Raw genomic sequence first — 57308 nt, forward strand, 5'->3', positions numbered from 1 at the left:
ACCAAGCAACTGATCGCGAAGTTCGGGCTCGACAAGAATGCCGAGCCGCCGAAGTTCGGTATCGGACTCAAGGAAGTCTGGCAGATCGATCCGGCGAAGCACAAGAAGGGGCTGATCCAGCATTCGTTCGGCTGGCCGCTCGGCAATTCCACCGGCGGCGGATCGTTCCTCTATCACTACAACGAGAACCTCGTCGCAGTCGGCTTCGTGGTGCACCTGAACTACAACGATCCGTATTTGTCGCCGTTCGAGGAATTCCAGCGCTTCAAGACTCATCCGTCGGTGCGTGACGTGTTTGAGGGCGGCAAGCGTATTGCCTACGGCGCACGCGCCATCACCGAGGGCGGCTATCAGTCGGTGCCGCGCCTGACGTTCGCGGGCGGTGCGTTGGTCGGTTGCGCGGCGGGCTTCGTCAACGTTCCGCGCATCAAGGGCGTCCACAATGCCATGGGCACCGGCATGCAGGCGGCTGAGCACGTCGCTGCTGCGCTCGCGGCGGGCCGTGCCAACGACGAATTGGTCGAGTATGAAAACGCCTGGCGTGGATCGGCAGTCGGTCAGGACCTTTTCAGGGTCCGCAACGTCAAGCCACTGTGGTCGAAATTCGGCACCGTGCTCGGCGTGGCGCTGGGCGGCCTCGACATGTGGACCAACACGCTGTTCGGCTTTTCGCTGTTTGGAACACAGTCCCATGCGAAACCCGATCGCAAGACGCTGGATCCTGCCAAGGCCCATGCGCCAATTCCGGCGCCCAAGCCGGACGGCAAGCTGACCTTCGACAAACTATCGTCGGTATTTTTGTCCAATACGAACCACGAGGAGGATCAGCCGATTCACCTCAAGGTTGCCGACATGAACCTGCAGAAGACGTCCGAACACGATGTCTTTGCTGGTCCATCGAACCGGTATTGCCCGGCGGGCGTTTATGAGTGGGTCGACGAGGCGTCGGGTCCGCGCTTCCAGATCAACGCGCAGAACTGCGTCCACTGCAAGACCTGCGATGTTAAGGACCCTAACGGCAATATTACATGGGTTCCTCCCGAAGGCGGGGGCGGACCCAACTACCAGTCGATGTAAGCACGATTACGCGAGGATGGCGCGTGTTGCCACGATTGCGCCATAGTGACTATGGCTCCTCGCCCCATTCCCTCGTATCCTTGCGGATGAGGGCCGAACAAGCCATTCTTACAGTGCTGCTGGCCTGACCGGTCGCACTTACCCACTCATGGAGCCGGCGAGCGTGATGCTTTCACTTCGTTTCAATCGCGTGGCTGCAGCCACCCTCGCACTCGCTGCCGTGATGACGACAGCATCGCCCCTGTATGCGCAGGCGCGCACCACCGAGGCCAGCGAGGATGCCAAGCAGTCGACCTTCCCGACGGCACGTGATCTGGCCGGCCTGACTGTTTCCGGTAGCTACCTTGCCGCGCGCCACGCCAGTGTAGACCGCGATGCAGGGGCGGCCTCGGCCTTCTATCGGGCTGCGCTGCGCTCCGATCCGAAGAACTCCGAGCTTCTCGACCGCGCATTTATCTCGTCGCTGGCCGATGGCGACATGGACGAGGCCGTGAGGCTGGCTGAGAAAATTCTCACCGTCGACAAGAACAATCGGGTGGCGCGGCTGGTCATCGGCGTGCGGGCCCTGAAGCACAAGCAATATTCCTCGGCCCAGCAGAACATCAATCAGTCGATTCGCGGACCGATCACCGATCTCGTTGCCACTTTGTTGTCGGGCTGGGCGAGCTATGGTGCCGGAAACACCCAAGCTGCGATCTCGGGCATCGACAAGCTGGCCGGCCCTGAGTGGTATCCGATTTTCAAGGACCTGCACGCCGGCTTGATCCTGGAGCTTGCCAACAAGCAGAAGGAAGCAGGCGTGCGCTTCGATCGGGCCTACAAGCTCGATGATTCCGCCCTGCGCGTCGCGGACGCCTATGCGCGCTGGCTCTCGCGCAACAAGGACGCGGCGGCTGCAACCGCTGTTTATGAGGCATTCGACAAGAAGCTGGCGCGTCACCCGCTGGTGGTTGAGGGTCTGCGCGAGACAAAGGCCGGCAAGAAGCTGGCGCCGCTGGTGGACTCTGTCCAGCAGGGCGCTGCCGAAGCGCTCTACGGCATTGGTGCATCGCTGACCCGCCGCGGCGGCGAGGATCTCGCGTTGGTCTATCTTCAGCTCGCGCTTTACCTCAATCCCAACCACTCGCTGGCGCTGCTCTCGCTGGCCGATCTCTATGAGTCGGTGAAGAAGCCGCAGATGGCAATCAAAGTGTATGAGCGCGTCGCGGCGAATTCTCCGCTGAAGCGCAATGCCCAGATCCAGCTCGCGACCGACCTCGACGCGGTCGATCGGACGGATGAAGGCATCAAGATTCTAAAGACCGTCGTTGCGGAAGATCCGAAAGATCTCGAAGCGATCATGGCACTTGGCAATATCGAGCGCGCGCGCAAAAAGTTCGAGGATTGCAGCACGACCTACGGCAAGGGAATCGATGTCTCGGCCGAGAATGGCGATAAGCCGAACTGGGTTTTCTACTATTTCCGCGGCATCTGCAGCGAGCGGTCGAAGCAGTGGCCCCAGGCCGAAGCCGACTTGAAAAAGGCTCTGGAGCTGCAGCCCGAGCAGCCGCATGTGCTGAATTACCTCGGCTATTCGTGGATCGACCAGGGCATCAACCTGGACGAGGCGATGAAGATGATCCGCCGTGCGGTCGAGCAGCGCCCGGATGACGGCTACATCGTCGACTCTCTCGGTTGGGCTTACTATCGCATCGCTGACTATGACAACGCGGTGAAAAACCTCGAGCGTGCGATCGATCTGAAGCCGGAAGATCCGACCATCAATGATCACCTTGGTGATGCCTACTGGCGCGTTGGCCGCACGTTGGAAGCCAAATTCCAGTGGCAGCATGCGCGCGATCTGAAGCCCGATCCCGAAGAGCTGCCCAAGATCGATGCCAAGCTTAAGGATGGCTTGTCGGACGACACGTCCTCCGCAGCGGCTGCCGAAAAGAAGAAGGTCGACGGCAAGGGCGGCTGATCCCGATCGATCCGGGCTTGACCCGGCGCTCCATTCCTCGATAAACGGCGCGTTTTCTGGTGGATGCGCGGGTTAAGGCCCGCGCATCCACATGCCATTGCCCCGGAGCGGCTGACCTGAGATGACCCTCTTGACCGACACCGCCCGCGCCAAGGTCAACCTGACTTTGCGCGTTCTCGGCCGCCGCATGGATGGCTATCACGATCTCGAAAGCCTCGTGGCGTTCGCCGATTGCGCCGATATGCTGACCCTGGAGCCTGGTCCCCAGCTTGGTCTCACGACGACAGGCCCCGGCGCGCAAGACTGCGGCGATATGTCGGACAATCTGGTGGTGCGCGCGGCGCGTGCGCTCGCCGATCGCGTTCCAGGCCTCACCCTCGGGCAATTCACGTTGGACAAGCGGTTGCCGGTGGCGGCGGGAATCGGCGGTGGCTCTGCAGATGCCGCAGCTGCGTTACGACTGCTGGCCGGGGCGAACGGCCTCGAGAATGATGATCCGCGCGTGGTCGATGTCGCGCGCGAGACCGGTGCCGATATCCCGGTCTGTCTCGCCTCTCACGCCTGCACCATGACCGGCGTGGGGGAGAACCTGTCGATGCTCACTCTGCCGGAGTTGCCTTGCGTGATGGTCAATCCGCGCGTCGGCGTCGCGACCAAGGACGTGTTCACTGCGCTTGGCCTCGGCAAGGGTGAATTCCTCAGCGGCGTTGGCGATGTCATGCTGTCGCCGGGCTGGCCCGCCGATGCGTCCTTTGATCCATGGGTGGAAGCCATTGATGCTGGCACCAACGATCTTGAGCCGCCGGCGTTGAAGGTCGAGCCGGTGATCGGCGATGTCCTGTCCGCGCTACGCGCCACTGATGGCGTGCGCCTCGCACGTATGTCAGGTTCGGGCGCGACGTGTTTTGCGATTTACGGAAGCGGTGCGGAAGCGCGCGCCGCCGCGCAGACCATTGCCAAGGAAAATCCGAACTGGTGGGTGCACGCGGGCGTACTGAGCTAGGAGACCAACGCTCTTAGTGCGAGCGTGCCAGGCAGAACGCGACGACCTGCTCCAGCGCCGTCTTCATCGGCGACGATGGGAAAAGCGCCAATGCATCGACAGCCATCGCGCCATAGTGCTGTGCACGGCTCATGGTGTCTTCCAGCGCGCGATGCTTGGTCATCAGACCGATGGCGTGGTCGAGATCGTCGTCGTTGATCTCGCCCCGCTCCAGCGTGCGAATCCAGAACTCGCGTTCGACATCGCTGCCGCGGCGGAAGGCGAGCACCACGGGCAGGGTGATCTTGCCCTCACGGAAATCGTCGCCGACATTCTTGCCGAGCTTCGCGGCTTTGCCGCCGTAGTCGAGCACGTCGTCGACGAGCTGGAAGGCGATACCGAGGTTCATGCCGACCGAGCGGCATGCGGTCTGTTCGGCCTTGGGACGATTGGCAATAACCGGACCCACCTCGCAGGCGGCTGCAAACAGCTCAGCGGTCTTGCCACGGATCACGGCCAGATATTCGTCTTCGGTCGTGGCGGTATTCTTCGCGGCCGCCAGCTGCATCACTTCGCCTTCGGCGATGGTGGCCGCAGCCGACGAGAGGATATCGAGCGCGCGCAGCGAGCCGACTTCGACCATCATGCGGAACGCCTGGCCGAGCAGGAAATCGCCGACCAGCACGCTGGCCTCGTTCCCCCACAGCATCCGCGCGGAGAGCTTGCCCCGGCGCAGCTCGCTCTCGTCCACCACGTCGTCGTGAAGCAGCGTTGCGGTGTGCATGAATTCCACGGCCGCCGCGAGCTTGATATGCCCTTCGCCGCTGTAACCGGTCAGGTTCGCCATGGCGAGCGTCAGCATCGGGCGCAGGCGCTTGCCGCCGGAGGAAATCAAATGGTTGGCGACCTCCGGGATCATGGTGACTTCCGAGCCGGTCCGCGACAGGATGGTGGCGTTGACGCGTTCCATGTCGGAAGCGACAAGCGCAACCAATTGATCTATCGATGGTGTCGAGTGGCTCTCGAAGGGTACAATTACGGCCACGCCCGGTCTCCGGATGAAATTTTGGCCACCATAGAAACTGCCGCGCGGCGCGGCAAGAGGGGCCATATAGGCCGTTCTAGCAACAGGAGAAAGCTGCATTGCGCGAACTAATGCGGACCAACGATATGGTGCTGGTATCGGCCGTCGGCGCGCTGCTTGACGGTGCGAATATCCATCATCTCGTCCTCGACAATAACATGAGCGTTATCGAAGGATCGCTGGGCGTCCTGCCGCGGCGTATCCTCGTCCACGAGGACGATAATCTGGCCGCACGGCGCCTGCTGACCGAAGCCGGGCTGGCCCATGAGTTGCGGGACAATGGCTGAGCCGAAAGGCGATGTGACCGACGATCTGTTTCTGGGCGGACGGTTGCGGCTTCTCCAACCGAAGCGCGGCCATCGCGCCGGACATGATGCGATCCTGCTGGCCGCGGCAACGGCAGCCCGTGGGGGCGATCGTGTCGTCGATTTTGGCGCCGGGGTCGGCGCCGCTGGGCTGGCGGTCGCCACACGTGTACCCGGTATAAATTTGGTTCTCGTGGAGATCAACGAAGCGCTCGCCGCGCTGGCGCAGGCCAATGCCGATGCAAATCAGCTTCAGGCACAGGTCATCGTGCAGGACGTGACCGCAAAGGCTGCGGTTCTGGCCGCAGAAAGCCTCGGTGCGGACAGTGTCGACGTCGTGTTGATGAACCCGCCGTTCAACGACGCCGCGCGCCATCGCGCCTCGCCCGATGCGGGGCGGCAGGTCGCTCATATGGCGACACCGGAAACACTGCAAGAATGGGTGCATACTGCGCGCCGGGTTCTGAAACCCGGGGGCACGCTGACCGCGATCTGGCGGGCGGACGGGCTAGCCGGTGTGATCGAAGCGCTCGACCGTGGGTTTGGCAGTCTGGAAATCCAACCGGTGCATCCTGCAGCCGAAGCGGGGGCCATTCGGATCCTGGTGAAGGCGGTCAAGGGAGGACGCGCGCCGCTGGTTCTGCACCGGGGTCTTGTGCTGAGGAGCGAGACAGGGGCGGATGCCGGCGTTCAGGCCATTCTGGACGGCAGGGAGGTTCTGCCGCTGGCAAAGCCGTCTAAAGGGCCATAAATCGAGGCGCAGGGCGCCCGTGAGGGCTTATTGAGGAGCCGATTTCGACTTCACTTCCGGCGCGGATGTGAAGTGGATGGCCGTGAAAAGGGCGCCAATCAGCAGCATCAGGAGATAGATTTTCATCGGAGCACCTATTGGGCTGCGCCGGCAGCCAGATACTTCAAAAGCAACTTATGTTCCAGTTTGGGGCTCACCCGGTCGCGATGCCTGCAAACGCCGGGAAACCATCTCGACCGGCTGGGTAGCGCGAATTCCGACGCAAAGACAGTAAACCTTTGCTGAATGAACCGTGACTTCTTGATGCCAGTTGCCGAATAATAAACCGTAAATGTGAAGGACGTTCGATGTCTGACGAGAGTGGCCACAACGACGGATTTTGGAACCGGCTGAAGAGTGTCCTGCCCGCACGCTTGCGTGGCGGGGCGGTGGTGCCGGTGGTCCGGCTGTCCGGCGTGATCGGTGCGGTGACGCCGCTCAGATCCGGAATGACCCTTGCAGGCGTTGCCAAGACACTTGAGCGCGCGTTCGCGACCAAGGGCGCCAAGGCGGTTGCCCTGCTCGTGAATTCGCCCGGCGGGTCGCCGGTGCAGTCGCGTCAGATCTATCAGCGCATTCGTGCGCTCGCTGCCGAGAAGAAACTTCCGGTGCTGGTGTTTGTCGAGGATGTCGCGGCATCGGGCGGCTACATGATCGCATGCGCGGGGGATGAAATTTTCTGCGACCCCTCGTCCATCGTCGGATCGATCGGCGTTGTCGGCGGCAGCTTCGGGTTCCAGGAATTGATCAAGAAGGTCGGCATCGAGCGCAGGCTCTATACGTCGGGCGAGCACAAGGCGACGCTCGATCCGTTCTTGCCGGAGAACCCCGATGACGTGGCGCGCCTGAAGGCAATCCAGCGTGAAATCCATGACACTTTCATCGATCTGGTGAAGCAGAGCCGTGGCGCGCGGTTGCGGGGCGAAGACGGCTATCTGTTCACGGGCGAATACTGGGCTGGCGAACGTGCTGTGAAGCTTGGTCTCACCGATGCCATTGGCGATATCCGCACCGTTTTGCGGGTGCGCTATGGCGACAAGGTGCGGACGCCTGTGATCGCGCCCTCGGCAGGACTGTTGTCGGGAGCGCTCGGACGCAAGCCCGGTGCGGGTTCACTGAACGTACATAGTCTGCCGGAGGATTTGATTTCGGCGTTAGAGGCCCGCGCGATCTGGGCTCGCTACGGGCTTTGACGAATGTCCGTCTGGACTGGAAGTTGGTTGCTTGGTTGTCAAACCTGATGGGAGATAGTTCGTGCCGCCGCTGATTCTCATCGTCGCCGGAATTCTTGGCGGGGCGGCTCTGGTGCGTCTCGCGACGCGCGAGAGCCGACGCATCAACCGCGAGCTCGACGAAGCGCGCCAGGCCCATGTTGACGTTCGTGACGATGCGCCAACGCTGCGGCCTGATCCCGACACTGGGACATACCGGCCGGGCTAATGTTCCGTATCGAGCTGTCGCTTTAGCGATAGGGACGGAGATCTTCGGACATCATCGTGCCGATCCCGATGATGATGACAATGGCCGCCATGATTTCAGACACGAACATGATACGCCCCGGTACTGTTATATTTGGCCGGTTATCCGGCTTTTTGTTCATGGGCAGATTTAGCGGCGAGTTCCTAACGAAGGCCACATCGCCGTCCGGCTTTTGCCATGGCAGTTAAGGGGACGTTTCGCCGGCGCGCGATGTTTGAGCGATTTTCCGGCTAATCTGCAGTGGCGTTGACCGCCAAACCGGCGGGGAAGACGCGTCCGCGGACGACGGGTTTCCCGGTTTCCTTGCCTTGATTCCAGTCGCCTGCGCCGATACGGTCCGCGCGCAAATCAGGCCTCACCAATCCTTAAAGCGATCTTAGAAACCACCTCATGGACTCAACCCCGCCGCATATGCGCCCCGAACGCTCTTTCCAGGGCCTGATCTTGACGCTGCAGCGCTATTGGGCGGACTACGGCTGCGTCATCCTGCAGCCCTATGACATGGAAGTGGGAGCGGGCACGTTCCATCCGGCGACGACATTGCGCGCGCTGGGGCCGAAGCGCTGGAACGCTGCCTATGTGCAGCCGTCGCGCAGACCGAAAGACGGCCGTTACGGCGAAAATCCAAACCGGCTGCAGCACTATTATCAGTTCCAGGTGATCCTGAAGCCGTCGCCGCCGGATATCCAGGAGCTTTACCTGAAATCGCTCGCTGCCATCGGCGTCGATTCCCACCTGCACGACATTCGCTTTGTCGAGGACGACTGGGAGAGCCCGACGCTGGGCGCGTGGGGCCTCGGCTGGGAATGCTGGTGCGACGGCATGGAAGTGTCGCAGTTCACTTACTTCCAGCAGGTCGCGGGCGTCGAATGTGCGCCGGTCGCCGGCGAACTCACCTACGGCCTCGAGCGGCTTGCGATGTATGTGCAGGGCGTCGACCGCGTGTACGACCTCAATTTCAACGGCCGCGAGGGCGCCGACAAGGTGACCTATGGTGACGTGTTCTTGCAGGCAGAGCAGGAATATTCGCGGCACAATTTCGAGCATTCCGATACGGCGATGCTGTTCGAGCAATTCAAAATGGCTGAGAGCGCGTGCAAGACCTATCTCGAAGCGGGTTGGGAAGGCGGCAAGAAAGAGCGTCACCTGATGGCGCTGCCGGCCTATGACCAGTGCATCAAGGCGAGTCATGTCTTCAATCTGCTCGATGCGCGTGGTGTGATCTCCGTGACCGAGCGCCAGAGCTACATTTTGCGTGTTCGCGAGCTTGCCAAGGCGTGCGGCGAGGCGTGGGTTCATACCGAAGCAGGTGGAGCATAAGCGATGCCTGATCTTTTGCTTGAACTGTTCTCCGAAGAAATTCCCGCGCGCATGCAGGCGAAGGCGGCGGACGATCTGCGCCGCCTGGTCACCGACAAGCTGGTTGCCGAAGGCCTTGTCTATGAAGGCGCGAAGGCATTCGTAACACCGCGCCGCCTCGCGCTCACCGTTCACGGCATTCCCGTACGCCAGCCCGATCTCAAGGAAGAGCGTAAAGGACCCAAGGTCGGTGCGCCCGACGCGGCGGTCCAGGGCTTCCTGAAGGCGACTGGACTGAAGTCGCTGGATGAAGCGCAGCTTCAGAAAGATCCGAAGAAGGGCGACTTCTACGTCGCTCTCCTCGAAAAACCGGGTCGTCCGGCGATCGATGTGATCGCAGAAATTCTGCCCGTGATCATTCGCACCTTCCCGTGGCCGAAGCAGATGCGCTGGGGCGAACGCTCGGCGAAGCCCGGCGCGTTGACCTGGGTGCGGCCGCTGCATTCGATCATCGCCACTTTCGGTCCCGAGACCGAAGAGCCGGATGTCGTGAAGTTCGATATCGCCGGCATCGAGGCCGGACAGACCACCCGTGGCCATCGCTTCATGGCGCCGGGTGAATTCACCGTGCGTCGTTTCGACGACTATGTCTCGAAGCTGGAAGAGGCGAAGGTCATTCTCGATCCGCAGCGCCGCAAGGACATCATCCTGGCGGATGCCAAGCAGCTTGCGTTCGCGCAGGGCTATGAGCTGGTCGAGGATCAGGTGTTGCTCGACGAGGTGTCGGGTCTGGTCGAGTGGCCGGTGGTGCTGATGGGGTCGTTCGATGAGGATTTCCTCTCGATCCCGGGCGAGGTGATCCGCGCCACCATTCGCAACAACCAGAAATGCTTTGTGGTGCGCGATCCGAAGACCGGCAAGCTCGCCAACAAGTTCATCTTGACCGCGAATATCGAGGCCACCGATGGTGGCAAGGCGATCATCGACGGCAACGAGCGCGTGATCCGCGCGCGGCTGAGCGATGCGAAGTTCTTCTACGAAACCGACTTGAAGACGAAGCTGGAAGACCGGCTGCCGAAGTTCGCGCAGATCGTGTTCCACGAAAAGATCGGGACACAGGCCGAGCGCATTGCGCGCATCGAGCAGCTTGCGGCTGACATCGCGCCGCTCGTTGGTGCCGATGTCGAGAAGACCAAGCGCGCCGCGCATCTCGCCAAGGCTGACCTGCTCACCGAAGTGGTGGGTGAATTCCCCGAGGTGCAGGGCCTGATGGGGAAATACTACGCCCAGGCTGCAGGTGAAGATCCGAGCGTTGCGGCTGCCATCGAGGATCACTACAAGCCGCAGGGCCCAAATGATCGCGTGCCAAACGATCCGGTATCGATTGCGGTCGCGCTCGCTGACAAGATCGACATTCTAGCGAGCTTTTGGCTGATCGATGAAAAGCCAACAGGATCAAAGGATCCGTTTGCGCTCCGCCGTGCGGCGCTCGGCGTGATCCGGCTGCTGCTCGACAACTCGTTGAAGTTCAGCCTTGCGAAGGTTGCGTCGTCGCAGTTCGGCGCACAGAGCGACAAGATCACGGATCTGCTCGCCTTCTTCGCCGATCGCCTCAAAGTGCAGCTTCGCGACCAGGGCGCGCGGCATGACCTTGTCGATGCTGTGTTTGCGCTCGAAGGGCAGGACGATCTGTTGATGATCGTGCGCCGTGTCGAAGCCCTGGGGAAATTCCTCGACACCGATGACGGCAAGAACCTGCTTGCCGGCACCAAGCGTGCCGCGAACATCCTGCGCATCGAGGAAAAGAAGGACGGCAAATCGTTCGAAGGCGCGCCGAATGCGTCGCTCTATCAGCTCGATGAAGAAAAGGCGCTGGCGAGCGCTATCGGCCAGGTGAAGGCTGATGCAGGTGCCGCTGTTGCCAAGGAGGACTACGCCGCGGCCATGACGGCTATGGCCAAGCTCCGTCCTGCGGTCGATTCGTTTTTCGACAAGGTGAAGGTCAACGACGACGACCCATCCGTGCGCGAAAATCGCCTCAAGCTGCTCAACGAGATCCGGGCCGCGACCCGCGCCGTGGCGGATTTCTCCAAGATTCAGGACTGACGACGAGGTCTGCCCCACACTAGGGGCAGCTCTGTCCGGATTCGGGACGGAATTTACCGTTCGTTAACCATGATCTGAAAGGTTCCGTTCGCATAACGGTTTTTTAACCGAGGCTGTTTTTCGGCCCGCGCGAGGACCTTTAGATGACATCGATAGCTGCCTTTACCAACAACGCGTATGCCCAGTTCGGCTCGGCCTATGCGAGGGCTGCTGCGATTCAACCTTCGCTGGCCAACATTCTGAATGCAGCCGACACCGGAAGTTCTGTTGATCCGAATGCTGCGACGAATCTGACACTGTCGGACGCCGCCCGCGCCCGGCTCGCGAGTGCGGCGACGACCCCTGACCATGCCACTGTCGTGAGCAATGCGCGGAAGTCGCTCGACGATCTCTACGCTGCCGCACAGGTCACCCGGCCACTCACCAATGACGGCAAGCAGACAATCGATCTGTCGAAACTGGATCGCCGCTCGCTGTTCGCCATTTCAAGCAATGCCGGCGGAAAATTCACGGGGGATGAGCAAAGTGTTGCCTCCAACGAGCTGAAAAGCCGTCTCGACGCTGCGCTTGCGCCCGCAGCCGCAACCGCGGCGATGACGAACAATTACACTGTCGTCTACAAGGCCGCGCTCAATTATCTCGATGCCGCTGGCAGCGAGGAGAAAGCGACCTCGACATGGGCCGCGCAGCACGCGGCGGTTCAAAAGGGATATCAGGCCGCGCAACAGAAGCCGGATGCGATCCCCTCTGGCATTCCGAGTGATCCGGTTGCGGCTTATCTGGCGAAAAATCCTCACGGTACACCCGCGAAAGTTCAAAAGGATTTTGGCACTGTCGCAAAGGACGTGCGTACCGCGCTGGATACGCAGGCGCAGGACGCGAACCAGAATGGGCGGGAACTGGTGTACGAGCCTGGCCGCAAGACCGGCCAGCTGGTCGATTTCTCGACCATGGATGGCCGCGCGCTGTCGGCGATTGCCCTGAACCAGAACAACCTGTTCTCCTTGCAGGAAGTGATCGCGGCCAAGAAGGAATTGAACTCGCGGACGCGCAACAGCATGCTCTCGTCGATGAAGCAAAGCCAATCGAGCGGAGATCCCTTACAATTTAGCCTGGGCGTTCTGCAAAGCTATTCGGCGATGAGCGACGAAGAGCGCCTGGCGGTTGGTTGGACTCCGGCATTCCGCGACACGCTGGTCCAGAATTACAGGTCCACCAGCAGTATGATGTCCATGATGCAGGCTGCATAACGCGGCACAATAAAACCCGCCCAGATGACTGGGCGGGTTTTATGCCGTCTTAGCTGCTACTCGATCACCTGCATGACGCGTCGGGTGCGCGGCTCCACCAACAACGGACGATCGTTCACGACAGTATAGCGATAGCTTGTCGCGCCGAAGCGTTGCGGCACGTCGTAATAGGTCACGCCTGCTTCAGGAAGAATGGTGCCCACCCTCACCGGCGTATTGACGGAGTAGGAAGGCACGCGCTCTTCCACGACATACCGCCTGAACTGCGGGCGTTCGTCTTCGTCGATAAACCCGACGCCGGGACCGCTAAGCCCCGTCGTCACGCCTTCCTCGACGATAATGCGCTGCTGGGCCTGCGCGGCGAGCGGCATCGCTGCGGCGCTGGCCAGCAAGGCAACTGCGAGAATCGGTTTACGCATGGCTGTCGTCTCCTGAGAAAAATTGGGGCCTCTCGGCAATCATGCCGTCGGGTCAATACTTCCCACTGGGCATCGTTCCTGCGCCATGCGTGGCTTCATTGCGGCATTTTCGGGATCAACAGGAACTCGTATGGCGTTCAAAATCACCTGCTATCGTCACTGCGCACGCGAGGATAAATTTCTCAGCGATTCGCTTTGTCATTCCTGATTGCCGGAGACTCTTGATGCATCTCTCAACTCATCTTCAGCCGATCGTTGCCCTGGTTGCCGGCATTCTGATTCTCGTCATGCCCCGGCTGTTGAATTTCATCGTCGCGATTTATCTGATTTTGGTCGGGATTATCGGCCTGGGGATCATCAAGTAACGGCTTGGGGCGGTTAGTCGGAGACGGCACCTAGCCCTAAAAGTCACCACATTGACGTTGAGAATAGCCCTCGCGCGGCTTGCGCGGGGGCTTCAAACCGTGGTGTAACCCGCCTGCCGTTTCCCTCACGCAGCGTCTGGAAGCCATGGCCAAAGCCTCATCTAAGCCCAAAAAGCCCCTCGTTAAGTCTTCTGCCAAATCCAAGCCTTCTGCATCGAAGCCCTCTGCATCGCCTGCCGCTGCGAAATCAGCGCGCAAGGCTGTGAAAGCCGCGCCAGTTGCGGCCAAGAAAGCCGCGAAGGCGCCGGCCAAGTCGGCAGCCAAGCCAGCCGTCAAATCGACTGTGAAATCCAAGCCTCCGGTCAAAGCCGCGGCCAAGAGCAGCCCGAAAGCGGCTCCGGCGCCGAAGGCAGGGAAGTGGGTCTACACGTTTGGCGACGGCCGTGCTGAAGGCAAGGCTGACATGCGCGACCTGCTCGGCGGCAAGGGAGCGAATCTCGCCGAAATGGCCAATCTCGGCCTGCCGGTGCCTCCCGGCTTCACGATCCCGACCTCGGTCTGCACGTACTTCTACGCCAACGACAAGACCTACCCGAAGGAATTGAAAGCGCAGGTTGAAAAGGCGCTGGAAGCGGTCGGCAAGATCGCGGGCAAGACCTTCGGTGATGCCAAGAATCCGCTGCTGGTGTCGGTGCGCTCCGGTGCGCGTGCGTCGATGCCGGGCATGATGGACACGGTCCTCAATCTCGGCCTGAATGACAAAACCGTTGAAGCGCTGGCATCGCTCTCCGGCGATCGCCGCTTTGCCTATGACAGCTATCGTCGCTTCATCACCATGTATTCGGATGTCGTGCTCGGTTTCGAGCATCATCACTTCGAAGATATCCTTGACACCTACAAGGACAGCAAGGGCTACTCGCTGGACACCGAACTGACCGCCGAAGACTGGGTTGATCTCGTCGGGAAGTACAAGAACGCTGTGGCTGAAGAGACCGGCAGCGAGTTCCCGCAGGATCCGCATGATCAGCTCTGGGGCGCGATTGGTGCCGTGTTCTCCTCGTGGATGAATGCGCGCGCGGTCACTTATCGCCGCCTGCACGACATTCCTGAATCCTGGGGCACCGCCGTCAACATCCAGTCCATGGTGTTCGGCAATATGGGCGACACCTCGGCAACGGGTGTGGCCTTCACGCGTAATCCGTCCACCGGCGAAAAGCTGCTGTACGGCGAGTTCCTCATCAACGCTCAGGGCGAAGACGTCGTCGCCGGCATCCGTACGCCGCAGGACATCACCGAGCATGCGCGCAAGGAATCCGGATCCGACAAGGCGTCCATGGAAGTTGCGATGCCGGAGGCATTCAAGGAACTGACGCGCATCTACACGCTGCTCGAAAAGCACTACCGCGACATGCAGGACCTGGAATTCACGGTGGAGCAGGGCAAGCTCTGGATGCTGCAGACCCGCAACGGCAAGCGAACCACCAAGGCGGCGCTGCGCATTGCTGTCGATCTCGCCAATGAAGGGCTGATCTCGAAGAAGGATGCGATCTCACGGATCGACCCGGCGTCGCTCGATCAGTTGCTCCATCCGACCATCGATCCTGGCGCCAATCGTGACGTGATCGCGACGGGGTTGCCGGCGTCTCCGGGTGCCGCGGCCGGCGAAATCGTGTTCTCATCGGACGAGGCTGCCAAGCTGCAGGCCGATGGCCGCAAAGTCATTCTGGTCCGCGTCGAGACCTCGCCGGAAGACATTCACGGCATGCACGCTGCTGAAGGCATTCTCACGACGCGTGGCGGCATGACCTCTCACGCGGCGGTCGTGGCGCGCGGCATGGGTAAGCCTTGCGTTTCGGGCTGCGGTACGATCCGGGTCGATTACGGCCGCGGTCTCATGACCGTCGGCGACCGCACCTTCAAGGCGGGCGACGTTATCACCATCGACGGCGCGCTGGGCCAGGTGCTGGCCGGCCGCATGCCGATGATCGAACCTGAACTGTCGGGTGATTTCAACACGCTGATGGGCTGGGCCGATCAGGTGCGCAAGCTGAAGGTCCGTACCAACGCCGACACGCCGGCTGATGCGCGCACCGCGCTGAAGTTCGGCACGGAAGGCATCGGGCTTTGCCGCACCGAGCACATGTTCTTCGAAGAGACGCGCATTCGCACCGTCCGCGAAATGATCCTGGCTGAAGACGAGCAGGCCCGCCGCGCGGCACTGGCCAAGCTTCTGCCGATGCAGCGCGCGGACTTCGTTGATCTGTTCGAGATCATGCAGGGCCTGCCGGTCACCATCCGGTTGCTCGATCCGCCGTTGCACGAGTTCCTTCCGCACTCCCAGAGCGAGATCGAGGAAGTCGCGCGTGTCATGCACGCAGATCCACGCAGGATCGCGGATCGCGTGCGTGAACTGGCGGAGTTCAATCCGATGCTCGGATTCCGCGGTTGCCGTCTCGCGATCGCCTATCCGGAAATCGCCGAGATGCAGGCGCGCGCCATTTTCGAGGCGGCGGCGGAAGCTGCCAAGCGCACCGGAAAGCCGGTGGGTCTTGAGGTGATGGTGCCGCTGATTGCAACCCGCGTTGAGTTCGATCTGATCAAGGCGCGTATCGATGCGACAGCACAGTCGGTGATGCGTGAGACCGGTGCGAAGCTCGATTATCAGACCGGCACGATGATCGAACTGCCACGCGCCTGTCTGCTGGCGGACGAGATCGCCAAGACCGCGGAGTTCTTCTCGTTCGGAACCAACGACCTCACGCAGACGACGTACGGCATCAGCCGTGACGATGCGGCAAGCTTCCTCGGCACCTACGTCGCGCGCGGCATTCTCGATATCGATCCGTTCATTTCGGTCGATCGTGATGGCGTCGGCGAACTGGTGAAGATCGGCGTGCAGCGTGGCCGCAAAACACGCCCCGGCCTCAAGATGGGCATCTGCGGTGAACACGGCGGCGATCCAGCCTCCGTCGCTTTCTGTCACGAGGTTGGGCTCGACTATGTGTCGTGCTCGCCGTATCGCGTGCCGATCGCTCGCCTTGCTGCAGCACAGGCCGCCCTTGGCAAGGCCGTCGCCAGCCAGGCGTAAGGTTCACTCGTTCATTGAACGACATGTTGTCTGCCCGGGCTTGTCCCGGGCAGATTTTTTTTGTGCGGTGCTTGCTGCTTGAGCCGCGAACGATTCATTTACTTTGTCAATTGACGCGCCGTTTACGATCTTGCTCGACGCGATATTTACCAGCGCATTCGAAACGACTGCCCGGAATGAAGGCTTCACTTGCGTGTGGCGCGCGTGACGCAGTGATTAACTCCGCAGCAACTTTAATTCGATACGAACGCAATCGATCGAATTGTATCGGTTGTGCATTCGATCTCGTGAATATGTGTAAGTGTTAGTTGCGTGAGCGTATCGATGCCTGTGTTGCGTAACAGGTCGAAGGGTGCGCAGTTTGCGCCCTTCGGCCTTGTCCTCTGTCTGTTGACAGTGACACCGACCCAAATCGGCTATCAGGATCTCGCAGCTTTGCTCGCCCGTCAGCCTGGTGTGGCGGAGCGGCTGCAGCAGTACCTGTTTGCGTCGTCGCGCCGCATGCTGCAGGTCGCGTCGTTCAATCTTCCGCGTCCGATCGGGACGCAGACACCCGAAGTCGCCCTTTATCGTCTGGCCAGCCTTGAGGGCGATAGCAGCGATATTGCCAGTTCGATCAGCCAGCATCCGCTGGGGCGCGCGCTACGGCCGCAGCAGCGATCTGATTTTCCGAAGGTGGTTCGCTCCTCGAAAGGAGATCGCCTTCCTCTTCCGGTGCCTGAGCCTGAAGTTCCACAGGAGAGCTCACCGCAGCTAGGTCAGTTCGCTCCGAACGTGCGTGGCGCGAAGACCGCTGAAGTCACCGTGCCTGCGGAGAGTGAGAAGCCACCATCCGCATCCGCACACGAGCCGCTCGATGCAGAATTGGCGGATGCGCTGAACGCGCCGCATCTGCCACAATATGAAGCCTCGTCATCGCTGCAGAACCTGCCGCCCGATCATCCGCTCAACGCCGCGCCGGAGCAGTCCTCTGAGATGGTCGCCGCAGCGTCGACATCGCCGGACCGGGATGGCTTCTCGTTCAAGACGTCGAGCCTGTTCTTTGGAAACTCCTCTCTTGGATCGTCTGCTGAGTCGCTTGAACGCTGGCAGGCAGGCGAGGAGCCGATGATTGTCACGCCGGGCGCGGACCCCGAGATGAAAGTGACGGCTTCATTGCCTGCCGATCCATCCGCTGTGGCCGGTGGCGAGAGCGTCGCAAACAAGGGGCAAGTGAATGCGGAGACGCCGCGGCAACGCACGCCTGCGGAGCGCCTCGGCCTCGATGCCAAGTCGCGTCCGAAAGCCGAGAAGTGCCTGACGGACGCGATCTATTTCGAGGCCCGGGGTGAAGCGGTGCGTGGCCAGATCGCGGTGGCGCAGGTTGTCGTCAACCGTGCGTTCTCCGGCTACTACCCGACCACCATCTGCGGCGTCGTCTACCAGAACGCAAACCGTCATCTCGCGTGCCAGTTCACGTTTGCATGTGACGGTATCCGCGATGTGGTCAAGGAACCCGACATGTGGGAGCGCGCCAAGAAGATCGCGAAGGAAACGCTCGACGGCCGTCTGTGGCTGCCGGAGGTCGGGAAATCGACGCATTACCACGCGTACTGGGTGCGTCCGTCCTGGGTCAGCGAGATGAAGAAGATGTACAGGTTCGGCGTGCACACCTTCTATCGCCCGCGCGCCTGGGGTGACGGCAGCGACGCGCCGTCGTGGGGCTCCGCTGCGCAAACCGCGGAAATCTCGAAAGAGCTGTCGGCTGAGAAGCCCTAAAGTTACGCGTCGATATCCAGGGCGACATCGAAGTTCGGTGCGGAGTGCGTGAGTGCACCGGCGGACGCATAGTCGACGCCGGTTCTGGCGATGTCTGCGATCGAGGACAACGAGACGCCGCCGGAGACCTCTAACACAACGCGCCCGTCGGCGATCTTCACGGCCTCGCGCAATGCGATGAGGTTCATGTTGTCGAGCATCACGACATCCGCGAGCCCCGTCTCCAGCACTTCGCGCAACTGATCAAGCGTATCGACCTCGATCTCGATCTTCACCAGATGACCGGCGTGTGCGCGCGCGCGTTGCAGGACGGCCTTCACACCGCCTGCGACTGCAATGTGGTTGTCCTTGATCAGGATCGCGTCATCGAGCCCGAAGCGGTGATTAAATCCGCCGCCGCAGCGCACGGCGTATTTCTCCAGCGCACGCAAGCCCGGTGTGGTCTTTCGCGTGCAGCAGATACGCAGCTTGGTGCCGCTGGTATGGCGCACATAATCCGACGTCAGCGTCGCGATGCCTGACATCCGGCCGACGAAGTTCAGAGCCGTGCGCTCGCCGGCCAGCACGGCCCGCGCCGGGCCGGAGATCGTCAACACATGGACGCCTTTGGCGACGGCGCCGCCGTCATGCACGTGCGCCTGAATGTTGATGTCAGCCGAAAGCCGCTGAAAGGTTGCGACCGCGAGCGGCAATCCCGCAATCACGCCGGCCTGCCGGGCCACAAGGACGGCGTGGGCATGGACGTCCGGCGGAATGGTCGCGATCGAGGTGACGTCGCCGGCGCGCCCAAGGTCTTCCTCAAGCGCGCGTTTAACCGCGTCATCGATGGCCAGCGGTGAGAGAAAGGCATCCGGATGCAACAGTTCGGCGGGATCGAGCACTTCGGTCACGTCAGGCTCCCATCGAGCGTTTTTTGATGGAGGGGGCAATCATTCCAGCGGCGACCTGACGCGCATCATCGAGGGTCGTCATGGTTCGCTTCTTCTGCGCGGGATCTTCAGCCGGATAGTCTGAACGGAAATGCGCGCCACGGCTTTCCCGCCGTGCCCAAGCCGAGGCTGCAACGATCAGGGCGGTGGTTGCCATGTTCCGCAGCGAGGTGTTGGTGGCGGTTTGTTCAAGCGCTGCAAACGTCTGGATCGCGTCGGCAAGATGATCGGCATCGCGGATCACGCCGACATGGGACGACATCATCGCGCGGAGATCCGCTTCGGCAGACGCCGGCATGGCGCTATTTTCGGACAATACCGGTTTAGTGTGCGATACGCGCGGCGTGTTGAACGTCTGGCCATCGATGTCTTCCGCGATGCGTGCGGCATAGACGACCGCCTCGAGCAGCGAGTTGGAGGCGAGGCGATTGGCGCCGTGCGCGCCGGTGCTTGACACTTCGCCGCCGGCCCAGAGCCCCTTGATCGATGTCCGGCCGCGCTTGTCCACGGCGATGCCACCCATGTGGTAGTGCGCGGCTGGCGCAATCGGGATCGGTTGTTGAGCGGGATCGATACCGGCCGCCAGGCAGCTCGCGTAGACCGTCGGGAATTTCTGGGCGAAACGAGCGCCCAAAGCCTGTGTCGCGTCGAGAAAGGCGCCACGTCCGGCGGCGATTTCAGCGAACACACCGCGCGCCACGATGTCCCGGGGGGCGAGTTCGGCGAGCGGGTTCAGCGCCACCATGAAGCGCTCGCCTTTGCTGTTGACCAACGTCGCGCCTTCGCCGCGCAACGCTTCGGTGGCGAGCGGAGCGGGGTCTTTGCCGACCATGATGGCGGTGGGATGAAACTGCACGAATTCGGGATCCGCGATGATCGCTCCGGCGCGCGCCGCAATGGCAAGGCCAAGGCCGCTGGCCTCAACTGGGTTCGTCGTGACCGCGTAAAGGTGTCCGATGCCGCCCGTCGCGAGCACAATAGCCGAGGAGGCGATCGTGACCGGCTTCGACGCAGCATCTCCGGTCTTGCGCACCTGCAGGCCGGCGACTTCGCTGTTTTCCGTCAACAGCGCTTCGGCGGCATACCCTTCGATGACGCGGATCGATGGCGTCTTGCGCACGCCTTCAACCAGCGCCGCGATGATGGCCTTGCCGGCCATGTCGCCCTGAACGTGGACGATGCGGCGCGCGGAGTGAGCGGCTTCACGGCCGACCGCAAGCCGTCCTTCCAGGTCGCGGTCGAACGGTACGCCATAGGCGAGCAGATCATGGATGCGCGCGCCGGCTTCCCGTGCCAGCCCAAGCGCAATCTCCTCATCGACAATGCCGCCGCCGACAGCGACCGTGTCGGCTGCGTGAGATTCTGCGCTGTCGCCTTCGGCCACCGCTGCGGCGATGCCGCCCTGAGCCCAGGCGCTGGAAGCGCCTTCGCCCAGCGGCGCCGCCGAGATCACAGTCACAGGCCGCGGAGCGAGCTTCAGCGCGCAAAAAAGACCGGCCAAACCACCGCCAACGATGACGACGTTGTTTGCCGAAGGCGAAAAAGCATTTTCGAGTGTTGTCATGGCTGAGCGCCTTCGAAGGGGCGAACAACTGACCGGCTTTTGACGGTGGTGGCCGGAGACGTCCGGCCACTCATGTCTCGATGGCGATCAGGCCTTTGTTGTTATCGCGTATTCGCGCGATCAATTCTTCAGGTTGATCATTCGCTCGACCGAGCGACGCGCCTTGTCGATGATCATCGGGTCGATGGTCACTTCCTCACGCATGTAAACCAGACTGTCGAGGATCTTCGGCAGCGTGATGCGCTTCATGTGCGGGCACAGATTGCACGGACGCACGAAGTCGACATTCGGCAGCTCGGCCTGCACGTTGTCGGCCATCGAGCATTCGGTGACCATCACGATGCGCTTGGGCTGATGCTTGCGCACCCAGTCGATCATGTGTGCGGTCGAGCCGGTGAAATCCGCCTCTGCGATCACGTCCGGCGGACACTCCGGGTGTGCGATGATCTGCACGCTCGGATCGGATTCGCGATAGGTGCGCAGTTCGTCGCCTGTGAAGCGCTCATGCACTTCGCAGGCGCCCTTCCAGGCGATGATCTTCACGTCGGTCTTCGAGGCGACATACTTCGCCAGATACTGGTCGGGCAGGAAGATCACGGTGTCGCTGTTGAGGCTTTCCACCACCTGCACGGCGTTGGACGACGTGCAGCAGATGTCGACCTCGGCCTTCACGTCGGCAGATGTGTTGACGTAGGCGACGACCGGTACGCCCGGAAAGCGTTCGCGCAACAGGCGGACATCCGCACCGGTGATCGACGACGCCAGCGAACAGCCGGCACGTGAATCCGGAATGAGGATTGTCTTGTCCGGGTTCAGGATCTTCGAGGTCTCGGCCATGAAATGCACGCCGCACTGGACGATGACCTTTTCCTTCACCTTGGTGGCTTCGCGCGCAAGCTGCAGCGAATCGCCGCCGATGTCGGAGACGCAGTGGAAGATCTCCGGCGTCTGATAATTGTGCGCCAGGATCACCGCGTTGCGTTGTTTCTTGAGGTCGTTGATGGCCTTCACATAAGGCGCCATGAACGGCCATTCGATTTCAGGAACGACGTTCTTCACCCGCTCGTAGAGGTGTGCGGTTTCGCGTTCGACTTCCGGCGTCCATTCCAGTGACGGCATCGGCAGCGCACGTGCACGCTCTGCATCAGAGATGGGCGCACGGCCTTGTCCGCCGGCCGGCAAATGGGGCGAATTGCCAAAATCGTTAGGGCCGTAAATTCCAGAGATAGGCATCGCAGCCTCCCAGTCCCAGTCTTTCATATGCTCAATTTGAGCATATTTGGGTATTGAGAAATCCGGCCTTTCGGGCCGGTTCCAAACTCAGCGGATACTCAAGAACGACGTCGCGAGGGAGTCATCGTTCCTGGCTCGATCATTACGGATTACTTATCCTCATTACGAGCAAAACAAATATAACAGGTCTTTGACGGTTGCGCCAGATGGCATACCAAATAATTCCGCATCGCTGAATTGCATCGAGCCGGCGAAAGGTCACGGGTTGGAATTGAAGCGAGCTGCCTCTAAGACGGTCTCATAAGGATACAAGCACGGGAGCGCGTCGTGGGAACGTTCAAAGCAATCAGAATCGACAAGGCTGAAAAGGGCACCACGGCGGCGCTGACGCAGTTCGACGAAGCGGAGCTGATGGACGGCGACGTGACCGTTGCCGTCGAATGGTCGACCGTCAATTACAAGGATGGCCTTGCACTCACCGGCAAGTCACCGGTGGTCCGCCGCTTTCCGATGATCGCAGGCGTGGATTTCGCCGGCACCGTTCTGCAGTCCTCGCATCCGGCCTGGAAGGCAGGCGACAAGGTCGTCTCCACGGGATGGGGCTTGGGTGAAACGCATCTGGGCGCCTATGCCGAGAAGGCCCGCGTGAAAGGCGACTGGCTCGTGCGCCTGCCGGACGGCATGACGACGCAGCAAGCCATGGCGATCGGCACCGCAGGCTTCACCGCGATGCTGTCCGTGCTGGCTCTGGAAAAGCACGGCCTCACGCCGAAAGACGGACCGATCGTGGTCACAGGCGCTGCAGGCGGGGTGGGATCGGTCGCGGTCGCGCTGCTGGCGAAGCTCGGTTTTCACGTCATCGCCTCGACCGGCCGTTCAGCTGAGAGCGGTTACTTGAAGGATTTGGGCGCAGCCGAGATCATCGATCGGAATGAACTGTCGGCACCCGGAAAGCCGCTTGCGAAGGAGCGCTGGGCAGGCGGCATCGACAGCGTTGGCTCGACCACGCTGGCCAACCTGCTCTCCATGACGAAGTATCGTGGTGCGATTGCCGCGTGTGGTCTTGCTGGCGGCATGGACCTGCCGTCGTCCGTCGCCCCCTTCATTTTGCGTGGAGTGTGCCTTTTGGGCATCGATTCCGTGATGTGCCCGATCGGCCCCCGCAGGGAGGCCTGGGGACGCCTTGCGACGGATCTCGATCACGCCAAACTTGCTGAAATCACTCAGGAAGTTGGTCTTGAGGATGTCTTCGATATCGGCCCGAAGATCCTTGCCGGCCAGGTGCGCGGCCGACTTGTGGTGAAAATTTCCTGAGGACGTTCAGATTTTACAAACCATACTGCGCCAATGTTGCCATGGTTAGTATGGTAATCAGTGGGTTAAGGGGTAAACCGGCCAGGATTGATCTTGGACGGCTTGCCGTACTCGCAAGTTTAGTCAGTGGAGTCGCCGTATGCTCACGCGTATCGTTTTGGGAGCCCTTCTTGCTGGGGCGGTGACGGTTCCTGCTCTCGCCGAAACCATGAATGCGGATGAAGCCCGTAAATTCGTCGCCGGCAAATTGTTTTCCTTCAACTGCTTCGATGGCACGAAGGGCATGGGCAAGATCCTCGACGACGGTTCGGCCCAGGGTGCGGTTCAGTTCGGCGGCGCGGGCGCAATGCGCCACATGCGTCTGCCAGTCAACACGATCCAGGTGCGAGGCCAGCAGATCTGCGCCTCCATCAAGGGGATGCCGTTCGACCCGTGTTTCAATCTGAACAAGAATGACAATGTGAGTTTCCGCGGCTCCGTGTCTGGCCTGGGCTTCGCATATTGCGATTTCCGCCGTCAGGGCAATGGCCGCGTATTTCTTGCGCGCGCGATCTCTCGCCCGCGCTCGCTGCGTCCGCCGTCTCCGACACGATCGGCCGATGCCACGCGTCCGGAGCCTGCGCACACGCCTTCGGTCCGGCATGAGCCTGAGCTCGAGTTGCGTCGTTCGTCTGCCGAGTAAGCCCGGCAGACCTACAGCATCATCTCGTCAAATCGAACAGCACCGTAAGGTTGTCTGAAGAAAATGACTCATGAACCGGCGGCAGGTGTCGCCGGTGGAGTTGCGCGCGTCTGCTTGAACAGGAGGCGCTGATACAGCCAGCCGATGGCAACGAGCACCAGGCCCAGACCGATGAAGGAGAACGCGCGATAGGCGCCGGTCAAGTTCGACATATCGATCAGAAACACTTTCAAGACCGTAAGCGCGATGATCACTGCCGAGGCAAGTCTCGCCCGCTGTGAAGGCAGCAGCAGCCCTGCACCGAGCAGGATCACTCCCAGCGCTAGCCACGCGACGGAATAGGTATACTGCTCCACATCCAAGGTCGCTCCATAACTCATCAGCGGGCCATGATAGAGACGGCGGATCTGGAACGTCACGTATGCCAACGCTAAGACCAGTGCGCCTGCCGCAATGGTATGGGCATAAGCGGCCGGCCGTCGTCCGGCGACCGCATAAGACAACAGCAACGCCAGGATCGCGGGCATCGCATAACCGAGCAGGAGCACATTGACGAATGCTCCCTCGACGCGGATCGGCCAGATCATCGGATTTTCCAGCACGAACAGGCCGCCGACGATCGCGACGCCTGCGAGCACGGTGAGCAATATCGCGGAGACGTTGTGAACGATGCTGCCAGACCGAACACGCAGCCGCTCAGGCCGAGTGCCATGGCCAGGGCGACACACACCTGCAATGCGACTTCTGTCAGTCCGGATGATGCACGATAGATGTCGCCGTTGTTGATGAAGTGACGAATCTCCACGAACGCCAGCAGCACGGTGAAGAGGATCGCCGCGGATTCCACCGCACGGAGTGGAGCATCGTCAGCGCGGCGGCGCATGAAGATACTCGCCAACCAGAACGACAGCGCGGGTATCCCGTAGCCGAGCAGGAGCCAGTTGAAGATCGGCGTGGTGCCGACGTCGTTGCCGACGATCCGAGGCTCGTATCCGATGCGCAGCACAACAATGCCGGCGAGAATGGCTGCGAGCGAACGCAGGAAAGGGATCGGACGCTGCATCGAGATCCAGGCGGTGCCCAGCGACATCAGCGCGAGTGCAATCGTCAACCACCCCTTTTCAAGCGCGAAGGTGAAGGCCAGGGCCAGTGCCGCAAGGGTGCCTGTTGCGAACAGCGCGGTCGAGATCATCTGACCGGGACGCGCGTCGCGTTTGGCCAGAAGTTCGGTTGCCGCCGCAAATGCCGCAGCTAGTGCGACAGCGACAACCGCGAAGGGAATAGAGCGGTCGAGGTGGGCAATGCGGGCATAAAGAGCAACCAGCAAGGCCAGCGGCGTGAACACACCCGCGGCAGACCAGACGACCGGAACGATCGCGCTGATGGAGCGGCCCTGTGCGAGAAACCCGGCAATCCCGAAGGCTGCGGCAAAGCCCGCCGCAGTGGTCAGATGGAGACTGATGGACCCGTCATCTGCACGAGAGCCGATTCCGGGCATCGCACCGCCGGGAACGACGGCAAGATCAGGATTGGCACGGATCGCCCATTCCGCAAACACGACGAAGACAAAGAGGGCTGCTGCTCCAATGGAACTGGTGGCGGACTCAGCACGCCAGACGATGGCAATGGTCGCAGCGACCAGCAACGCAAAGACAATCATCGCGGCACTGGCATGATTGGTGGTCAGTACCAGCGCCATTGCGCCAAACAGGAACGCCGTCAGCGAAATGGACGAGACCGGTTCGATGCGTCCGGGCTCACGGGAAGGCCCGAACATGAATCCGGTCACCACAAGCAAAGCGGCGAGCGCAAAACTCACGATGATGTCGAAGGCGTGGGGCGCAAGCGTTTCCGGGTCCGAAATGTCGAACATCATCCACGCGACGCCGAACGCAATGGTCGTCAGGGCAAGCCATCGCCACAAGCGGATGCGGGCGAGGCCAAAGGCGGCGGCGGTGACAATTGCGATGTAAATGTAAAGCGCCCAGTGATCCGGCGCGTCCGATGACACCAGAACCGGCGTGATGAATGCGCCGATCACGCCGAGGCCTGCCAGCGCCGGCCCGTGCAACAACGCTGCAGCCAGTGTTCCCAGTGCGACAAGTCCGAGAAGTCCGAACGCGACGGGAGGTGCGAGAAATCCGTAGAGCGCGTAAGCGGCATAGACCGTCGCAAATGCTACGGCCGTGCCCGCTGCTGTGAGAATGGCTGGGATGTTGGCGATGGTTGATGGGGATGCTGACGATGCGTTTTCTTTGCGGCGCGTAAATTCGCCGCCGCCAAGTAACCCCAATGCGAACAGGCCACCGAGCAAGACGCGCACGCCGGGGCCGAGCAGGCCAGCCTCGATGGAATACTTGACCAGGAACAAGCCACCCAGTGCGAGCGTCAAGCCACCGATCCAGACCACCCAGCGCGTCCCGAGCCGTTCCTCCAACCCGGGTCGTGTCGCAACCGCTTGTTCGGGCGACGTGCCGGACGAGGAAACGTCGGGCTGAGCGGGTTGTGCGGGTGTCTCGACAGAGTCAGCCGGAGCTGCAGAAGTGAACGGTGGTGGTGACACCGTTGCGGCCGTTTCTGCGGGCTCTGGAGAGATCGGTGGTGCAGCCGGAGTATCCAAGATCGACGTCGCAGATGTGCGCGGAATCCCGCCGGCGATCGATGCTTCCAGTTGGCTGAGCCGTGCCGTGAGCTCGAGAGATCTTTTGTTGGCCTTGCGGGCGACGAAGACAGCAAAGAGCGCAATGAGAAAAGCAATGGTTTCCATCAATCCCCCCTGCGTCATCCGACCCGGTCTGTGCGCCGAGATCCGGTGACGCAATGCTTAAGCGGCCCCGACAGGCCGCCCCTTGAAATGTCTATCGGCGTCCCCGCACGCGCAAACCTGGCGCGGGGCGTTCCTGCAAAACTTCGCGTCGGAAACGAAATAGCGCGGCAGGCCGCCCGCCCGTCTGGGTGGACATTTCACCGGTCGGCTCGACCAGCGCACCTGCATCCACCAGCCGGCGGAAGTTTTGCTTGTGCAAATGACGCCCCGAGATGGCTTCGACGGTGCGCTGCAGATCTGTGAGTGTGAATTCGGAGGGAAGAAGTTCAAAAACGACGGGGCGATATTTCAGCTTGGCGCGCAGCCGCGCGATGGCGGTCGCAAGAATCCGCCGGTGATCGAACCGCATCGCGATACCGAGCGGCGGCAATACATCTCGCGCCAACGCCGCGGGCCGGCCGTCGCGCCGGGATTCCTCGATCAGTCCCGCCTCGTAGAGCAGTTCGTAGCGGTCGAGGACCCGCTCTTCATCCCAGTGCGCGCCGTCGATACCGAAATAAAGCCTGACACGGTCGCCGCGCGCCAAGGCACGCTCGGCATTTGATGTTTCAGATTGCGCGGCCCAGTCGCGCAGCGCCGGAAGGATGTCCTTCTCGATGAGGGCGGGGCGCTCCTCACGCCAATCTTCCCAGGGAAAATATCGATACCAGGGCTCAAACGTGGCTCCCGCCACCTGCGGTTTCGATGTGTTGTCCGCCGCACGCGTCAGTGCCAGATAGCCGACGGAGGCGACATGCGCGTCGGTGTCGCCGCGCTGGGCGTGACGTCCACGATCGCCAAATGTGTAAAGCTGTTCCGCGTAACCCAGCCGCAAACCCGTCTGTTCCTGCACCCACGCACGCAGGCCGATTTCGAACGTGCGATGAGTCACGGCATCGAATGGGCCGAAAGGTAACCCTGCGAGTTTCTCGCCATCGCCGCCCGGTGCCGTCAGAATGAGCGGCTCATTGCCATCGAAGGAGACGATAGCGGCCGTCAATCCGATCTCGATCGGAATGAGAACTTTGTCGATCATGGCACCTCGGTCATTCGCATGGGACCGTGCGCTTATTCAAGATCGACGCGAAACGGCCGGCCTTCGACACTCATGTTGCCTGGCCCCATCTCATCCAGTGCGCGGATCATGCGGCCGTCCCGGCCGAGCACGCGATCGGCGAGCGTCACAATCAGCCGATTGGGAAAGGCGCTCGGTGATGCCGTGCGGATCTGCCGGGCGATCGCAGCTTCATCGCGATGCGGATTGAGGGCGCACGCGGCCATGAACGCACTTGCGGACGAACGGCTGATCCCGGCATAGCAGTGGATCACCATCGGCGCCGCGCGATCCCATCCGCGAATGAAGGTCAAAGCTCGCATGATGTGAGCTTCGGACGGCACGACGAAACCTTCCGCAGGTTCGGTGATGTCGTCCATCGAGATCAGCAGGTGATTGGCCTCCTGCACCGAAGCCGGACGCACCACCTTGCTGACATTGCCCATGACGGTGAGGATATGGCGTGCGCCGGTGGCTTCAACAGTTGCGGGCAGGGCAGCGAGCGAACAAACGTGGATCATGGCAGGCCTTCTGACTAGTGACGGCAATTATAGGCATCCGCGCCGCAAACCGCCACCGCGAAGGCTATTTGAACAATGTCTTGAAGCGGGCCAGGAACTGCTTTTCGGCCCGGCCGGCTGACCACGGTGTCACATAGTCGCGCTCGCTCGCCGCCGGCAATTTGGGGTCACGGCCGAACAGGCGTTTTGCTTCCGCCTCCGAGAAGCCCGCAATGTGAGTGGCTTCAAGATAGGCTGCGCCTATGTCGGCGGCTTTGATCTGCTGCTCGATCTCATCGGGCAGCACAGCGGGCAATCCGAACCGGATGTGGATAGCGGCGAGCAGGCGCTTTTCCACGACCTTGTAGGAGCCGCCGATCACAGCCTTGAACGGCGAAATCATGTCGCCGATCACATATTCCGGCGCATCGTGCAGCATCGCTGCGAGCCGTATCTCATGATCGATGCGCGGATTCTGGGTGCGCAACACCGCTTCGACAAGCAGCGTATGCTGCGCCACCGAGAAAATGTGCGCGCCATGCGTTTGGCCGTTCCAGCGGGCGACACGCGCCAGACCATGCGCGATATCCTCGACCTCGATATCGAGCGGCGAGGGATCAAGCAGATCAAGACGGCGTCCGGACAGCATTCGTTGCCATGCCCGTGCCGTTGAGCTGGAAGATTTTCGGGAGCTCATTTCACTTTCAGGCGCGCCGGGCGCTTCGCCTTGCCGCACGATTCGTGGCAATGACACGTGACAAGATGATCGTTGACCATGCCGGTGGCCTGCATGAAGGCGTAGACGATCGTTGGCCCGACGAATTTGAAACCGCGGGCGACAAGTTCTTTCGACATCTTCGTTGAGATCGGCGTCGCCGCGGGCACGGATGCGGTGGTCTTGAAATTGTTGATCTTGGGCTTGCCGTCGACGAAATCCCACAGAAAGGCTGAAAAGCCGGGACCTTCCTCCATGATTTTCAGGTAGGCCTTCGCGCTGTTGACCGTGCCCTCGATCTTGGCGCGGTTCCGCACGATACCGGCGTCATTCATCAGCGCTGCGATTTTCTTGTCGCTGTAGCGCACGATCTTGGCAGGCTCGAAATCGTCGAACGCTTTGCGGAAGTTGTCGCGCTTGCGCAAGATGGTGATCCACGACAATCCGGCCTGGAAGCCGTCGAGAATGAGTTTCTCGAACAGCGCCCGGTCATCCCATTCCGGAACGCCCCATTCGGTGTCGTGATAGGCAATGTAGAGCGGATCCTCACCGGGCCATGGACAGCGATGCAGGCCATCGTCGTGCAGACGCGCGCGGGTCATGCGGAGGCTTTCTTCGGTGTGGTGCGGACATCGTCGGGAGCAACAAGGCTAACGGGAGCGGCGCCCGCGACCAAGGGCAATCCTGCATCAAGAGCGTCGGTCACGCGATCTGTGCGCAACAGTGCCAATCCAAGTCCTTCCGCCGACGAGCCCATGGTGCCGACCGGTTTATCACCCGCGAGGATGCTGACGCCAACACCGGGTGCCGGTCCATCGAATTTCACGCGAATGGTGCGCGTTCGTGCAGTGCCGCGATGCTCCATGCGCGAGACAACTTCCTGTCCGACATAACATCCCTTGTCGAAGTCGACGCCATGCAGGCGGTCCATGTTTGCCTCGTGTGGGAACGCATCCCCATAGATGAAATCGGTGCCGCCATTCGGTACGCCGCAGGCGATGCGATGCGCCTCATAGGCCTCGTTGCTCACGAGCTCAGCACCAATCGCTGCCGCTGTCGCGCCTGCAAGATCATCAGGCACAAGAATGCGCCACCCGATTTCCGAGCTGCGTGGGTCTGCGAAGGCGAGGTCCGGCTTTGTGGCCGGTTCACCGCCCCAGACGGCGAGGACGCCGAGTTGGGAGGAGAGATTTTCGACGGTGACCTTGGCGCGCAATTTGTAGAAGCCGAGACGGTCGGCAAGAGATTGTGCCAGCGCCAGAGGGCAGTCGAACACAAAGCCGCCGCCGTGGGCGGCGGGTGCTTCCGTCACCAGAAAGTCCGCGATGATCTTTCCCTGCGGCGTCAGCAGCGCGCCAAATCGGCCAATTCCGGGCTGAACCGGCTCGATATTGGTGGTGACAAGACCATCGAGAAAGCGGCGCGCATCGTCTCCGCTGACCTTGATGACGCCGCGATTCGGCAGAAACGCTGCTTTCATGGAGAATTTTCCGAAGTTCTTTGGGGAAATGCACCCGGTCGATATTACATCCCAACGTAAGGCGCTAAGGTGCCGGCAACAAGGCCCGCCGAAAAGCCGGGCGTCAACATAAGACGAGCTTTGAGCGTGGCCCAGACATTTGATGTGATTCTAAAATCCGGCACCGTCGTCAACCAGGATGGCGAGGGCATACGCGATATCGGTATATCCGGCGGGCGTATCGCCGCGATCGGCGCGCTGGGAACCGCCAGTGCCGCCGAAGTGATCGACTGCAAAGGCCTGCACGTTCTGCCCGGCGTGATGGACACCCAGGTGCATTTCCGTGAGCCGGGGCTGACCCACAAGGAAGATCTCGAAACCGGTTCGCGCAGCGCTGTCATGGGCGGTGTCACGGCCGTGTTCGAGATGCCGAACACCAATCCGCTCACGGTCACGGAAGAAGCCTTCACAGCCAAGGTGAAAGCCGGCCATCACCGCATGCATTGCGACTACGCGTTCTTCATCGGTGGGACGCGTGAGAACGTGCAGGACCTGCCGGAGCTCGAGCGCGCGCCGGGCTGCGCCGGAGTCAAGGTTTTCATCGGCTCTTCGACCGGCACGCTGCTGGTCGAAGACGATGAGAGTTTGCGGCGCATTTTCAAGGTCATTCGGCGCCGTGCCGCGTTTCACGCCGAAGACGAGTACCGGCTCAACGATCGCAAAGGACATCGCATCGAAGGCGATGCCCGCTCACATCCAGTGTGGCGCGATGAGATAGCGGCGCTGATGGCGACGCAGCGATTGGTAAATCTTGCGCGCGAGACCGGCAAGCGCATCCATGTTCTGCACATCTCGACCAAGGAAGAGATCGAGTATCTGCGCGATCACAAGGATGTCGCCTCATGCGAGGCCACGCCGCATCACCTGACATTGGCAGCTCCCGAAGCTTATGAACGGCTCGGGACCTTGGCGCAGATGAATCCGCCGGTGCGCGATGCCAGCCACCGCGACGGGATTTGGCGCGGCATCGAACAGGGCATCGTGGATGTTCTCGGATCCGATCATGCGCCGCATACGCTCGAGGAGAAATCCAAGACCTATCCGGCTTCGCCATCCGGCATGACCGGTGTGCAGACACTGGTACCGGTGATGCTCGATCACGTGAATGCAGGACGGCTGTCGCTGGCGCGTTTTGTCGATCTCACCAGTGCCGGTCCGGCGCGGCTGTTCAACATCGCCTGCAAGGGACGGATCGCGGCGGGTTACGATGCCGACTTCACCATCGTTGATCTCAAGCGTGAGGAGACGATCACCAACAAATGGGTGGCGTCGCGGGCGGGCTGGACGCCGTATGACGGTGTGAAGGTGAAGGGTTGGCCCGTCGGCACATTCGTGCGCGGACGGCGCGTGATGTGGCAGGGCGAACTGGCAACGCCGTCGACGGGCGAGACGATGCGCTTCCTGGAAACGCTGAAGCCCTGAGGTCTTCAGGGTTGCGATTTACTGCTTGAACGAGACGATGGAAAACTCGCCGCTGCGAACACGGCCGGCGAGACCTTCCACGAATGTCGCAACAGCGTCCTCGCCATAGGTGCCGACCAGTTCGGCAAATGCGGCGAACAGGCTTGCTTGCGCGAGGCAATCGCCGTCTACGCCGTCATGGCGGGCTTCCGCCCATGCCTCGTTGAGATAACTCAGTGCAGCCTGCTTCTGCTCGTGATCGGGCAAAAGGTCGCGACCGGACGTTAAATAAGAACGGTAGGTCATGAATTTTTGAAACCTGTAACGGGCGTCCGGTGGGATTTAGGTAACTTGAAACTGCACAAGCATTAGCACGCGGGCGAGAGCCGCCTAGAGCAGTTCTTTAGGAAAGGTTAACGGCAAGCAATCAGTTTATCAGAAAGTTCCCCCTTTGGGGGCAGGCGCGCAACCGTCTGAAGAAATGGAATTAATTCGCGTAGCGGGCCGTCAGATCGCGCGAAATTTTCGAGCCTTCTTCCAGATAACGGCGGATTGCGACCGTCGCCGCCGGGGTGCAGGTCCGATAAGTCTGTTGAAAACCATTATAGCCGCGGTTGAAGCTTGCGATCATGCGCGACCGCCGGGCGCCGGACGGCGTTTCGGCATCGACCAGAGCCTGCATCTCAGCACGCCATTTCTGGCCTTCGTTGGCGCCGCAAATGCCGCGCAGGTAATGCAGCGTTCCGAGAATTTCAGCGAGCCGCAGCAGATCGCCGTCGAACGGCGCAGCCGCATCCTGCGCCCGGACGGATACCGGAACAGTCAGGGCGGCGATCAGGAAAATTGCGAAAATGCGGCTGAGCATGAAGGCAGCCATATGCCTGTTCAAAGGGCCGGAAGCAAGGCGAAGAGCTCGCTTCGATCAGACGCCGACCATCTTGCGTGCGGAGGCGATCACGGTTTCCAGCCCTGTGGTAATCGCGAGGCCACCCAGATCATCGGGCGGCAGCCAGCGGGCGTCGTCCAGCTCATCATTGAGCATGATCTCGCCGGAGACCCAGCGCGCGGCAAACGGCAGGATCACGAAGTGGCCGAGGCCGCCGGTTCTTGCAGGAAGCGCCTCGCGCCAGCCCGCAAGGCCGACGATATCGATCACGAGGCCGGTTTCTTCGCGGACCTCGCGGGCCACGGCTTCGGTCAGGCTCTCGCCGAATTCCACGCGCCCGCCGGGGAAGGTGTAGATGCCTTTGGCCGGCTCGCGGGCGCGGCGGACCAGGAGAACCTTGCCGTCGCGGAAGATGCCGGCGCTGACGGCGAGTTGAGGTCTGTTCGCTGGTGTGGCGTCTCGCAATTGTCGATCCCCCTTGCTGCCAGGCTCTTATCGACAATTGCGAGACAAAGCCACACCAGCATTTTTATCTTGCTGGTGTCCCTTCGTCTCTGAATAACCGTGCGGGCGCGCTGCAAATGGGGCGGTTATTCGGAGACGGGACACCAGGGTCTGCGTGGTCATTGGGTCATGATGGTGTCGACGTCGGCCTCATCGCTCGGACCGTTGATGACCCCACCGGCATGTGTCACCAGCGGCTTCACCCAGCCGATCGCCTGTTCCGCCAGGGTCACCCTGGTTTTGTCCGATTTGGCTTGCCGCATGGCGTCTCCGACGGCCGTCAGGATCGACGTCATTGCAGCCGTGATGCCGTCGAATTTATCCCGGATCGTTGGATTAGCCGAATCATACACGCTGATGGCGAGGTCGCGGCCCTTGAGGTTCGAGGCCGCGAAATGCTCACGGTAGCTCAGGGGACGCCACTCGAGGAAATCGTCCGCGCATTCCGGCATATCCGGAATCATTTCCAGGAGCATGATGGCTTCATTAAAATGATTCAGGTAATCGGTCGCAAGGCCCGTGCGTGGATTGATGTTCGCATCCCGCAGAATTTGGTCGCGATCGGCCGCATCGAGGTGCGCCATGGAAAGAACATCGGGGGCAGGGCAAGACATTGCGGGAGCCAAATGAGACATCACACCAACTGTCCAATACGGCGAGTTAAAAGCGACTGAACAAGTTCCACCGTTGTGTAATTTTCCGCATCAAAATCCCCTTTCCGAGTCTTTTTATGTGCGGCCGATACATCATTGCATCACCTCCTGACGCCCTTCGTCGCCTGTTTGCCTACGGTGAGCAGCCGAACATGCCGGCCCGGTTCAATGTCGCACCAACCCAGCCGGTGCCTGTCGTCATTTTAGAGAACGGTGCCCGGCACTTTCACCTGATGCGCTGGGCTTTCATGCCGGCCTGGGTCAAGGACCCGCGCCAGTTCGCAGTCGTCATCAACGCGCGGTCGGAAACCGTGTTTGAAAAGCCGTCCTTCCGGAACGCGATCAAACGTCGCCGCTGCCTGTTGCCCGCGGACGGCTATTACGAATGGCAGACGGCGCGTGCCGGCAAGCAGCCGTTCTTTATCCATCGCGCCGATGGCCGGCCGGTTGCGTTTGCAGGCGTCGCGGAAACCTGGAGCGGGCCGAACGGCGAAGAGGTCGATACAGTCGCGATCGTCACTGCCGCTGCGAGGCCGGACATGGCTGTGCTCCATGACCGGGTCCCGGTCACGATCGATCCTGACGATTTCGAACGCTGGCTCGACAGCAACGCGACTGAAAATGAAATCTTATCGTTGATGGTCGCGCCTGCGGAAGGCACTTTTATCTGGCACGCGGTGTCGCGCGCCGTGAACAGTGTCGCCAACGATGGTCCGGGACTGATCGTGCCGCTCAGCGCCGAAGAGATCGCCGCGTCCGAGGCTGTGGCGGATGCGCCACCCAAAAAGCCTCGCAACAGTGCGGCTCAACCCAAGTCATCGAGCAAACCCGCACCGCCTCCGAAGGAAGACGATGCGCAGGGATCGTTGTTCTAATCTTTGAAGATGTTCAGCGCTGCATATTGCAGCAGCATGATCGTCTTGCCGTCGACGATCCGGCCATCCTTGATCATGGCGAGTGCCTCGTTGAACGGCAGTTCGAGGACATGGATGTCCTCGCCCTCGTGACTTAGGCCGCCGCCGTTCCCGATCTGCATATGTGGTTCGTACGCAGCCACGAAGAAATGCACCTTCTCGGTGACGGCGCCCGGACTCATAAACGCCTCGAACACCTTCTCGACCTTATCGATGCGGTATCCGGTTTCTTCTTCTGCTTCCGCCTTGATCCGCACCTCGGGTGTTTCATCGTCGAGAAGCCCGGCGGCGGTCTCGATCAGCAGGTCATCATAGCCGTTGACGTAGGCGGGATAACGAAATTGTTTGACAAGCAGCACGGTGCGTTGGGCGAGATTATAGGGCAGCAGTGTCGCGCCGTTACCGCGGTCATAGGTTTCGCGATGCTGGGTCTGCCATTCCCCGTTTGAGTGCAGCCAGTCGAACGTCGTTGTCTTCAGGATGTACCAGTTGTCCGACAACAGACGAACATCCTTGACGCGGATGCGGTCACTCACACTCATACGGGGCCTCAATGGAAAGTGGATCAGGGGGTCGGCTCGCGCCCATCGAGCCATCTCGCATACATGAGACGCGGCTGTTCATCGTAATCGAGCGTCTCATAGAACGCCTGGGCCTGGGTATTTTCCGGGCGTATCAACAGTTGAACCTTCTCAACACCGCGTGTGCGGAGCCAGTCTTCCGCCGCGGTGACGATGGCGCGTCCGTAGCCGTTTTTGCGGTGGTCGGGATCGACCGCAACATAATAGAGCCAGCCGCGATGGCCGTCGTGTCCGACCATGACCGTCGCAAGGACGGACTGCTGGTCGCGTCCGACCAGCACCGCGGACTCCGGGCCTTTGCGGGCTCTGGCAAGATCGTCCCTGGGATCATTCCAGGGACGTGTCAGTTCGCATCGTTCCCACAAGGCGACGATGCCGGCTTCGTCTGCGTCCTCGGCGGTGGTGATGTCGAGGTTGCTTGAGGGCATCGTCAAAGACTCGATTTAGAGGACCTTGCCAGGGTTCATGATGTTGAGCGGGTCGAGGTTGGCCTTGATCGACCGCATGATGGCGAGCGCCACCGGATCCTTCACGTGCGGAAGCTCCTCGCGCTTCAGGATCCCGATGCCATGCTCGGCGGAGATCGATCCGCCGTGTTTGGCAACGATGCCGTGCACGAGATCGTTCACATCGTGCCAGCGCGCCAGGAACCCCGCCGTGTCGGCTCCGACCGGCTGGCTGATGTTGTAGTGGATGTTTCCGTCACCAAGATGACCGAATGCGAAGGGACGCGCGCCGGGAATCAGGTTGGTGACGGCGGCGTCCGCCTCGATCAGGAAATCCGGCACCGCGGCCACCGGCACCGAGACGTCGTGCTTGATCGAGCCGCCCTCGGGCTTCTGCGCCGGCGAGACGATTTCGCGCAGTTTCCAGAATCCGTTACGCTGGTCGAGATTTGCCGCCAACACTGCGTCCAGCACAATGCCGTCTTCCATCCCTTGAGCAAGAATGGCTTCGATGGTGTCGCGCGCATCGTCGCGCGGCGATGAAATCTCCATCAGCACGTACCACGGATACGGGCCTGTCATCGGGGCGCGGACGGATGAATTGTAGTTGACCGCCCAATCGATGGCGATCTGCGGCAGCAGTTCGAAGCTGGTCAGGGCACCGGCAGCGGTGTTGCGCGAGGTGTCGAGCAGCTTGAGCGCGTCCTCCGGAGACTCGATTGCCGCGAACGCGGTTTCAACCGAGCGCGGCTTGGGAAACATCTTCAGCGTCGCTGCGGTGATGATGCCGAGCGTTCCTTCTGCGCCGACGAACAGGTCGCGCAGGTCGTAGCCGGTGTTGTCCTTCTTCAGGCTGGAGAGACCATGCATGATGCGGCCGTCCGCCAGCACCACCTCCAGACCGAGCACGAGATCGCGCGCGACGCCGTAAGCCAGTGCTGCGATGCCGCCGGCGTTGGTCGAGAGGTTGCCGCCGATGGTGCAGCTTCCCTCAGAGCCGAGCGATAGCGGGAAAATCCGGTCAGCGTTCACGGCCGCCTGCTGCGCGTTGGCAAGGATCACGCCGGCTTCGACGGTCATGGCGTTGGATTTCGTATCGACGGACCGAATCTTGTCCAGCCGGCGCAGCGACACCACGACTTCGCCGTGATGCGGCGTCTGCCCGCCGACGAGACCGGTATTGCCGCCTTGCGGGACGATCGCCGTCTTCGTCTCGGTCGCAAGCTTGCAGATGGCGGAGACTTCCTCCGTGGAGCCCGGCCGAAGGACGAGAGGTGAGCGGCCTTGATAGAGATTTCGCTCCTCGACAAGATAAGGAGCCACTTCATGCGGGTCGGTGACCGCGTATTTTTCGCCCACGATGGCCGCGAAGCGCGCAAGCAGTTCAGGTGAAAGTGTGGACGGCGGTGTCTGCACGATGTTCATGTCTCGGTTCGTCTCTGCGGATCTGCATTCAAGTTGGAACGGCTGCGCGCCGCAGCCGGTCATTGATGGCTTCGCCAAGTCCTTCGTCCGGAACCGGCATCACGGCGATGGTGCGGGCTCCCTTGGTATCGAGCGCGCGAAGATAACTGAAAAGGTTGGCCGCCGCTTCCACGAGATCGCCCGCCGGGGACAAATTCATGGCTGCTGCGCCCCCGGGGATTTCCTCGGGACCAAATGCCAGCAGTGCCTCATCGGCGTCCAAATGCTTTGCGTTGAGACGCACCGTGGTTCGCGGCGCATAGTGCGAGGCCAGCATCCCCGGCGCCAATGGACTCGTTTCTGTCGCGTGGGTTTCCGCGGTGATGCGGCCAAGCGGTTCGCCAAGCACACGTTCGATGTCTTCACGCGGCAGGCCACCCGGCCGCAGCAAGAGCGGTATTTCAAAGCCCCCGACGATGGTGGATTCGACACCGACCGAGACCGGGCCGCCATCGATGATGAGATCGATGCGTCCAGCCAGATCGCTGAAGACATGCGCGGCGGTCGTGGGTGACACGTGCCCCGAAATATTGGCTGACGGCGCGACCACCGGGCGGCCGAATGCGCGCAGAATATCATGCGCAACCGGATGAGCCGGCACACGGACGGCAATGCTATCCAGGCCGGCGGTTGCGAGGTCGGAGACCGGGCAGTCGGGGGCCTTCGGCAGAACCAGCGTCAGCGGCCCCGGCCAGAAAGTTTCGGCCAGACGCAGGCTTCGTTGATCGAACCGGGCGATGTCCTGCGCGGCCTTCAGGTCGCAGACATGGGCAATCAGCGGATTGAACGACGGCCGGCCCTTGGCCTCGTACAGGCGGGCGACCGCGCGCGCGTTGGTTGCGTCGGCGCCGAGGCCGTAGACGGTCTCGGTCGGGAACGCGATCAGCCCGCCGCCGGCGAGGCAGTCTGCGGCGGCCTCTGCCGCGGTGCCATCTGCGGGGAGAATTGTCGTGGTCAGGCTGGGTTTCATTGGGAAAGCCGGGCGGGTCACTTTTACTGTCTTGATCCTTATACCGCTTCTTGCGGTTTGCGGGAGCCGACGCTATACCGGCCACCCATGTCGGAGTGTGGCTCAGCCCGGTAGAGCACTGCGTTCGGGACGCAGGGGTCGCAGGTTCGAATCCTGCCACTCCGACCATGATTTCAATAACTTACAGGCTTTTCGAAGGTTGCGCGCAACGAAATGCGCAACGGAATGGTGTTTTGATGTCTGAATTCGATGATGCCTTGAACGCTTTTGCGACGCGGCTTGCAGAGGTTAAGGCGGAGACGCCGCCAGTCCAGACAGCTGATGAGGCCCTCGCAGAAGCATACAAGCGCTTCCCTTGGTTGCAGCCCTTCGTGGGAGCGCTGGACGCCGAGGTGAAGAAGCTTGACGCAGGCAATCGTGTTTTCATTGTTGCCCCGTCATACGACGTTAACGACCGGAAGGTGAGTGGCCGAATATTCCTGCAGGCTCCGAAGTACGGTGAAAAAGTCGTTCACTTCATCGTTCAAGGATCACGGATGCGCCTCAGCGGCGTTGGACCGGGCGATAGTAACCTTTTTGCCCCCGAAGACAAAAAGGCCGTAACAGACCTGATAGCGCGCGCAGCCGCCGAATTCTTCGGAAAGACTTAACGTCGCCCGCCGAACGCCGTGGCGGCCTCTTCCTGAAAATCCGGGTGGTGATGGCCGTAATTGGCCTGAAGCTGCTCGAGTGTCATGGCCAGCCAACCAGCTGCCTGCCAGGGGTCAGTACCGCGCTGCATCAGCCAGGTTGCCGCGGTGTGCCGAAGAATGTGCCGCACGACGTCGGCGCCAAGACCAGCATCATCAACAATGCTGTCCCACGCCGTCTTGATCTTCTCATGATACTGCGAGCCGTCTGGACGGTGGATGATGAACCGAACAGCCGATGCCAACTTGGCTGAAAGCTCCGTATCCATTCGGTACCATCGTTCAAGGTGTGGCCGCAATCGGCTGGCGACCTTCGCTGGCGGGCGTCGCTTGTTGGTTTTGCGCTCTTCACTTCCTCGGCCGTGATATGTCCAGCTTGCGATATCCATCCACGGGTGTGTCGTGGTTGCGATCCACTGCGTTCGGCGGATCGTTTCTTCGCGGCGGGCGCTGTACAGTCCCATCAAGATAAAGCGCGCCGATGACCGACGTACTGTGACAGTGCGCTTGTCACGGCGGTACAGACGTCCTTCGGCCGTGCGCTTCCAGTTTCCGCTGTCATTGTCCCAGACAAAGCCGAGAGCAGCTCCCAGAAGTCGGGCCGCCTCAGAGCGCAACAACCATCGCTCGCGGCCCTGGCGCTTCTCCGGAAGTACGATCTTCGGGATGACCGACAGCTTATATTCTTCATGATAGGCATGGATCGCGGATCGAAGATCTTCGAGATGTCGCCGTGCGGTCTGATCAGAAATCTTGCGACGCTTCGGTAGTCGCGCGTTTCGATCGTTTGGCGTCCCGGTGCACCAATCAACGTAGTCGCGGCAAGGCTCGCCCTTGATGAACGACAGTCTCTTGTCACCGAAGAATGTATTGACGCTGTCGAGCCGGATCAACAACTCATCGTGGCGGCGAACGATCTTGCGCTGATCAGGCGTCACGCGATCGCCTCGCGCAATGCAGTCTCGCAGGTCTATATAGGGTTTGGGTCGCTTTAGCTCCTCGTAAAAAGTGATGATGTCGGCGATGGCAAGTTCAGCGGGGTCGTTGCCGCCAGCTATCGGCGTGTGCCGCCTTCCGATGTATTCCGCGAGCGCGTTCGAAGCTGCTTGAACTTGTTCGCGACGAAAGCCTGTGCGGATTTGCCTGCGACGTCCTCCGGTCTGGTCGAGGATGACCCAGGTCTGGTCGTCCTCTCTGAACCAGAGCCGTGGTGGCTTTGCTTTTCGGCCAGGCATGGTGTCACCAATTTCTTTATTGCGCGTGGCGTCGTCAGGTCCTTGCCGGCCACGTTTACGAATTCGAGTTTGCCGCCTCGCTTCGCGGTTCGAAGCGAGGCAACGGTGAGGGGACCGTCCGGGAAAAAGACGGCGGCCGCTTCTGAAAAGGTCATGGGTTCGTCATCGCGCCAGTCCTCGGGACTGGGGCGGAGTTTAGCGCGAGCCAGATAGTCACGACGTCGCGTCATCGCCGATCGGCAGACCGGCTGAATATCGGGGATGACATGCCAAGAGATAAGGTCGATTCTAACGCGCAATTGATCGCGTTCAAGCCATAATGTGGCGTGCCGGGAACGGGTGGAGGCGATTTGCCGTCTCTAACCCATGGGGAGAATCCAGAGACGAAAATCGAGCAGTATCGAGCGTCCTCTTGCTTGGTAAGAAGTCGCGGGAATGGTTGTCCGGTTGAGTTTAGCTTGGCGGTCATTGCGGTACAGCATTATCGTCCTTGAAAACAGATCTTTATGATACTGAATGGGGATGCCCCGCCAACAAAACCGTGTCGCAGCAAGAGATCTAGCTACGCGCGACTAAATGCGACGTTTCTCGTGTCGTCGTTTCGGCAGAGTTACATTCCTAGATTGACTGCTAGACGTGTCGAGGTTGAATCCTCGCTTTGGATTTTATCCGCGTTTGGATTTTGCGTATGGATGTGATTGCATTCGCGGTTGTTGATTTTGGGTCAATTATTTGCAGGCCCAGCCGTACAAACTCAGTTGATGGTTGAATAGCGCCTGATCCGTCTTTCGCCGCTCCCTTAGGAGATGCGACGTTCCGGCCTGTAAGCATCACCCAAAGTTTCATGAGCGCCGCAGTCGCCTCATCGTATTTAAGCTGCGGCCGTGACCGCCCAATCTGCCGAGCGTCATTTCCAAGCGCATCAATAATCGCGCGTCGAAGGACCTTAAGATCCGAGCTGGACCGTTCCAGTATGCCCAGCATTGACGGGGCATCTACAGGTCCATCGATTTGATAATGATTAAATTCGATGTTTACTTTCTCAAGAAAGCTGTGGCCGGAGCAATCGAGGGTGTCTCGTATCTCATCAATAACAGCAATTGCGGGTCCAAGGCCTTCGGTTGCCCTCTCCAGGTCTAAGTTTTTCTCTGAGCTTTCAATTCGAACGAGTTCAGGGAGAAGTATCTCACCAAGCAACGAACATAGCTCTTCGTCAGCGATTTTTGCACTGATCGGGGCGCGACGGAGTACGGTGCACATTTGATCGAATTCGCTTTTAAAATCTATGCTGACGCAACCTTCCTGTAAATTGGGATGCAATTGCTGTCGGCGACATGGTTGTTGCACCCTTCAGTCCTGACGATGGCTGGTGGTCGAGTATCGTGACGGCGCGCGAGGGCGACCTGCTGACGCTCCGTTATCGCGACTATCCGAAAAAGCCAATCTTCGTTCGGCACATCAGTACGGTCGCTCGGGTTCATCCCGCGTCGGCGAAATCCTGACCGGCATCAGCTCGGTCTCTTCAAACCACTTTCAATCAACTCATTCTGGAAAGCACTAGCCATATCGTGCTTATTGACGCGAGGAACGACAACAAGCCGTCTGGGTCCAAAGCTTAGCCTCGGGTTAGCTGCGTTTGCTGTTGGCAACAACAGAAATGGAGTTAGTGCTAACTGGCAAAACCGACTGATATAGAGACCGCGAAAATGGAGTCAGTCCGTAAACTGAAAAAGCACAGATTTGGGCAGTCCGCCGACTGATAAAAAATCTTCGCAATGCTTGTCAGTCTTCGTTCCTGGATTACAGGAAAGCTCGCCGGCAATCTTGTAAATTACTCGGTCGCAATCACGCGGCGAATAGCGGTTAATTCCGCAGTATTGGGTCCGAGGAGATAGTTAAGATGAGTGATGGATGGCGTGACGACTTCAACGGAACAACGATGGTTTACCGTCTGTCGCCCGGCGAGGACATAGACTCTTCGCAATGTGACTATGACGTTGCGATGCAGTGCATCTCGCGGCCTAAAGATGTCCGAGCAATTCGCGAAGAGCTGCGCGATAAGGGGCAAAAGCGAGCAAAGCCAAGGTTTACTGAGTTGCACAATGAGCTTTTGATCATATTGGGCCCAGGCATGTCTGCAAACGACGCAGTGAGCGAGCTGGAGCGCCTAATCAAACATTTCAAGGGGTACGGGATGTGTTGTGGTCGAGATAGTACAGAGGAATACGTAATAGAGACAGTAGGCAAAAATTCACGTCGATTTCGTGAATGACCGCCAATTGGTTGCTGATAAGCTTTCCGCGAAAAGCTTGCCAGTCGTCATGACTGATCTTCTTGTGATCGGAAGCGGGCACTAGAGTCTTCGGTCTGAGCTTTCAGGCTCATACCGTTAAGGTCATAGGTTCAAATCTTAACCCCGCAACCAGCTCTCCGCCCCTTGCAATCAGATAGCATTGATGTCGTCCGCTGGGAGCGATGGAGCGACCTTCTTGCATTCCGCAACGAACACGCGCCTGATCCCGAAATTCGTAGCCTGCGTTCGTTAGACCATACCCACGTGTGTTCGGAGTTTCGACTATAGTCGAGTATACGGCAAGGGCCATTAGATTGTCGTCAGGCGTCTAAGGTTAGCCGCGATCACTTCGGCTAAATCTGCAGTTGTCATTGAACGTAAGCGAGCGAGCTCTTGGACCGTGATGGTTACATCGCCTGGATGGGCATCGCGGCCGTCTACCTTGACGAAGGGACCGTCTGTCTCCGTCAGAAGCCGATCTAAAGGTAATGACACCACCATGGATCGGTGCCGCTCGTTCCGGAGCATTTCGCGGTTAATCGAAAAATACATTCCCAGCTTGGCTGCGCGTGCTGCGTCCGCTTTGCTCCCGGTAAACCAGTGCAGGACTGGTACTCCGCGCGTTAGAGGAAGCAGCGCTTCGATCATGTCGATGACGGCCTTCGCAGCTCGCACGCTATGAATTGTCAGAATCTTTTCGCCTTGCACAGCACAATCACGGAGAATAGTTTCAAAAACCTTCTTTTGACTTTCGAACGAGGCATAGAAGGCTGGCCCCGCGTCGAGGCCGACTTCGCCGACGTACCGCGCCCGTGCTAGGTATTCGCGCCAAATTGGCAATTCATGCGCGCGTTCCTTTACCAATTGGGGGTGGAGACCTAGCGCTGCACGGACGTACTTTGTAGAGGCGGCAAGTTCTTGATTGCGTGGCCAAGCGAGCGGCGTGGTGGTCACCGCGAGCGTGAATATCTTCAGGCGTTCACTCTCGGCGACAGCCGCAGCGTGGTCGCGATAGAGATCGAGATGGCAGTGGAAGTCGACAAGATTGGATATCACAAGGTCCTCAAGAGGGGCGCGTTCGAACGCCGGCCAACAGAGACCCGACTTCTTCAAGCCCGCGCTTGTAGACCGCGGCCAGTTCGCCGAGTGCCGCGGGATTGTCGTTCAACGGACCCGGTTTGTGAATGAGGAAGTTTTCGACGCCCGGGCGCGCGGTCAACCGGTCAAAAGCATATTGGAAGGAGCGAATTTGCTCGCCAGCCGCCGTCAGAGGATCCCACTCCTGCGCCCGAAGGTCGGAGACGGTGTAGGTCGTCTCATCCTGAATCGATGCGACCGATGCCCGCCGGATCAGACATGGCAGACAATAGCCGCAATGCTGGGTCGGGTGTCCCTGCCATCGCCCCTTCGTCGGTGACGCGCATGACAGCGTCTTGGGTACGAGCTCTTCCAATAACTTTGGATTACTACATCTGCGGACCATCTCACCTTTGGTTTTGTTCCAATATGGGTTCTCGATCTGTCCTTGAATGCCCAAAATACCCAGCAGCTCATTCCAGCGGGCGATGTAGAACGGGTGGGTCGTTCGGGTGCTTAACGCGCCGAGGCGAAGGGTATCGAGAGGAACATTTAGGGCGATGAGGCCGTTCTCGGGCGCATGCATCACGAAATTGGTGCGCAATCCAGTACCGGCGAATACACCGAGCGCGAAGAAAAGGAAGGAACGGCCCCGCGTGCTGTCCTCGGATCCGACGTTTCGAACGAGCCGTTTCGGGAACGTCATCCAGGTACGGAGCCGCTCGAAAGGAAGCGATTTGTATTGCTTCTTAAGGCGATCGAAGCAGTCATCCTGTGCCTTGCTGACAGCGGGCTCGCCCGCGTGGCTGACGAGCAGTGGGATGCGCTTGGCCTCGAGTTGATCTATGGCTCCGATCAAGCTGTCCAGACCACCTGAGAAGAGACTCACGCCCGTGAAGGGCGGCACGATCAGGTCGGCTTGCGGGACGATTTGCGCGAACTTCAACGGGCGCGGCCGAAATTGAATCGTCCAACGATCACCTGTGAGGAAACTCAGCATACGTTGTAGGACCGGGACGGCGGCATCCCAGCGCGTGACGTCGCTCACAGGGACGACGACGCGGATTTCGCGAGTCCATGCATCCTGAGATTCAGTTGCACGTGAGATGCGCGTATCCGCAGCATGAATCTGCGCGGCAAGTACCGCGAGATCTAGTGCGACCTCGCTCGGAAAGACATGTTTTGCCTTCAGGTCAGTGAGTGCCGCGCCAATCCCGAAATCGAGGACCTTGTCGTAGGCCACGAGATCGAAATGCGTCGGTTTCTCACCCGGCTCGACGGCAGCCAGATTTGCGCGATCTGCCGGACCAAAATGCCCTTGGATGAGATGCCGGGTCATCGTTCGCTCTCCGCATCGCCAAGCGTTTGTAGGAAGTCGTAGGCAGCTTCATAGACGGCGTCGACGTGTTGGAGGGCTTGCTGCGGCGTCAGAGCGCCTGCCGTCGGGCGCGCCGCACCCAGTGCATCGCTCACGGCGCGTTGCACGAAATCGTACAATTGTGCCTGAACCCGTTCGACGGCAGCGGTGTCCGTCGGCAGTTTGATGCTGTTGTTTCCGATGTCGTTGCAGAGGCGCGCCTCGATGGCGTGGGCGGCGAACATCTCGAAAACCGTCTGCATCTGATCAGGGGTCAAGGCGTTGAAATCGGTGATGCCTTGATCCGCAAGATCGGCAATCGTATCGATGAAAGCATCACGCGCGATCCCTTCATCGACGGAACCGCCGGGCGGACAGATGTATTCGGCGAGCCCGAGGAAGACTTCTTCGATGGGCCGGCCCGCGAGTGCCTGAAGATTTAGGGCGCGTAGCGCCTCGACCGGTCCGCGCGCCTGTGCGTCAGCGAGGAATGAGTACAGACGCGCGCCAGCATGTCGCGATGAACCCATGCGACGAGCGGCTTGCCGTGCGCCTCCGGCTGCGGTTGACACGTACCCTGAAACGGCGCGACCGAGAGCCGCGCGATCGGTCCCACCCGAGCGCGCAAATCTGGAGAAATTGGTACGCGGTGCCGTGAAACGTGCCGGCATCGGCGCCTGCTGCGGTGGTACAGTCGGCGGCAGCGTGGGCGGTGCTCCCGGTGCGGCGCCCGGCTCGGCAGCTGGCGGGGGTATGACCGGTGCAGATGCTGGCGCCGGATCGCTCAGCCAGCTCGGCACGAGGGGCGAGCCGTTGCCTGCGCCGCCATAGGAACCGGAAGTCCCCATCAGGCGCTCCGGCTCTTCATCTTGCGCGCGGCAATGGCTGCATTGGCTAAGGGCGATTTCTTCCCGCTGGTCGCCCATTCTTCGATGAGGTTGGTGAGCCGCGTGGACGCCGCCTGATCGGTCACCACACCTTGCCATCCTGACACGGGCCAGGCGCCGCACCGCTCGACGGGAAGCGCGCCGAGGAAGTCGAGCAGATTTGTCTGAAGCGCGGGATGCGTCTTGACGAGGACGCTGAGCCCATCGATCCCGGGCGGGACGGTCATGAACGAGTCCTCGCCCATGATCCGGCTGCGCAGCGCCTCAAAGACTTGGGACGCTTCCGGCTCTTTCAGGAGTTTCAGATCAACATCGAGGCTCTGGACCGCCAATTTCGGTCCGAGCAGCTTCTCGACCACGCCGGCGAGATGGCCGAGCGCTGAAGCCGCGCCGAAATAATCCTTCCGGTCCTTGGTCACGAACAGGTAGGGACGCAGATCGACGTTGGCCAACGGAGGAGGAACCTGCGACCAAGCCCTGATCTGCGGTGACGCGAGCCATTCGGTGACGAGGGCGCTCTCTGCCACATCGCCGGTTTCCTTGGTCTTGCTTGCCTTCGTATCGGCCGTGGCTTTCTCGCCGGTCGCCGCCTCGAGCGCGGCGAGGTCGTCGCTATAGCCTTTCGGGTGAGCGGCGGCGGCGAATGCGATCTGATCGAATAGGCGCGGGATGAAGCGCTCCGCGAGCATCAATCGGGCAAGCACCGGCAGCTTGACGTCATTGCCATAGCCACGGGCGGTGGCGGTTTGCTGCCGTAGTAGCAGCGTGTTGAGAAAACGTTTGATCTGTCGCGGATTGCCCTTGGCGCCGCTGGCGAGGATCGGCCCAATCTGGTCGCTGAGCGTGACCGCGTTCTGGACGGCAGGCTTTACGTCGCCGAGCGCGGCCTTGATCGCGGCGAAGTCGAGCGGCGCGCTTTCCCAAGGTCGTTTCAACCGCTCGCGCGCTACCGCGATCAGCTTTGCGTATTGTTCATCGGTTTCGCCCTGTTCCGCGCCGATCAGCAGCATCGTCACGTAGATGCGAGTCTCGGTCTCGCCGAGGGCCGGGATACGGAAGGGAATCTGAATCAGCTTCTCGAGATAGTTTCGCGCGTAATCGCGAGGCCCGGTGGTTTCCGGCAATTCGGGGAAATGCTTGCGCACCGAATACTCGATCATCGCCTCGTCGGCTGCGACCACGAAGGCCGTTCCGGCGGTAAAGACGAACAAACGGATGGCCTCGAGCGTCTCGATCGCGGTATCAGGCAGGCAGCGATCGAGGTCGTCGACGAGGACGACGAGCTGCTTGATCCCGGCATCCTTCAGTAGTTTGTCAAACGCCTTGCGGAACTCAGCGATCTCCTCAGGGACATTCTTTGCCTCGGCGGGCTTGATGACAGATTTCACGCCCTCGATCGCTGCGGAAATGTTTTCCTTCGTCGCAAGTTTGGCGGGATCGGCGAGGATATGCTGAAGACCGTTGGTGATGGCCGATAGCTGATCAGGGGTCGGCATGCCGGTAAAGGCAGTGAACGCAAGACCGCCAGCATGCTTGGCGACTTTCAGCCAATCGAGCCTCGCAAACAGGTCCTTGACGCCTTCCGTGGCGCGCGTGAGCACGCGACGTTTTTCGAGAAGGCCGGTGACGACGCCCTCGATCAACGCGATCTTGGCATCTTCGAAGCCCTGGAAACGCCAGCTGTTGAACTTGAGGCACAACACATCGCCGCTGCCGCCGAGCCCGGCCTCGATCATCTCGAGGACACTGGATTTGCCCGCGCCCCAGTCGCCATGAACGCCGACGGTTACAGGATGCGCGCATTGTGCCTTAAGCAACGCGATGATCGTCGCCGCGATGGCCTCGTTGTTGAGCAGGTCTATCCGCGTTTCATTGTCGGGAAGGATCATCTTTGGCCCTGGAAAATGGTCAAAGGGAAATATGGAGCGCCGCTCCATCTAAGGAGAAAATTTGCCCGTGAAGAGGTGGTGCCTTCTCATGGAGGCTGAAAGCGAAAGCCGACGCAATGAAAAGATGCTGCATGCGAGGAAGTGAGCCATAAGTGATTAGTGTAAGGTGTTAATTGAGGTCCGGGTGGCGATGCGATCTGACTTCAGCGAAGCTGTTTGTACAACCTTTCTGCGACTCAGGGACCGATCCGCTCGATGAGCGGACCGTCTTCGCCTATGGAGCGGAAACGGTAGAAGCGAACGCTGTCCTGCAGATAGTTGAATTTCTGGCGCGCGAGTTGGAAGAATTTCTCATCACACGTCGAGATAATGAATTGCCGGGTGCCAAAGTCTGACCGCAACAGGCCCATGATCAGATCCAACAGAGCATAAATGTTGAGATCGTCGAAATGCGTGACGGGATCATCGAGAAAGACCGGCGCCAGCGACGACCAATTTTGTCCACTGCAGGCCGTCAGGAAGAGACCGAGCTGCAGTGTTTGCTTTTGGGATTCGCTGAAATAGTCGACGGGCCGCAGCTCGACACCATGCCGCTTGACCATGACCGAAATCTCGGACCTGCGGTTGATGATCTCTACGTCGTCGAATCCGTAGACCGACCGGAGTCGGCGCTGAATAACCGACGTCCGCGGGCCATATTGGCGTGTGAAGTTGGCGATGGCCGCGGCCTGTTCATCGGACAGAATCTTCTCAATCGCTGCGAAGTATTCCCGCCAGGGCCTGCGCGCGTCGCGCGATGCTTTCTTCTCGGCGATGAGTTTTTCTTTCGCCGCGAAGGTTGCTTCAAGTCGGGCAAGCGCGGCAGCGGTCGTCGCGGCATCTAGGCCGATTTCGGCGCTTGCGACACGTTGATGCAGCGCGCGCAGGCGGGCAAGCGCCTGAGTCTCTTCACCCAGTTTGCCAATCAATTCCTGCTCGTCGGAATCTTCCGGCAAATCGGCGTCGGCAAGCCGCGCGACGATGGCCTTGCGTACTTGTTCGTTCTCATTCGCTCGCCTGCGAAGGACCGGGAGTTGGCCTGCGAGTTCCGCGATGATGTGTGACTCCGCATCGAGCAGTCCCTGCAGCCTTGTCTGCTCTTTTGTTGCGGCATCGTGAGATTGGCGAAGCTCGTCGAGCAGTCCCGAGCGATCTTGCTCCGCTTCATTCAACTCATCATTGCTCGAATCTAACGTCACGCCACTCAAGCGCGGGTCGCTACGTAATGTCGTGAGCCCCTTCCGAACTCGCTCCAGTTCCGTATTCACCGTGGTCCTTGCCGACTCTTGCTGAGCGATCGACTTGGTGAGCGCGTCGAGGGCGGTCTTTGCTGCATCGGTGGCATCCGCGGCCGCCTTCACGGCAGTATTGCTGTCTTCGATGTCCTTGCGCGCTTCAGTAGAATTGGCCGCGATCTGTCGGGTCAGCTCAGTCAAACCTCCAGATGCATTCAGGCCGAGGTCATCTGCAGTGTTCGCCCAGACATTGATCTCGCGATCACGGGTGATGCGATCGTTCGCGAGTTGGCTCATTTGCACTTGAGCTGACTTTTGGGCCTCACGATTTCCTGCCAGCTGACGGGATATTTCCTGGATACGCTGCCGCAGCGCGGCGAGTTCCGTACGTGCCGTTCCCGCGCTGTCGAGCGTTATCTGCTCTTGGATGTGACGGACCAGCTCATCCTGACTTCCGTGATCGACGCCGCACAGAGGGCAATTGCTGTCCGTGATATGTCTTTGCAGCTGGGAGAGTAGTTGTCGAAGCTCGGACTGGCTGCGATCGGCATCAGCGATCACCCGTTCGAGCGCTGCCTGGTGCGGGGCACTCGAATCCAGTTGCGCTTGAAGCGTTGCCTCTGCTGTGCGCAATTCACGCAAGGTCTCGTTGAGGGCCGCTTCCAATTGCCTGATTTCGGCGAGACGGTCGATACTTGCCTTCCACGGGCCCAAGACTGCACGAAGTGCGTCCAGATCGGCGGAACGCTTTCTCGCCGCAGCCTGCCGTTCAACAGACATCGCGAGCTGATTAGATTTTTGCTGAAGATCGGTCGAGGCGGTTGCTGAACGCCTGCGATCAGCGGTAATCGCCTCCGTCGCTCGATTGAGCCGCTCGGTTTGCGCGTCGAGCGTATTGAGCGCGGTCGCGTAGCCCGGGCTCTGATCGCGCACCCATTTGAGATTGTCGAGCGCAGATTGAGCTTGCCGGATCTGGGCGGCGATCTCTGCAACGCGCTTATGGACAGCATCCAGTTGCTGCTGAACGGACGCCTTCGCCTGCTCGGCAGCCATCCGGCGGGCATCGCCCGATCCGATCTGCGCACGCAGATCCTTCCCTTCCTGGATCAGGGGCGGGAGCCGGACGACTTCTTTGGCAATCTCGGAAAGCAGCGCGATCCTGCCGTCGCTTTCAGCGAGGCGGGCCTCCAGCGTTGCGCGCCAGCCACGCGCCGCCGTGGCGTCGACTGGACCGGAGCCGGCGTCGACGTCGATATCCTTCAACGCAGCGCGCAAATTGCGCAGCTCGGCATTGAGGGCGCCGATGTTCGACCTATCCTTGATGGTCCGGCGAAGCCCGTCAAGCTCGGACTTGTCCGCCTTCAAGGAAGCCGTGGTTTCCGATATCTCGGAAGAAAGCACATCGAGGCTGTTCTTGAGTATCGTCACGATGTTGGCGGATTTTTTCAACGCGTTTTCGTAATCCTCGAACGCCAGCATGCGCGAGACAATCTCGCGCGGCAGGGTGCAATGATCTTTGAAACTTTGCGTTAACGCCTGATTGTCCTGACTGAACAGGTGGGAGGCACGAAACAAGCTGATGAGATTGTCGACCCGCTCGGCGACGGCCTCTCCACTCTTGGTCAGCTGCTTGAGGATCGGCTTTCTCTCTTCTTGCGCCCCATCCAGTGTCGCATACGCTGGGTCGGCTACTGTCCTTTCGATCGTGTGCGATTTCCCGTCCGATCGATAAGTCAGGGCGACGCGGGCATCTTCCGGCTTGCTGTCGAGATGGGCTGCGACTTTGCTGAAGCGGTTCTTATCGGCAATTCTGAGCCGGCCGATCGAGCCGGTGATACCGAAGTCGATCGCATCGAAGAACGAGGTCTTACCGAACCCATTCGGACCAAAGAGCACGGTGATCTCGCTGCCGATCTCGAACGTCGTCGGAGCGCGGTATGCCCGGAAATTCTCGATCGTAACGGATTCCAGCGACACAGGCGCGCTGATCTGCTCTTCGGAAACTGCGGATAACGTCGCGACACGTGTCGGCATTTTCGGGCTTCCATACTCATTGGCCAGACACGCTTCGACGATCCGTTCGGCGCCCCGTTCATGCTGAGCGACGATCTGCCTGGCCAAGGTATACGGAACGTCAGACTGTTGAAGGAATGTTTGGGCCGATGCGGGACGAAGGGCCGGGCCGTCAAGCTGCGTCAATGGAAGAAAGGGAAGCCGCGCGAGCGCGTTCCCGACGTGCTCGGTGAGCGGCACCACGAACTTGCGGCAAAAATAGACGTCGGTTTCGATGTACGATGCGAGCTGGTCGAGCTTGTCGGTGTCCGTCGCAATGCAGAGCACGTAGGAGAGATCGTATCGATCCCATTCCTTCAATCGCTCGGCCTCATCCTTGAACGCCTCGTAGGTTTCCTCGAATGTTGCGTGCGGGTCGGAACCTGCAAAGGCAAAGGCGGCGATGACTCGATCGGTTTGCAGGATGGTGACCGGGAGACCTTTTCCTGCCTCCAACACCGACAGGGTACCTCCCGGCACTTGACCGAGGCAAGCCTTGACCGCCTCCGCGTGACCTTCGTTAAGCGCCGACATGGGCAGCTACTTTTTGTGAAAGTTCTTGCACGGTGGCCGCATCAATGAAGGCGGCGATCAATCCTTGATAGTCCACGTGGATGATCGCGCTTTCCGGGTCCGTGATCTCGCGCTCCGCACCGAGCTTCGGAGCGGTGGTTTGAAGGATGCTGCCAGCCCGGCGTTTGCGCGGCGAGTTGTCACGATCGCGCGTGACCAGGATCGTCTGCCGGCGGGTATTCGGCGTGAACTTGGCCTTTGCGTATTTGTGGCATTGGTCATGCGTCTTGCCCCGTACGGCGAGCAGGTCGAGTGTCTTTCCGCTGACCGACACGGTCGCATGTCCGGTGTCTTGATCGCTTGCAGCAGCCTTGCCGCACATAGCAAGCAGATTGAGCGTGTGCACCACATGACCGAGGGCGTCGCGTTCATCGGCGGCCCATGTATCGGCGTCGTCTTCGGTCGCGCCGCGCCCGTTTCTCTGACTGTCGCGCGCGGTGGCCAACCGTATAACCTTGTCGCAAGAAGGCGCGGAGAGAGCGCGCAATTCCTGGATCGACGTCGCATGTGCAGCGTCGGCGAGGGTACCGAGGTCACCCGCAGGTTGAAAATCGCTGAGGCTTGTTACATCGTCGAGCTCATCGTTGATCCATTTCACGCAGGCCGGGACCAAATTGGACGGCGCACGTGGATCGGGAGGAGCGGCCAGCGGGAAGACGAACGGCCTATCGACGGCGAACGAGCGGCTTGCCGCACCAGCAGTGACAGAGTCGGGATTGATCTGGGCGAACGAATGGATGCACGCGCCCTTCTCACGGAAATATGTATCGCGGAAGGCATTCAACAGCGCATTGCCTCTGAAGCGTGGACCGCCGCGCGCGACGGTAGGCCGCGAAGCTGTTTCCTGAAACAGAGTTTTCGGTGAAAAAACCACGCTGGTACCGCCGTAGAGTTCCGATCGCCCGGGTGCAGACTTGCCCGCGGTGTTGGCGAACACGAGGCATGTGCGATCCCGTTGGACCTTCGGCACGATTGTCCCATCGAAGAAAGATACCGCCGCGTCCATGAATGTTGGATGCGAAGGGCGTGCGTTGTACTGAATGACGAACATCCATGAAAGCGACAGCTCGCCTTCACCGGCTTGGACGCCAAGATCATCGAGGGCCCATCGCCACGAGGGCTTGGAGCTGATCGTCGCGATCCAGTCGAAACAGATCAGCGAGGAGAAGCGGTACCTCGAGCCATTGGACAAATCTCCCTTGAAGGAAAAGATCGATTTGCCGCGATACATACTCTGGTAGCTGATGTCTTGCTCTTCCCAAGCCGGCCAAAGCTTGGGCTGCAACCAGCGCTCGACCGTACCATTTGCCGCCTTGATCCAGGTGATCGCGCAATTGATCCATTCGTTGGTGTCGATCTTGCCCAGCCCGTTATGCTCGGTGTCGAGGTGGCTACCCGAGCGACCGGCCAGATTTTCGAAATCGGCCTTCGAGAGCGCATCCACCCCGCCGATCACGATCGTTCCCGTCGGCCACTGCTGGTCCGCGATCGCCGCGTCGATCAGGTCGATCCCATCCAGACCGGGGATGCTGTATTCCGGGAAGATCGTAAAATGAGTTTTTTCGGCGTGATGCGGCGCTGCCCGCGAGACAGCCAGCGTCGCGGTCAGGTTTGCCAAGAGTCCGGGTTTATCGGCAGGTGCAGTCCTATATGGCTCCTGCTGCGTCAATGTCAGATGGGGCTGGGCGATCACCATGCCTACGCGGTCGTGCGGCAGCAGGATTCCCCGCTCGGTTAAGTCTACGCGTGAGATGTGGATCATGGCGGAACGAACGCGACCTTCGGCTTAGGTTAGACCACGAGAATTGGGCTCTGCCAGGAGGTGTGGCCGCCGCTTCTACAACTTATAGGCTAAGCGGCAAAACCCGCACAAGCGCGTTCCTCGGACGGACACGCCTACCTTCAAAAAACGTGGCAGGCCACCGATCCCGGTCGCGGCCCGATTGCCTCCGTACGGTCGGTAAGACGGCAGCCTGTCCCAACCACACACGTGCAACGGCGCATTGACGGTAAATTATTGAAAAAAGTCAGCTTGTTTGCCCCAAGGGCTTGAGACGCCGGCTCTTTAACGGAAGCATCCCTTGGGCCGGATTGTAAGAATCGGCTATTTTCAAAACATCATTTTCCGCGTTTCCACGGGTTGTGTGGCGTCTGGTCCAGGAATTGGAGTTGCCGATGCCGGTTTACGTCGATGTTGCGAATAAGGCCGAAAGACCGGACGGATTCCGGCCCGAGTCAAATTGGACCTGAGAGGAAAACATCTGGCTCCCGGCCGCTGCGTTACGGCAAGAGCTCTATGAACAGAGAGGCGCGAGAAGCTCGCAGAACTGTGCTGGCTGGGTTGATGGACCGGTATGATAACGGTGCCGAAAATGGTGTCTGCGTGCATGCGCACCAAGCCCACCATTCCGAATCCTACAGCGATGCGCCGCGAGTTTTGGCAGTTGGCACGGCTATGCACGTCTGCGGGGCATCGATATGCGCGCTGCCTGAAGGCGATGTATAGCGTGTTTCGCTGCTGTCGGAGGAGCGGTGTTGCATGATAATTTTTTGGTCGTGGCAGTCAGACATCCCGAAGGAGATTGGCCGCTTTTTTGTTCGTGACGCGCTGCGCGAGGCGATTGAGGCGCTAAAGACCGACCAGGAATTAGTTGAGCCGATCGAGCGCGAGGCAGCTGCACGCCTTCAGGTAGATTCAGACCGGCAGGGTGTGCCGGGAAGCCCCGATCTCGCGGCAACGATATTCGAGAAGATCGAAAAGGCCGATGTGTTCGTTGCCGACGTAACCCTCGTGGGCGCGACACCCGACGGGAAGAAGCTCATCAACTCCAACGTCGCGATCGAATATGGGCACGCACACCGCGCGCTCGGCGCGCGGCGCGTGCTGATGGTGCAGAACCTTCATTACGGTGATGGCGATGCTTTGCCGTTCGACTTGCGGCAGAAATCCTGGCCGCTGCACTACACCATCGCGCCCGGCGCCTCCAAGGCGGAGATCAAGACGGAGCGTGACAAGCTGAAGGCCCAGTTCGTAGTAGCGCTCCGCCCCTACCTCACGATGACGGCGGCTGCACCGCCGGAGCATGTTCCGACCCCCGCAACGTTTACCAAGGCCGTGTTCTTCCAGCCAAACGAGATCCTTGCGCAGAACCATGCGCCGCCGCCGGATGCGATCGATTATCATTTCAGCCAGCGAAGCGCGCTCTATCTACGTCTAATGCCGGTACGGACACGTGCAACACCGATCAAACTGACCCGCCTTTACGACGACGTGCTCAACCGCCGCGTCGATCTCCTCTTGCGCAATCTCTATATGGGCGTCGGCGACCGCAACACGTATGGCGCCATCACCTACGAACCGCACGGCGCTGCAACCGAACCGCGTGCCTTCACACAAGTCTTCCCAAACGGCGAGTTCTGGGCCGTGACAACGGAGATGTTCGTCCGCCACCAAAGCGACGATCTCATCCCGACCACAAATGTGCGAAACATCTTCGGGCGCGTGCTGGAGAACTTCGTGGGGCTGTCCAACGGCTACGGCAACGGTACGCCACTACGCGCGATCATCGGCGGCGTCGGTCTACGCGGAAAACGCCTCGGCATCGGCCCCCATAGCATGAGCCAACCGATCCATGTTGACGAGCGGCAGATCGAGATCGACTTGGTGGCGGGATCACAGGATGAACGTGACGCCGCCATCGCGACGTGGCTAGCCGAGCTGTATGACATCGCCGGCGTGCGTCACGATGACGAAGGATAGCGGACACAAATCCGCTGCCCGGTAAGAGAAGAGGCAGTCGTTAGTGATGACGCGAAGGTACCGAAACAAAAACATTCGAAATAGAGACAGTTCGCAGACTGATAATCAAATATGCAAAAGCGTATCAGCCAGTTTTGCTTGGTAGTTGGCGCGTTTCAGCATTAGCCTTGGGTTAAGAACCCTCAAGTAATGGCATATCAAGGTTAGGTATCTCAGGCAGCGACTTTCCGGCAATGCCCTGCAAGTCACCATACATGCCTACAGTCGTTTCAATTACACCTTGAATCTGTCCCTCGCGTTTGGCCCAAATTCGATTCATGAATTTGCGCTCTTTATCGAGATCGTCTTTTAACTCTTCGAACTTCTCAACGATGCCTTCTAGTCGCTGCCGAAAGCGTGGTCCGGTCAGATAGTGATAGATTTGCTCCATCTTGGACTGCTGACCGACCTGGGCGCTGCGAGAGGTGGCAAGTTCGATCAACGAATGGCGCAGGGCGACCGCAACCGGTATCGCGCAGCGCGGGTGGGCGACCCACACACCATCTACCAGGTCAAAGTTCTCGACGTTTTTGGGCAATGTCTGCGAAACGATAAGCGCGATGTCGGCTTTCGCGCTGCGTTGATCATCTCTCAGCTTTGCCAGCCAGGCATCGGCCCAGTTTTTCGTCTGCTTTAGTTCCCATAAGATCACGCCAGCAGGCGCGCCAAGCTGGGCATTGACTCGTTGGACGATATCGCCGCCAAACTCACCTTTGCCGACCGGCTCAACGAGATCGAGAGGGAAGCGGCTTCGTAGAAGCGCTTCGAGCTCAAGCTCTAGCGCTTCACCTTGCGTCTGCTGAGAACCTTGGTCGGCCTTTCTCTTCAATTCTTCTATGGTTCGCGACATCGACTCGATCTGCGCGTCCTTCTGTGAGACCTGCATTTTGAGCGTGTCTTCAGCGTCTTGTCGTGCCTTAGCAATAATTTGAGCCTGACTTTCTTGAACTCGTTTTTCGATCGTAACCTCGAGTTCTCGTTTCTGATCGTCCAATTCACGCTGTTTCCGCAAGGCCTCAGCTTGAGAAGCCTGAGCCTCGGCAAGCTTCGTGTTGTTCTGCTTCAGCGCTTCGCGCAACCCTGCCAATTCGGCGCCTGACGCCGCCAAATCTGCTGCCACGGCTTCACGTGCTGCTTTCGCTTCGGCTGCGACAATCTCAACGCGCTCCGTCTTTAGGCGCTGCCTGATCTGATCCTCGATGCCATCGCGCGCGCGGCTAAGCTCCTCCTGTTGCTTGCGCAATTCCTCCTTCTTTTTCAGAAACTCCGTGTCCTTTGCGGTGAGCTGGTCTCGAAATGACTTGCGCTCTGCCTCGAGCAATGGTGCGGCCAAAGACTCTGTAAGGGGGATCTGATGACTGCACTTGGGGCAGATAACGTAGGGGTCATGCGCGTGGCGGTCTGTCATAAACTCGGCCTTGTTCTCTATTTGTTTCAAAGTGAGCCACGGCCCGTCGGCCGTCAACTAAGATGTGATCGTCGTCCACAATTCAGGATTGTGGCGTGCCACGCATCCGGTAAATTCAGAGGGGGACTGAGATCCGAGGAGGAAAAAATTAGTTGAAATACTGCGAATTATTCTCCCGCCACTTGCGCGCAACGTACCCGTCATGGTTGTTTTCAGCACTTTAGAGTGGCCGATGGCCGATTTTTCGGCGGAGAGCCCATGTCGGATATTGAGTTTGGACGGTGGGGGGACCGAGGACTTCTATATCTCCGATGATCTTTAAGATCTTGGAGAACCAGGCACGCAGTATCTTAGGTAATTAATCCTCATGTACAATCTTGCTGTTTCTTTTGACGAGAGTGCCTGGAAAAAGCCGCAGGGCTTCCACGACTTCGAGACTGGCCGCGTCGGCGTCGAATACACGACCAACACTCTGCAAGAGAAATACAGAGGAAATCTCCAGGCTCTGACCGAGAATCCGACTCTGTTCGCTTACGAGTACGGCAACGCCTCTCCCGCACAGGTCGGATGGATCACAAAAGTCGAGCAGCGCCAGGGTAGCGTACGCATACACTACGAAATGCAGCCTGACTTCCCCACCGTGTCCGTTGAAAAACTAGCGGAGTTGAGCTGGGAATT

General features: G+C 60.1%; 50 protein-coding genes, 1 tRNA gene and 1 pseudogene (2 of these 52 running past the window's edge). 23 read left to right on the forward strand and 29 right to left on the reverse strand.

All coding sequences use genetic code 11. The features are described from left to right. From ACP0KA_RS15075 to ACP0KA_RS15085, 3 genes are all read left to right on the forward strand, one after another. A protein-coding gene (locus ACP0KA_RS15075) for an electron transfer flavoprotein-ubiquinone oxidoreductase (RefSeq protein WP_424629560.1) crosses the window boundary here: on the forward strand, positions 1-1077 show its 3' portion. Its footprint begins 585 nt before the window's first position; only the last 1077 of its 1662 coding nucleotides appear in the window; the start codon falls outside the window, past its left edge; the stop codon is at positions 1075-1077. 166 nt (positions 1078-1243) lie between these two features. Beyond that, positions 1244-3037 carry a tetratricopeptide repeat protein gene (locus tag ACP0KA_RS15080; RefSeq protein ID WP_424629561.1) on the forward strand — a complete coding sequence of 598 codons (1794 nt, stop codon included), beginning with the start codon at positions 1244-1246 and terminating at the stop codon, positions 3035-3037. 121 nt (positions 3038-3158) lie between these two features. Then, positions 3159-4040, forward strand: a complete 882-nt coding sequence (locus ACP0KA_RS15085; RefSeq protein ID WP_424629562.1) for a 4-(cytidine 5'-diphospho)-2-C-methyl-D-erythritol kinase — start codon at positions 3159-3161, stop codon at positions 4038-4040. A gap of 13 nt (positions 4041-4053) precedes the next feature. On the opposite strand, the gene ACP0KA_RS15090 is transcribed toward ACP0KA_RS15085, so the two are convergent. After that, the gene (locus tag ACP0KA_RS15090) at positions 4054-5064 is read right to left on the reverse strand and encodes a polyprenyl synthetase family protein (protein ID WP_424629563.1); all 1011 of its coding nucleotides are present in this window, start codon (positions 5062-5064) and stop codon (positions 4054-4056) included. 98 nt (positions 5065-5162) lie between these two features. Between ACP0KA_RS15090 and ACP0KA_RS15095 the strand changes: the two genes are divergently transcribed. The 4 genes from ACP0KA_RS15095 (at position 5163) to ACP0KA_RS15110 (ending at position 7638) form a co-directional block, all read left to right on the forward strand. After that, positions 5163-5390 carry a DUF2007 domain-containing protein gene (locus tag ACP0KA_RS15095; protein WP_424629564.1) on the forward strand — a complete coding sequence of 76 codons (228 nt, stop codon included), beginning with the start codon at positions 5163-5165 and terminating at the stop codon, positions 5388-5390. Beyond that, positions 5383-6159: a methyltransferase gene (locus tag ACP0KA_RS15100; RefSeq protein WP_424629565.1), complete on the forward strand. Its 777-nt coding sequence runs from the start codon at positions 5383-5385 to the stop codon at positions 6157-6159. Before ACP0KA_RS15095 ends, ACP0KA_RS15100 begins: the two co-directional genes overlap by 8 nt. Before the next feature lie 347 nt (positions 6160-6506). Continuing rightward, the gene (locus ACP0KA_RS15105; protein WP_424629566.1) at positions 6507-7391 is read left to right on the forward strand and encodes a S49 family peptidase; all 885 of its coding nucleotides are present in this window, start codon (positions 6507-6509) and stop codon (positions 7389-7391) included. A gap of 61 nt (positions 7392-7452) precedes the next feature. After that, positions 7453-7638 carry a hypothetical protein gene (locus ACP0KA_RS15110; RefSeq protein WP_424629567.1) on the forward strand — a complete coding sequence of 62 codons (186 nt, stop codon included), beginning with the start codon at positions 7453-7455 and terminating at the stop codon, positions 7636-7638. Positions 7639-7660: 22 nt separating this feature from the next. Here ACP0KA_RS15110 and ACP0KA_RS15115 read toward each other — a convergent pair whose 3' ends face one another. Continuing rightward, positions 7661-7798: a hypothetical protein gene (locus ACP0KA_RS15115; RefSeq protein WP_424629568.1), complete on the reverse strand. Its 138-nt coding sequence runs from the start codon at positions 7796-7798 to the stop codon at positions 7661-7663. 269 nt (positions 7799-8067) lie between these two features. Between ACP0KA_RS15115 and ACP0KA_RS15120 the strand changes: the two genes are divergently transcribed. The 3 genes from ACP0KA_RS15120 (at position 8068) to ACP0KA_RS15130 (ending at position 12332) form a co-directional block, all read left to right on the forward strand. Next, a complete protein-coding gene (locus ACP0KA_RS15120; RefSeq protein ID WP_424629569.1) occupies positions 8068-8997 on the forward strand; it encodes a glycine--tRNA ligase subunit alpha in 930 nt (309 codons plus the stop codon). A 3-nt stretch (positions 8998-9000) separates the two neighbouring features. After that, the gene (gene glyS, locus ACP0KA_RS15125) at positions 9001-11082 is read left to right on the forward strand and encodes a glycine--tRNA ligase subunit beta (protein ID WP_424629570.1); all 2082 of its coding nucleotides are present in this window, start codon (positions 9001-9003) and stop codon (positions 11080-11082) included. A gap of 143 nt (positions 11083-11225) precedes the next feature. Next, positions 11226-12332 (forward strand): hypothetical protein, encoded by a 1107-nt coding sequence (locus ACP0KA_RS15130; protein WP_424629571.1) that lies wholly within the window; start codon positions 11226-11228, stop codon positions 12330-12332. Positions 12333-12388: 56 nt separating this feature from the next. Here the strand turns inward: ACP0KA_RS15130 and ACP0KA_RS15135 are convergent, their stop codons facing one another. Next, positions 12389-12751, reverse strand: coding sequence for a DUF1236 domain-containing protein (locus tag ACP0KA_RS15135; protein ID WP_424629572.1), 363 nt, complete (start codon positions 12749-12751; stop codon positions 12389-12391). A 224-nt stretch (positions 12752-12975) separates the two neighbouring features. Between ACP0KA_RS15135 and ACP0KA_RS15140 the strand changes: the two genes are divergently transcribed. The 3 genes from ACP0KA_RS15140 to ACP0KA_RS15150 all read left to right on the forward strand — a co-directional run bounded on the left by ACP0KA_RS15140 (position 12976) and on the right by ACP0KA_RS15150 (position 17962). Further along, the gene (locus tag ACP0KA_RS15140) at positions 12976-13116 is read left to right on the forward strand and encodes a DUF3096 domain-containing protein (protein WP_424629573.1); all 141 of its coding nucleotides are present in this window, start codon (positions 12976-12978) and stop codon (positions 13114-13116) included. 145 nt (positions 13117-13261) lie between these two features. Then, the gene (ppdK, locus tag ACP0KA_RS15145; protein ID WP_424629574.1) at positions 13262-16204 is read left to right on the forward strand and encodes a pyruvate, phosphate dikinase; all 2943 of its coding nucleotides are present in this window, start codon (positions 13262-13264) and stop codon (positions 16202-16204) included. Between the two features lie 324 nt (positions 16205-16528). Next, complete coding sequence (locus ACP0KA_RS15150; RefSeq protein WP_424629575.1) at positions 16529-17962, forward strand: cell wall hydrolase; 1434 nt, start codon at positions 16529-16531, stop codon at positions 17960-17962. A 2-nt stretch (positions 17963-17964) separates the two neighbouring features. On the opposite strand, the gene nadC is transcribed toward ACP0KA_RS15150, so the two are convergent. The 3 genes from nadC to nadA form a co-directional block, all read right to left on the reverse strand. After that, entirely contained in the window at positions 17965-18852 is an 888-nt protein-coding gene (gene nadC, locus ACP0KA_RS15155; RefSeq protein ID WP_424629576.1) for a carboxylating nicotinate-nucleotide diphosphorylase, read from the reverse strand. 1 nt (position 18853) lies between these two features. Then, positions 18854-20455, reverse strand: coding sequence for an L-aspartate oxidase (locus ACP0KA_RS15160; RefSeq protein ID WP_424629577.1), 1602 nt, complete (start codon positions 20453-20455; stop codon positions 18854-18856). A gap of 120 nt (positions 20456-20575) precedes the next feature. Further along, on the reverse strand, positions 20576-21688 hold the full coding sequence (gene nadA, locus ACP0KA_RS15165) for a quinolinate synthase NadA (RefSeq protein ID WP_424629578.1): 1113 nt from the start codon (positions 21686-21688) through the stop codon (positions 20576-20578). A 327-nt stretch (positions 21689-22015) separates the two neighbouring features. Between nadA and ACP0KA_RS15170 the strand changes: the two genes are divergently transcribed. Continuing rightward, positions 22016-23002: an MDR family oxidoreductase gene (locus ACP0KA_RS15170; RefSeq protein WP_424629579.1), complete on the forward strand. Its 987-nt coding sequence runs from the start codon at positions 22016-22018 to the stop codon at positions 23000-23002. Between the two features lie 139 nt (positions 23003-23141). Continuing rightward, positions 23142-23684: a hypothetical protein gene (locus ACP0KA_RS15175; protein WP_424629580.1), complete on the forward strand. Its 543-nt coding sequence runs from the start codon at positions 23142-23144 to the stop codon at positions 23682-23684. A gap of 68 nt (positions 23685-23752) precedes the next feature. On the opposite strand, the pseudogene ACP0KA_RS15180 reads toward ACP0KA_RS15175, so the two are convergent. From ACP0KA_RS15180 to ACP0KA_RS15205, 6 genes and pseudogenes are all read right to left on the reverse strand, one after another. Continuing rightward, positions 23753-26451: pseudogene (locus ACP0KA_RS15180) on the reverse strand (DUF2339 domain-containing protein). Between the two features lie 91 nt (positions 26452-26542). Next, a complete protein-coding gene (locus ACP0KA_RS15185) occupies positions 26543-27526 on the reverse strand; it encodes an NUDIX hydrolase (protein ID WP_424629581.1) in 984 nt (327 codons plus the stop codon). A gap of 32 nt (positions 27527-27558) precedes the next feature. Further along, positions 27559-28065 (reverse strand): tyrosine phosphatase family protein, encoded by a 507-nt coding sequence (locus ACP0KA_RS15190; RefSeq protein WP_424629582.1) that lies wholly within the window; start codon positions 28063-28065, stop codon positions 27559-27561. A 64-nt stretch (positions 28066-28129) separates the two neighbouring features. Next, a complete protein-coding gene (locus ACP0KA_RS15195) occupies positions 28130-28741 on the reverse strand; it encodes a YfbR-like 5'-deoxynucleotidase (RefSeq protein ID WP_424629583.1) in 612 nt (203 codons plus the stop codon). Continuing rightward, complete coding sequence (locus ACP0KA_RS15200) at positions 28738-29361, reverse strand: DNA-3-methyladenine glycosylase I (protein WP_424629584.1); 624 nt, start codon at positions 29359-29361, stop codon at positions 28738-28740. Before ACP0KA_RS15200 ends, ACP0KA_RS15195 begins: the two co-directional genes overlap by 4 nt. Further along, positions 29358-30239: a YgfZ/GcvT domain-containing protein gene (locus tag ACP0KA_RS15205; protein WP_424629585.1), complete on the reverse strand. Its 882-nt coding sequence runs from the start codon at positions 30237-30239 to the stop codon at positions 29358-29360. Before ACP0KA_RS15205 ends, ACP0KA_RS15200 begins: the two co-directional genes overlap by 4 nt. A gap of 126 nt (positions 30240-30365) precedes the next feature. Between ACP0KA_RS15205 and ACP0KA_RS15210 the strand changes: the two genes are divergently transcribed. Further along, the gene (locus ACP0KA_RS15210; protein ID WP_424629586.1) at positions 30366-31700 is read left to right on the forward strand and encodes a dihydroorotase; all 1335 of its coding nucleotides are present in this window, start codon (positions 30366-30368) and stop codon (positions 31698-31700) included. A gap of 18 nt (positions 31701-31718) precedes the next feature. Here ACP0KA_RS15210 and ACP0KA_RS15215 read toward each other — a convergent pair whose 3' ends face one another. The 4 genes from ACP0KA_RS15215 to ACP0KA_RS15230 all read right to left on the reverse strand — a co-directional run bounded on the left by ACP0KA_RS15215 (position 31719) and on the right by ACP0KA_RS15230 (position 33653). Next, positions 31719-31985 carry a hypothetical protein gene (locus tag ACP0KA_RS15215; protein WP_424629587.1) on the reverse strand — a complete coding sequence of 89 codons (267 nt, stop codon included), beginning with the start codon at positions 31983-31985 and terminating at the stop codon, positions 31719-31721. Between the two features lie 181 nt (positions 31986-32166). Continuing rightward, positions 32167-32544: a TIGR02301 family protein gene (locus ACP0KA_RS15220; protein WP_424631615.1), complete on the reverse strand. Its 378-nt coding sequence runs from the start codon at positions 32542-32544 to the stop codon at positions 32167-32169. 57 nt (positions 32545-32601) lie between these two features. Beyond that, positions 32602-33030, reverse strand: a complete 429-nt coding sequence (locus tag ACP0KA_RS15225) for an NUDIX hydrolase (RefSeq protein WP_424629588.1) — start codon at positions 33028-33030, stop codon at positions 32602-32604. 158 nt (positions 33031-33188) lie between these two features. Next, the gene (locus ACP0KA_RS15230) at positions 33189-33653 is read right to left on the reverse strand and encodes a hypothetical protein (protein WP_424629589.1); all 465 of its coding nucleotides are present in this window, start codon (positions 33651-33653) and stop codon (positions 33189-33191) included. A gap of 146 nt (positions 33654-33799) precedes the next feature. Here ACP0KA_RS15230 and ACP0KA_RS15235 point away from each other — a divergent pair, with 146 nt between their 5' ends. Continuing rightward, on the forward strand, positions 33800-34597 hold the full coding sequence (locus tag ACP0KA_RS15235) for an SOS response-associated peptidase family protein (protein WP_424629590.1): 798 nt from the start codon (positions 33800-33802) through the stop codon (positions 34595-34597). Here ACP0KA_RS15235 and ACP0KA_RS15240 read toward each other — a convergent pair. From ACP0KA_RS15240 to ACP0KA_RS15255, 4 genes are read right to left on the reverse strand one after another with little or no spacing between them, the layout of a single operon-like run. After that, positions 34594-35178: an NUDIX domain-containing protein gene (locus ACP0KA_RS15240; protein WP_424629591.1), complete on the reverse strand. Its 585-nt coding sequence runs from the start codon at positions 35176-35178 to the stop codon at positions 34594-34596. The two genes, ACP0KA_RS15235 and ACP0KA_RS15240, sit on opposite strands and share 4 nt — an antisense overlap. Positions 35179-35201: 23 nt before the next feature. Continuing rightward, positions 35202-35645 (reverse strand): GNAT family acetyltransferase, encoded by a 444-nt coding sequence (locus ACP0KA_RS15245; protein ID WP_424629592.1) that lies wholly within the window; start codon positions 35643-35645, stop codon positions 35202-35204. Positions 35646-35660: 15 nt separating this feature from the next. After that, positions 35661-37088 carry an FAD-binding oxidoreductase gene (locus ACP0KA_RS15250; RefSeq protein WP_424629593.1) on the reverse strand — a complete coding sequence of 476 codons (1428 nt, stop codon included), beginning with the start codon at positions 37086-37088 and terminating at the stop codon, positions 35661-35663. A gap of 28 nt (positions 37089-37116) precedes the next feature. After that, positions 37117-38097 carry an L-threonylcarbamoyladenylate synthase gene (locus ACP0KA_RS15255; RefSeq protein ID WP_424629594.1) on the reverse strand — a complete coding sequence of 327 codons (981 nt, stop codon included), beginning with the start codon at positions 38095-38097 and terminating at the stop codon, positions 37117-37119. Positions 38098-38188: 91 nt separating this feature from the next. Between ACP0KA_RS15255 and ACP0KA_RS15260 the strand changes: the two genes are divergently transcribed. Both ACP0KA_RS15260 and ACP0KA_RS15265 read left to right on the forward strand, forming a co-directional pair. Next, a tRNA-Pro gene (locus tag ACP0KA_RS15260) sits at positions 38189-38265 on the forward strand. 65 nt (positions 38266-38330) lie between these two features. Continuing rightward, positions 38331-38747, forward strand: a complete 417-nt coding sequence (locus ACP0KA_RS15265; RefSeq protein WP_424629595.1) for a hypothetical protein — start codon at positions 38331-38333, stop codon at positions 38745-38747. Here the strand turns inward: ACP0KA_RS15265 and ACP0KA_RS15270 are convergent. Continuing rightward, a complete protein-coding gene (locus ACP0KA_RS15270) occupies positions 38744-40021 on the reverse strand; it encodes a hypothetical protein (RefSeq protein WP_424629596.1) in 1278 nt (425 codons plus the stop codon). The two genes, ACP0KA_RS15265 and ACP0KA_RS15270, sit on opposite strands and share 4 nt — an antisense overlap. A gap of 630 nt (positions 40022-40651) precedes the next feature. Beyond that, on the reverse strand, positions 40652-41341 hold the full coding sequence (locus ACP0KA_RS15275; RefSeq protein WP_424629597.1) for a hypothetical protein: 690 nt from the start codon (positions 41339-41341) through the stop codon (positions 40652-40654). 14 nt (positions 41342-41355) lie between these two features. On the opposite strand from ACP0KA_RS15275, the gene ACP0KA_RS15280 reads away from it, so the two are divergent. Together ACP0KA_RS15280 and ACP0KA_RS15285 are read left to right on the forward strand one after the other, a co-directional pair. After that, positions 41356-41523, forward strand: a complete 168-nt coding sequence (locus ACP0KA_RS15280; RefSeq protein ID WP_424629598.1) for a hypothetical protein — start codon at positions 41356-41358, stop codon at positions 41521-41523. A 398-nt stretch (positions 41524-41921) separates the two neighbouring features. Beyond that, the gene (locus ACP0KA_RS15285) at positions 41922-42293 is read left to right on the forward strand and encodes a hypothetical protein (RefSeq protein ID WP_424629599.1); all 372 of its coding nucleotides are present in this window, start codon (positions 41922-41924) and stop codon (positions 42291-42293) included. Positions 42294-42623: 330 nt separating this feature from the next. On the opposite strand, the gene qatD is transcribed toward ACP0KA_RS15285, so the two are convergent. From qatD to ACP0KA_RS15315, 6 genes are all read right to left on the reverse strand, one after another. Then, positions 42624-43370, reverse strand: a complete 747-nt coding sequence (gene qatD, locus ACP0KA_RS15290; protein WP_424629600.1) for a Qat anti-phage system TatD family nuclease QatD — start codon at positions 43368-43370, stop codon at positions 42624-42626. A 7-nt stretch (positions 43371-43377) separates the two neighbouring features. Then, positions 43378-44730: a Qat anti-phage system QueC-like protein QatC gene (gene qatC / locus ACP0KA_RS15295; RefSeq protein ID WP_424629601.1), complete on the reverse strand. Its 1353-nt coding sequence runs from the start codon at positions 44728-44730 to the stop codon at positions 43378-43380. Further along, complete coding sequence (gene qatB / locus ACP0KA_RS15300) at positions 44727-45596, reverse strand: Qat anti-phage system associated protein QatB (RefSeq protein WP_424629602.1); 870 nt, start codon at positions 45594-45596, stop codon at positions 44727-44729. Before qatB ends, qatC begins: the two co-directional genes overlap by 4 nt. Then, positions 45596-47524: a Qat anti-phage system ATPase QatA gene (gene qatA / locus ACP0KA_RS15305; protein WP_424629603.1), complete on the reverse strand. Its 1929-nt coding sequence runs from the start codon at positions 47522-47524 to the stop codon at positions 45596-45598. Before qatA ends, qatB begins: the two co-directional genes overlap by 1 nt. A 236-nt stretch (positions 47525-47760) precedes the next feature. Next, a complete protein-coding gene (locus ACP0KA_RS15310; RefSeq protein ID WP_424629604.1) occupies positions 47761-51384 on the reverse strand; it encodes an AAA family ATPase in 3624 nt (1207 codons plus the stop codon). Further along, the gene (locus ACP0KA_RS15315; protein ID WP_424629605.1) at positions 51371-53185 is read right to left on the reverse strand and encodes a hypothetical protein; all 1815 of its coding nucleotides are present in this window, start codon (positions 53183-53185) and stop codon (positions 51371-51373) included. The genes ACP0KA_RS15310 and ACP0KA_RS15315 overlap by 14 nt, the downstream gene beginning before the upstream one ends. A gap of 777 nt (positions 53186-53962) precedes the next feature. On the opposite strand from ACP0KA_RS15315, the gene ACP0KA_RS15320 reads away from it, so the two are divergent. Beyond that, positions 53963-55183, forward strand: coding sequence for a hypothetical protein (locus ACP0KA_RS15320; RefSeq protein WP_424629606.1), 1221 nt, complete (start codon positions 53963-53965; stop codon positions 55181-55183). 172 nt (positions 55184-55355) lie between these two features. Here ACP0KA_RS15320 and ACP0KA_RS15325 read toward each other — a convergent pair whose 3' ends face one another. Beyond that, positions 55356-56630 carry a DUF2130 domain-containing protein gene (locus tag ACP0KA_RS15325; protein WP_424631616.1) on the reverse strand — a complete coding sequence of 425 codons (1275 nt, stop codon included), beginning with the start codon at positions 56628-56630 and terminating at the stop codon, positions 55356-55358. 367 nt (positions 56631-56997) lie between these two features. Between ACP0KA_RS15325 and ACP0KA_RS15330 the strand changes: the two genes are divergently transcribed. Beyond that, a protein-coding gene (locus ACP0KA_RS15330; protein ID WP_424629607.1) for a hypothetical protein crosses the window boundary here: on the forward strand, positions 56998-57308 show its 5' end (the start). The gene runs 595 nt beyond the window's last position; 311 of the gene's 906 nt are visible here — the first part of the coding sequence; it begins with the start codon at positions 56998-57000; its stop codon lies beyond the right edge, outside the window.

Source organism: Bradyrhizobium sp. SYSU BS000235 (assembly GCF_049747295.1).
In the GTDB taxonomy this organism is placed as follows: Bacteria; Pseudomonadota; Alphaproteobacteria; order Rhizobiales; family Xanthobacteraceae; genus Afipia.

Excerpts from the sequence above, each read along its gene's own strand:
- ACP0KA_RS15080 (WP_424629561.1), top strand. The coding sequence starts at position 1,244 with ATGCTTTCACTTCGTTTCAATCGCGTGGCTGCAGCCACCCTCGCACTC.
- ACP0KA_RS15085 (WP_424629562.1), top strand. The coding sequence starts at position 3,159 with ATGACCCTCTTGACCGACACCGCCCGCGCCAAGGTCAACCTGACTTTG.
- ACP0KA_RS15100 (WP_424629565.1), top strand. The coding sequence starts at position 5,383 with ATGGCTGAGCCGAAAGGCGATGTGACCGACGATCTGTTTCTGGGCGGA.
- ACP0KA_RS15105 (WP_424629566.1), top strand. The coding sequence starts at position 6,507 with ATGTCTGACGAGAGTGGCCACAACGACGGATTTTGGAACCGGCTGAAG.
- ACP0KA_RS15115 (WP_424629568.1), bottom strand. The coding sequence starts at position 7,798 with ATGAACAAAAAGCCGGATAACCGGCCAAATATAACAGTACCGGGGCGT.
- ACP0KA_RS15120 (WP_424629569.1), top strand. The coding sequence starts at position 8,068 with ATGGACTCAACCCCGCCGCATATGCGCCCCGAACGCTCTTTCCAGGGC.
- glyS (WP_424629570.1), top strand. The coding sequence starts at position 9,001 with ATGCCTGATCTTTTGCTTGAACTGTTCTCCGAAGAAATTCCCGCGCGC.
- ACP0KA_RS15130 (WP_424629571.1), top strand. The coding sequence starts at position 11,226 with ATGACATCGATAGCTGCCTTTACCAACAACGCGTATGCCCAGTTCGGC.
- ACP0KA_RS15135 (WP_424629572.1), bottom strand. The coding sequence starts at position 12,751 with ATGCGTAAACCGATTCTCGCAGTTGCCTTGCTGGCCAGCGCCGCAGCG.
- ACP0KA_RS15140 (WP_424629573.1), top strand. The coding sequence starts at position 12,976 with ATGCATCTCTCAACTCATCTTCAGCCGATCGTTGCCCTGGTTGCCGGC.
- ppdK (WP_424629574.1), top strand. The coding sequence starts at position 13,262 with ATGGCCAAAGCCTCATCTAAGCCCAAAAAGCCCCTCGTTAAGTCTTCT.
- ACP0KA_RS15150 (WP_424629575.1), top strand. The coding sequence starts at position 16,529 with ATGCCTGTGTTGCGTAACAGGTCGAAGGGTGCGCAGTTTGCGCCCTTC.
- ACP0KA_RS15160 (WP_424629577.1), bottom strand. The coding sequence starts at position 20,455 with ATGACAACACTCGAAAATGCTTTTTCGCCTTCGGCAAACAACGTCGTC.
- nadA (WP_424629578.1), bottom strand. The coding sequence starts at position 21,688 with ATGCCTATCTCTGGAATTTACGGCCCTAACGATTTTGGCAATTCGCCC.
- ACP0KA_RS15175 (WP_424629580.1), top strand. The coding sequence starts at position 23,142 with ATGCTCACGCGTATCGTTTTGGGAGCCCTTCTTGCTGGGGCGGTGACG.
- ACP0KA_RS15185 (WP_424629581.1), bottom strand. The coding sequence starts at position 27,526 with ATGATCGACAAAGTTCTCATTCCGATCGAGATCGGATTGACGGCCGCT.
- ACP0KA_RS15190 (WP_424629582.1), bottom strand. The coding sequence starts at position 28,065 with ATGATCCACGTTTGTTCGCTCGCTGCCCTGCCCGCAACTGTTGAAGCC.
- ACP0KA_RS15195 (WP_424629583.1), bottom strand. The coding sequence starts at position 28,741 with ATGAGCTCCCGAAAATCTTCCAGCTCAACGGCACGGGCATGGCAACGA.
- ACP0KA_RS15200 (WP_424629584.1), bottom strand. The coding sequence starts at position 29,361 with ATGACCCGCGCGCGTCTGCACGACGATGGCCTGCATCGCTGTCCATGG.
- ACP0KA_RS15205 (WP_424629585.1), bottom strand. The coding sequence starts at position 30,239 with ATGAAAGCAGCGTTTCTGCCGAATCGCGGCGTCATCAAGGTCAGCGGA.
- ACP0KA_RS15215 (WP_424629587.1), bottom strand. The coding sequence starts at position 31,985 with ATGACCTACCGTTCTTATTTAACGTCCGGTCGCGACCTTTTGCCCGAT.
- ACP0KA_RS15220 (WP_424631615.1), bottom strand. The coding sequence starts at position 32,544 with ATGCTCAGCCGCATTTTCGCAATTTTCCTGATCGCCGCCCTGACTGTT.
- ACP0KA_RS15230 (WP_424629589.1), bottom strand. The coding sequence starts at position 33,653 with ATGGCGCACCTCGATGCGGCCGATCGCGACCAAATTCTGCGGGATGCG.
- ACP0KA_RS15235 (WP_424629590.1), top strand. The coding sequence starts at position 33,800 with ATGTGCGGCCGATACATCATTGCATCACCTCCTGACGCCCTTCGTCGC.
- ACP0KA_RS15240 (WP_424629591.1), bottom strand. The coding sequence starts at position 35,178 with ATGAGTGTGAGTGACCGCATCCGCGTCAAGGATGTTCGTCTGTTGTCG.
- ACP0KA_RS15245 (WP_424629592.1), bottom strand. The coding sequence starts at position 35,645 with ATGCCCTCAAGCAACCTCGACATCACCACCGCCGAGGACGCAGACGAA.
- ACP0KA_RS15250 (WP_424629593.1), bottom strand. The coding sequence starts at position 37,088 with ATGAACATCGTGCAGACACCGCCGTCCACACTTTCACCTGAACTGCTT.
- ACP0KA_RS15255 (WP_424629594.1), bottom strand. The coding sequence starts at position 38,097 with ATGAAACCCAGCCTGACCACGACAATTCTCCCCGCAGATGGCACCGCG.
- ACP0KA_RS15270 (WP_424629596.1), bottom strand. The coding sequence starts at position 40,021 with ATGCCTGGCCGAAAAGCAAAGCCACCACGGCTCTGGTTCAGAGAGGAC.
- ACP0KA_RS15280 (WP_424629598.1), top strand. The coding sequence starts at position 41,356 with ATGGTTGTTGCACCCTTCAGTCCTGACGATGGCTGGTGGTCGAGTATC.
- ACP0KA_RS15285 (WP_424629599.1), top strand. The coding sequence starts at position 41,922 with ATGAGTGATGGATGGCGTGACGACTTCAACGGAACAACGATGGTTTAC.
- qatC (WP_424629601.1), bottom strand. The coding sequence starts at position 44,730 with ATGACCCGGCATCTCATCCAAGGGCATTTTGGTCCGGCAGATCGCGCA.
- qatB (WP_424629602.1), bottom strand. The coding sequence starts at position 45,596 with ATGGGGACTTCCGGTTCCTATGGCGGCGCAGGCAACGGCTCGCCCCTC.
- qatA (WP_424629603.1), bottom strand. The coding sequence starts at position 47,524 with ATGATCCTTCCCGACAATGAAACGCGGATAGACCTGCTCAACAACGAG.
- ACP0KA_RS15310 (WP_424629604.1), bottom strand. The coding sequence starts at position 51,384 with ATGTCGGCGCTTAACGAAGGTCACGCGGAGGCGGTCAAGGCTTGCCTC.
- ACP0KA_RS15315 (WP_424629605.1), bottom strand. The coding sequence starts at position 53,185 with ATGATCCACATCTCACGCGTAGACTTAACCGAGCGGGGAATCCTGCTG.
- ACP0KA_RS15320 (WP_424629606.1), top strand. The coding sequence starts at position 53,963 with ATGATAATTTTTTGGTCGTGGCAGTCAGACATCCCGAAGGAGATTGGC.
- ACP0KA_RS15325 (WP_424631616.1), bottom strand. The coding sequence starts at position 56,630 with ATGACAGACCGCCACGCGCATGACCCCTACGTTATCTGCCCCAAGTGC.